The 56,007-nt window shown below is 56.4% G+C and carries 59 protein-coding genes (2 of these 59 cut by a window edge); 29 read left to right on the top strand and 30 right to left on the bottom strand.

Translation table 11 applies throughout. The features are described from left to right. The 5 genes from NXF97_RS10525 to NXF97_RS10505 all read right to left on the bottom strand — a co-directional run. Positions 1 to 93 carry the start of a hypothetical protein gene (locus tag NXF97_RS10525; RefSeq protein WP_274955943.1) on the bottom strand. Its footprint begins 210 nt before the window's first position, so 93 of the gene's 303 nt are visible here — the first part of the coding sequence; its start codon is at positions 91 to 93; its stop codon lies beyond the left edge, outside the window. A 55-nt stretch (positions 94 to 148) separates the two neighbouring features. After that, on the bottom strand, positions 149 to 655 hold the full coding sequence (locus NXF97_RS10520; RefSeq protein WP_274955942.1) for a super-infection exclusion protein B: 507 nt from the start codon (positions 653 to 655) through the stop codon (positions 149 to 151). Positions 656 to 841: 186 nt separating this feature from the next. After that, positions 842 to 1,231 carry a hypothetical protein gene (locus tag NXF97_RS10515; RefSeq protein WP_074008662.1) on the bottom strand — a complete coding sequence of 130 codons (390 nt, stop codon included), beginning with the start codon at positions 1,229 to 1,231 and terminating at the stop codon, positions 842 to 844. Next, complete coding sequence (locus NXF97_RS10510) at positions 1,222 to 1,809, bottom strand: hypothetical protein (protein WP_274955941.1); 588 nt, start codon at positions 1,807 to 1,809, stop codon at positions 1,222 to 1,224. The genes NXF97_RS10515 and NXF97_RS10510 overlap by 10 nt, the downstream gene beginning before the upstream one ends. A gap of 316 nt (positions 1,810 to 2,125) precedes the next feature. Further along, a complete protein-coding gene (locus NXF97_RS10505) occupies positions 2,126 to 3,070 on the bottom strand; it encodes a hypothetical protein (protein ID WP_274955940.1) in 945 nt (314 codons plus the stop codon). Positions 3,071 to 3,398: 328 nt separating this feature from the next. Between NXF97_RS10505 and NXF97_RS10500 the strand changes: the two genes are divergently transcribed. The 14 genes from NXF97_RS10500 (at position 3,399) to NXF97_RS10435 (ending at position 9,689) form a co-directional block, all read left to right on the top strand. Next, positions 3,399 to 4,007, top strand: coding sequence for a S24 family peptidase (locus tag NXF97_RS10500; RefSeq protein WP_338031949.1), 609 nt, complete (start codon positions 3,399 to 3,401; stop codon positions 4,005 to 4,007). Positions 4,008 to 4,129: 122 nt separating this feature from the next. Then, complete coding sequence (locus NXF97_RS10495) at positions 4,130 to 4,267, top strand: hypothetical protein (RefSeq protein ID WP_154666296.1); 138 nt, start codon at positions 4,130 to 4,132, stop codon at positions 4,265 to 4,267. 7 nt (positions 4,268 to 4,274) lie between these two features. Continuing rightward, entirely contained in the window at positions 4,275 to 4,520 is a 246-nt protein-coding gene (locus NXF97_RS10490; RefSeq protein WP_074008668.1) for a hypothetical protein, read from the top strand. Positions 4,521 to 4,857: 337 nt separating this feature from the next. Continuing rightward, a complete protein-coding gene (locus NXF97_RS10485; RefSeq protein WP_274955939.1) occupies positions 4,858 to 5,742 on the top strand; it encodes a hypothetical protein in 885 nt (294 codons plus the stop codon). Beyond that, positions 5,735 to 5,881 carry a hypothetical protein gene (locus NXF97_RS10480; RefSeq protein WP_274955938.1) on the top strand — a complete coding sequence of 49 codons (147 nt, stop codon included), beginning with the start codon at positions 5,735 to 5,737 and terminating at the stop codon, positions 5,879 to 5,881. Before NXF97_RS10485 ends, NXF97_RS10480 begins: the two co-directional genes overlap by 8 nt. A gap of 306 nt (positions 5,882 to 6,187) precedes the next feature. Beyond that, positions 6,188 to 6,430 carry a hypothetical protein gene (locus tag NXF97_RS10475; protein ID WP_274955937.1) on the top strand — a complete coding sequence of 81 codons (243 nt, stop codon included), beginning with the start codon at positions 6,188 to 6,190 and terminating at the stop codon, positions 6,428 to 6,430. Next, positions 6,405 to 6,788, top strand: a complete 384-nt coding sequence (locus NXF97_RS10470; RefSeq protein WP_274955936.1) for a hypothetical protein — start codon at positions 6,405 to 6,407, stop codon at positions 6,786 to 6,788. The genes NXF97_RS10475 and NXF97_RS10470 overlap by 26 nt, the downstream gene beginning before the upstream one ends. Continuing rightward, positions 6,770 to 7,132, top strand: coding sequence for a single-stranded DNA-binding protein (locus tag NXF97_RS10465; protein ID WP_274955935.1), 363 nt, complete (start codon positions 6,770 to 6,772; stop codon positions 7,130 to 7,132). The genes NXF97_RS10470 and NXF97_RS10465 overlap by 19 nt, the downstream gene beginning before the upstream one ends. Continuing rightward, positions 7,107 to 7,364, top strand: a complete 258-nt coding sequence (locus tag NXF97_RS10460) for a hypothetical protein (RefSeq protein ID WP_274955934.1) — start codon at positions 7,107 to 7,109, stop codon at positions 7,362 to 7,364. Before NXF97_RS10465 ends, NXF97_RS10460 begins: the two co-directional genes overlap by 26 nt. A gap of 115 nt (positions 7,365 to 7,479) precedes the next feature. Next, on the top strand, positions 7,480 to 7,830 hold the full coding sequence (locus NXF97_RS10455; RefSeq protein ID WP_274955933.1) for a hypothetical protein: 351 nt from the start codon (positions 7,480 to 7,482) through the stop codon (positions 7,828 to 7,830). A 21-nt stretch (positions 7,831 to 7,851) separates the two neighbouring features. Further along, positions 7,852 to 8,655, top strand: a complete 804-nt coding sequence (locus NXF97_RS10450) for a DUF2303 family protein (RefSeq protein WP_274955932.1) — start codon at positions 7,852 to 7,854, stop codon at positions 8,653 to 8,655. Between the two features lie 10 nt (positions 8,656 to 8,665). Next, on the top strand, positions 8,666 to 8,881 hold the full coding sequence (locus NXF97_RS10445; RefSeq protein WP_074008676.1) for a helix-turn-helix transcriptional regulator: 216 nt from the start codon (positions 8,666 to 8,668) through the stop codon (positions 8,879 to 8,881). 173 nt (positions 8,882 to 9,054) lie between these two features. Then, entirely contained in the window at positions 9,055 to 9,384 is a 330-nt protein-coding gene (locus tag NXF97_RS10440) for a hypothetical protein (protein ID WP_274955931.1), read from the top strand. 65 nt (positions 9,385 to 9,449) lie between these two features. Further along, positions 9,450 to 9,689 carry a hypothetical protein gene (locus NXF97_RS10435; protein WP_274955930.1) on the top strand — a complete coding sequence of 80 codons (240 nt, stop codon included), beginning with the start codon at positions 9,450 to 9,452 and terminating at the stop codon, positions 9,687 to 9,689. A 45-nt stretch (positions 9,690 to 9,734) separates the two neighbouring features. On the opposite strand, the gene NXF97_RS10430 is transcribed toward NXF97_RS10435, so the two are convergent. The 7 genes from NXF97_RS10430 to NXF97_RS10400 all read right to left on the bottom strand — a co-directional run bounded on the left by NXF97_RS10430 (position 9,735) and on the right by NXF97_RS10400 (position 14,727). After that, positions 9,735 to 10,472 (bottom strand): amino acid ABC transporter ATP-binding protein, encoded by a 738-nt coding sequence (locus NXF97_RS10430; protein WP_274955929.1) that lies wholly within the window; start codon positions 10,470 to 10,472, stop codon positions 9,735 to 9,737. Then, positions 10,462 to 11,241 (bottom strand): amino acid ABC transporter permease, encoded by a 780-nt coding sequence (locus NXF97_RS10425; RefSeq protein WP_274955928.1) that lies wholly within the window; start codon positions 11,239 to 11,241, stop codon positions 10,462 to 10,464. The genes NXF97_RS10430 and NXF97_RS10425 overlap by 11 nt, the downstream gene beginning before the upstream one ends. Next, entirely contained in the window at positions 11,241 to 12,092 is an 852-nt protein-coding gene (locus NXF97_RS10420; protein WP_274955927.1) for a transporter substrate-binding domain-containing protein, read from the bottom strand. Before NXF97_RS10420 ends, NXF97_RS10425 begins: the two co-directional genes overlap by 1 nt. 17 nt (positions 12,093 to 12,109) lie before the next feature. Continuing rightward, positions 12,110 to 12,946 (bottom strand): PHP domain-containing protein, encoded by an 837-nt coding sequence (locus NXF97_RS10415; RefSeq protein WP_022373345.1) that lies wholly within the window; start codon positions 12,944 to 12,946, stop codon positions 12,110 to 12,112. Positions 12,947 to 13,123: 177 nt separating this feature from the next. After that, positions 13,124 to 13,588, bottom strand: coding sequence for a hypothetical protein (locus tag NXF97_RS10410; protein WP_274955926.1), 465 nt, complete (start codon positions 13,586 to 13,588; stop codon positions 13,124 to 13,126). Further along, complete coding sequence (locus tag NXF97_RS10405) at positions 13,518 to 14,462, bottom strand: hypothetical protein (protein WP_274955925.1); 945 nt, start codon at positions 14,460 to 14,462, stop codon at positions 13,518 to 13,520. Before NXF97_RS10405 ends, NXF97_RS10410 begins: the two co-directional genes overlap by 71 nt. Before the next feature lie 100 nt (positions 14,463 to 14,562). After that, on the bottom strand, positions 14,563 to 14,727 hold the full coding sequence (locus NXF97_RS10400; RefSeq protein WP_274955924.1) for a hypothetical protein: 165 nt from the start codon (positions 14,725 to 14,727) through the stop codon (positions 14,563 to 14,565). 266 nt (positions 14,728 to 14,993) lie between these two features. On the opposite strand from NXF97_RS10400, the gene NXF97_RS10395 reads away from it, so the two are divergent. Beyond that, positions 14,994 to 15,920: an Hsp33 family molecular chaperone HslO gene (locus tag NXF97_RS10395; protein WP_274955923.1), complete on the top strand. Its 927-nt coding sequence runs from the start codon at positions 14,994 to 14,996 to the stop codon at positions 15,918 to 15,920. A 102-nt stretch (positions 15,921 to 16,022) separates the two neighbouring features. Here the strand turns inward: NXF97_RS10395 and NXF97_RS10390 are convergent, their stop codons facing one another. The 8 genes from NXF97_RS10390 to rpsP form a co-directional block, all read right to left on the bottom strand. After that, complete coding sequence (locus NXF97_RS10390; protein ID WP_274955922.1) at positions 16,023 to 17,165, bottom strand: pyridoxal phosphate-dependent aminotransferase; 1,143 nt, start codon at positions 17,163 to 17,165, stop codon at positions 16,023 to 16,025. Positions 17,166 to 17,403: 238 nt separating this feature from the next. Next, positions 17,404 to 17,925 (bottom strand): hypothetical protein, encoded by a 522-nt coding sequence (locus NXF97_RS10385; protein WP_274955921.1) that lies wholly within the window; start codon positions 17,923 to 17,925, stop codon positions 17,404 to 17,406. Between the two features lie 15 nt (positions 17,926 to 17,940). Further along, positions 17,941 to 18,105, bottom strand: a complete 165-nt coding sequence (locus NXF97_RS10380; protein ID WP_154666305.1) for a hypothetical protein — start codon at positions 18,103 to 18,105, stop codon at positions 17,941 to 17,943. 96 nt (positions 18,106 to 18,201) lie between these two features. Next, positions 18,202 to 18,561: a Type 1 glutamine amidotransferase-like domain-containing protein gene (locus NXF97_RS10375; protein ID WP_274955920.1), complete on the bottom strand. Its 360-nt coding sequence runs from the start codon at positions 18,559 to 18,561 to the stop codon at positions 18,202 to 18,204. 226 nt (positions 18,562 to 18,787) lie between these two features. Continuing rightward, positions 18,788 to 19,171, bottom strand: coding sequence for a 50S ribosomal protein L19 (gene rplS / locus NXF97_RS10370; RefSeq protein ID WP_074009220.1), 384 nt, complete (start codon positions 19,169 to 19,171; stop codon positions 18,788 to 18,790). A gap of 129 nt (positions 19,172 to 19,300) precedes the next feature. Beyond that, positions 19,301 to 20,035 (bottom strand): tRNA (guanosine(37)-N1)-methyltransferase TrmD, encoded by a 735-nt coding sequence (trmD, locus tag NXF97_RS10365; protein WP_074008946.1) that lies wholly within the window; start codon positions 20,033 to 20,035, stop codon positions 19,301 to 19,303. A 5-nt stretch (positions 20,036 to 20,040) separates the two neighbouring features. After that, positions 20,041 to 20,586 carry a ribosome maturation factor RimM gene (gene rimM, locus NXF97_RS10360; RefSeq protein WP_022372863.1) on the bottom strand — a complete coding sequence of 182 codons (546 nt, stop codon included), beginning with the start codon at positions 20,584 to 20,586 and terminating at the stop codon, positions 20,041 to 20,043. A 268-nt stretch (positions 20,587 to 20,854) separates the two neighbouring features. Then, complete coding sequence (rpsP, locus tag NXF97_RS10355; RefSeq protein ID WP_074008947.1) at positions 20,855 to 21,127, bottom strand: 30S ribosomal protein S16; 273 nt, start codon at positions 21,125 to 21,127, stop codon at positions 20,855 to 20,857. 306 nt (positions 21,128 to 21,433) lie between these two features. On the opposite strand from rpsP, the gene NXF97_RS10350 reads away from it, so the two are divergent. The 3 genes from NXF97_RS10350 (at position 21,434) to NXF97_RS10340 (ending at position 23,425) form a co-directional block, all read left to right on the top strand. After that, a complete protein-coding gene (locus NXF97_RS10350) occupies positions 21,434 to 21,745 on the top strand; it encodes a helix-turn-helix domain-containing protein (RefSeq protein WP_074008948.1) in 312 nt (103 codons plus the stop codon). Positions 21,746 to 22,427: 682 nt separating this feature from the next. Continuing rightward, positions 22,428 to 22,748: a hypothetical protein gene (locus tag NXF97_RS10345; protein WP_274955919.1), complete on the top strand. Its 321-nt coding sequence runs from the start codon at positions 22,428 to 22,430 to the stop codon at positions 22,746 to 22,748. A gap of 59 nt (positions 22,749 to 22,807) precedes the next feature. Then, complete coding sequence (locus NXF97_RS10340; protein ID WP_143183021.1) at positions 22,808 to 23,425, top strand: hypothetical protein; 618 nt, start codon at positions 22,808 to 22,810, stop codon at positions 23,423 to 23,425. Between the two features lie 10 nt (positions 23,426 to 23,435). On the opposite strand, the gene NXF97_RS10335 is transcribed toward NXF97_RS10340, so the two are convergent. From NXF97_RS10335 to NXF97_RS10315, 5 genes are all read right to left on the bottom strand, one after another. After that, complete coding sequence (locus tag NXF97_RS10335; protein ID WP_022372858.1) at positions 23,436 to 24,281, bottom strand: hypothetical protein; 846 nt, start codon at positions 24,279 to 24,281, stop codon at positions 23,436 to 23,438. Positions 24,282 to 24,290: 9 nt separating this feature from the next. Continuing rightward, positions 24,291 to 26,408: an NAD-dependent DNA ligase LigA gene (ligA, locus tag NXF97_RS10330; protein WP_274955918.1), complete on the bottom strand. Its 2,118-nt coding sequence runs from the start codon at positions 26,406 to 26,408 to the stop codon at positions 24,291 to 24,293. A gap of 69 nt (positions 26,409 to 26,477) precedes the next feature. Next, complete coding sequence (locus tag NXF97_RS10325; RefSeq protein WP_022372856.1) at positions 26,478 to 27,683, bottom strand: hypothetical protein; 1,206 nt, start codon at positions 27,681 to 27,683, stop codon at positions 26,478 to 26,480. Positions 27,684 to 27,870: 187 nt separating this feature from the next. After that, positions 27,871 to 31,401 carry a chromosome segregation protein SMC gene (gene smc, locus NXF97_RS10320; protein WP_274955917.1) on the bottom strand — a complete coding sequence of 1,177 codons (3,531 nt, stop codon included), beginning with the start codon at positions 31,399 to 31,401 and terminating at the stop codon, positions 27,871 to 27,873. Between the two features lie 215 nt (positions 31,402 to 31,616). After that, complete coding sequence (locus tag NXF97_RS10315) at positions 31,617 to 32,039, bottom strand: autotransporter domain-containing protein (RefSeq protein WP_074008953.1); 423 nt, start codon at positions 32,037 to 32,039, stop codon at positions 31,617 to 31,619. 127 nt (positions 32,040 to 32,166) lie between these two features. On the opposite strand from NXF97_RS10315, the gene NXF97_RS10310 reads away from it, so the two are divergent. From NXF97_RS10310 to NXF97_RS10270, 9 genes are all read left to right on the top strand, one after another. Next, the gene (locus NXF97_RS10310) at positions 32,167 to 32,331 is read left to right on the top strand and encodes a hypothetical protein (RefSeq protein WP_154666311.1); all 165 of its coding nucleotides are present in this window, start codon (positions 32,167 to 32,169) and stop codon (positions 32,329 to 32,331) included. 15 nt (positions 32,332 to 32,346) lie between these two features. Then, entirely contained in the window at positions 32,347 to 33,768 is a 1,422-nt protein-coding gene (locus tag NXF97_RS10305; protein WP_274955916.1) for a zinc ribbon domain-containing protein, read from the top strand. A 374-nt stretch (positions 33,769 to 34,142) separates the two neighbouring features. Next, entirely contained in the window at positions 34,143 to 34,568 is a 426-nt protein-coding gene (gene queF / locus NXF97_RS10300; protein ID WP_022372853.1) for a preQ(1) synthase, read from the top strand. Between the two features lie 14 nt (positions 34,569 to 34,582). Further along, the gene (gene dapC / locus NXF97_RS10295) at positions 34,583 to 35,773 is read left to right on the top strand and encodes a succinyldiaminopimelate transaminase (protein ID WP_274955915.1); all 1,191 of its coding nucleotides are present in this window, start codon (positions 34,583 to 34,585) and stop codon (positions 35,771 to 35,773) included. A gap of 32 nt (positions 35,774 to 35,805) precedes the next feature. Further along, positions 35,806 to 36,624 (top strand): 2,3,4,5-tetrahydropyridine-2,6-dicarboxylate N-succinyltransferase, encoded by an 819-nt coding sequence (gene dapD / locus NXF97_RS10290; RefSeq protein WP_074008956.1) that lies wholly within the window; start codon positions 35,806 to 35,808, stop codon positions 36,622 to 36,624. Positions 36,625 to 36,680: 56 nt separating this feature from the next. Continuing rightward, entirely contained in the window at positions 36,681 to 37,811 is a 1,131-nt protein-coding gene (dapE, locus tag NXF97_RS10285; RefSeq protein WP_274956744.1) for a succinyl-diaminopimelate desuccinylase, read from the top strand. Between the two features lie 11 nt (positions 37,812 to 37,822). After that, a complete protein-coding gene (gene prmB, locus NXF97_RS10280) occupies positions 37,823 to 38,737 on the top strand; it encodes a 50S ribosomal protein L3 N(5)-glutamine methyltransferase (protein ID WP_274955914.1) in 915 nt (304 codons plus the stop codon). 8 nt (positions 38,738 to 38,745) lie between these two features. Further along, entirely contained in the window at positions 38,746 to 40,659 is a 1,914-nt protein-coding gene (locus NXF97_RS10275) for an ABC-F family ATP-binding cassette domain-containing protein (RefSeq protein ID WP_074008959.1), read from the top strand. 217 nt (positions 40,660 to 40,876) lie between these two features. Then, on the top strand, positions 40,877 to 42,370 hold the full coding sequence (locus NXF97_RS10270; RefSeq protein ID WP_274955913.1) for an APC family permease: 1,494 nt from the start codon (positions 40,877 to 40,879) through the stop codon (positions 42,368 to 42,370). 61 nt (positions 42,371 to 42,431) lie between these two features. On the opposite strand, the gene yddG is transcribed toward NXF97_RS10270, so the two are convergent. Continuing rightward, positions 42,432 to 43,331, bottom strand: a complete 900-nt coding sequence (gene yddG / locus NXF97_RS10265; protein ID WP_274955912.1) for an aromatic amino acid DMT transporter YddG — start codon at positions 43,329 to 43,331, stop codon at positions 42,432 to 42,434. A gap of 41 nt (positions 43,332 to 43,372) precedes the next feature. After that, positions 43,373 to 44,068, bottom strand: a complete 696-nt coding sequence (locus tag NXF97_RS10260) for a fumarylacetoacetate hydrolase family protein (protein ID WP_274955911.1) — start codon at positions 44,066 to 44,068, stop codon at positions 43,373 to 43,375. A gap of 101 nt (positions 44,069 to 44,169) precedes the next feature. Between NXF97_RS10260 and NXF97_RS10255 the strand changes: the two genes are divergently transcribed. After that, positions 44,170 to 44,751 carry a hypothetical protein gene (locus NXF97_RS10255; RefSeq protein WP_143183023.1) on the top strand — a complete coding sequence of 194 codons (582 nt, stop codon included), beginning with the start codon at positions 44,170 to 44,172 and terminating at the stop codon, positions 44,749 to 44,751. 173 nt (positions 44,752 to 44,924) lie between these two features. Then, entirely contained in the window at positions 44,925 to 49,817 is a 4,893-nt protein-coding gene (locus tag NXF97_RS10250; protein WP_274955910.1) for a RecQ family ATP-dependent DNA helicase, read from the top strand. A 247-nt stretch (positions 49,818 to 50,064) separates the two neighbouring features. Here NXF97_RS10250 and NXF97_RS10245 read toward each other — a convergent pair whose 3' ends face one another. From NXF97_RS10245 to NXF97_RS10235, 3 genes are all read right to left on the bottom strand, one after another. Then, positions 50,065 to 50,412 (bottom strand): helix-turn-helix domain-containing protein, encoded by a 348-nt coding sequence (locus NXF97_RS10245; RefSeq protein WP_074008964.1) that lies wholly within the window; start codon positions 50,410 to 50,412, stop codon positions 50,065 to 50,067. Between the two features lie 311 nt (positions 50,413 to 50,723). Continuing rightward, on the bottom strand, positions 50,724 to 54,989 hold the full coding sequence (locus tag NXF97_RS10240; protein WP_274955909.1) for an autotransporter domain-containing protein: 4,266 nt from the start codon (positions 54,987 to 54,989) through the stop codon (positions 50,724 to 50,726). Between the two features lie 335 nt (positions 54,990 to 55,324). Further along, on the bottom strand, positions 55,325 to 56,007 hold the 3' portion of the coding sequence (locus tag NXF97_RS10235) for a LysR substrate-binding domain-containing protein (RefSeq protein ID WP_274955908.1). The gene runs 82 nt beyond the window's last position; the window shows 683 of its 765 coding nt (coding positions 83–765); its start codon lies beyond the right edge, outside the window; it ends in the stop codon at positions 55,325 to 55,327.

The raw sequence follows: 56,007 nt of genomic DNA, 5'->3' as shown, positions 1-56,007 counted from the left end.
TTCTTCGAGCTTTTCCAAAAGTAGCCTCGCCGTGTCAATGGAGGAAAACACCTTCGACAGGCCTTTAACAATTGCCCTTTCATCCACTTTCATAGGTCACAATGGGACAAAAAAGCCCGCCGAAGCGAGCTCCATACGATTCAAAAATTCACGAATATCTTCTTGATAAGACTTTAGTAATTCTTCCTGAGTACATTGAAAATAAATTCAATGTCTTTGGCGTCAGCGTGAACATCCCTGGGGCTGGAATATGTTTGAAGTCATATCCGACAAACAAGGTATACCCATAGGCCGCAAGCTTTGCCGCTTTCGGGTCCCCTTCTGCAAGGCAAAAAGTCGTTTCACCAATACAGTATTTTGAAAACAAAAACTCCTGTTCTGCCTGCGTCAGATAGGTGAAGAATTTATCCAGCTCCCGGCGGGAAGCGCCCCGGTGATCTAACTGTCCCTTCACCCAGCCAACGAATTGCACAATGATCACAGAGAGCGAGAACAAACCGGCTAGAAATGCCCAAGCAGCGTATTGCTCTCGCATAGCAACTACTCCGTATGGCAGATACTTATCTGGAAGGAAAAGAAACAAAGCGGAGGCGATAAAGATCGCATGGGCCCATCTAGCAACCGCATCAATGCATTCTTTGATTACTTCAAACATATTCAGCGAACAAAAAGTATTAGTCAGATTATCGCTGAATACTCCGCTCCATGGGAGGCAATCTTTTGTCCTTTCCGGAAACGAAAAAACCCGCGCTTTCGCAACGGGTTTTTGACTCTCTCGACTGGCACTACTTACACGTAGCACCAAATTCTAGCGAAAATATACCATTTACCGGACAAACCGTCAAGCGGCCGCCTTGGCGGCATCGTTAGCCGCATCCCGGCGCATGCGAGCAGTATCAAGGGCTTCAGCCACTTTGTACTCCGCTCTCGTGACTCTTTTGCGCAACACCTCAACATCCAGGTCACACCAATCCGCAATATCGGTCAGAAGCACCTTGTTCGACCGGGGCCCAGTGACGTACACAAGCACGATTGTCACCCGGTCATCCGGCGAGAGCTTCCGCAGCGCCGCATGCACCTCCCGCGCAAGCCGGTAGTCCTTCGGAATCCACGCCTCGGCATTGGCGGCCGCCACCGGCATCCCGTCCAATGCCGGCGACTTGATCTGCCCCTCAGAGTCAATCCAGGCCGCCCACTCGCGCAAACGCCGCATCACCCATCTCAGGCGCATTTTTTCTCCTCCTCTGCCGGCTCATAGATGACCTTACCGGCGAGGATGTCGAGCACCCGCTGCGCATTCGCCACACCGACGTCCCGAGGCGTCTCCCGCGTGATCTCCGTCAGAATCCCATTCTTTACCGCGAGCTTCTGCGCCTTGATGTTCACAAACTTGGCCATGAGCTTTTGCATCCGGTTCGCATACGCCTGGAGAGGTTCCGCCGGGCCGCGCCGCAGCTCCTCGGCAGAGAACTCCTCCAGAAAAAGTGCCCGCTCAGCAAAACCCGGCAACAGCAAGGCCGTTTTCTCTGCTTCCTCACCCAGAGGCCACGCCAGAATCGTCTTAATCGCGTCATTCAACGCCAGGATCGGTTGCCAGCGGCTGATTTTGCTCACGAGCGGGATGCACTTCGGCTCATGGCACTCGGCATGAAAGATGCACTTGTAGCGCGGCAGGCCGTCTGCATAGCCGGCGAAGTCAAGCCCAATGTTCGGACACCCGCTGTAGCAACACATGTACCGTCCGCGGCTCTCCTGAGCCTTGCCGGCATCGGCAGCCTCTTTCTTTGTCTTTTCAAACACGTCGCTCATGCCTTAATTCCCTTACTTACATCGCCCATGTTTGGCTTTTTGAGCTGATCGGCCGAATTCATGAACTCTGGTAGTCGCCTGCACAGAATTCGAGAATCAAACTTTTGTTGGCAGCCCCCCGCCCCAAGGAGAGCGCTGACAACGCCCAGAGACAGGACTCCGACAATCTCAAACACGGCTTCCATGTTTCCTCCAGTACGTCGGCACCGAGGGAAAGAGCTCAGGCTCTTTTTCCTTATCCCCCTTCACCGGCCGGGACGTCATCCAAAGCCCGATCACCGCGCGGGCCGCGGCCCCGATCAGGAAGCAAACAAGCTCAGTCATATCCACCCTCCACAAACTTGACGAATGTCTTTGATGTCATCAGCCACGAGAAGTCGACCTGCCACGGCAGATCGCTTTTCACTGCCTGCTCGAAAATCCTTGAACGCCTTACTTTCTCGAAATAACGCCGGAACTGGAGAAGTCCTTCAGCCACTGTTCTGCACTCCTGCCGCTTGACAACCTCACGCCAAAGCTCCTGAACGTCACGCTTGCGTCTCTCGGTGTCAATGCGTACCGGCTCAAGTTCCGGAAGCGCCTCGTGGTAAAGGTCCTTCAAAGCCTCATAAGGGCACTTCTTCTGAAGATGGCGTGTAGGGCTTGACGCTTCCTCTGCTTGCATCAGGGCGTCTGCTTCCTGTAGGTCCTCCCAGGTCGCAGCGGACTGCATCTCTGAGTCGGGAAGCGTTTCGGGATCAGGAAGTTCGGGCTCTTCCTCCCAGGGCGCGATGTCCGCCTCACGCGCGTGCGCGCTCGTGCGTGCGTGGGAGGGGTTTTCTTTGTTAAAACTTTGTTTATCTATATTGAAGGAGAGGGGTGTCTCTTCTGTGACACCTCTGAGGTGTCTGTGTGACACCAATCCATCCTTTTGGGGTGTCTGTGTGACACCTCTGATGTGTCTTTCTGACACTCCTTCTTCAACATCGCAGTCCTCTATTTCGGCTTCGTCGCATACAAAAATGAACTGACTTTTGCGACCGGTTCGCTCGACTTTCAAAACACTTTTTTCAACCAATCCGGATACACAGCGCTGGACGGAGCTCTTGCTCAGCCGAGTGCCTGCCATCAGGTCAGCATTCTTGAGCTTGCAGTCCCCGGTCTTCGATATGCGGTTCGCTAGAATCACCAGCGCAACCAGTAGCTCATTGCTCGACAAGCGCTGATCGGCAATGAGGATTCTCTGAGTCCGAAAAGGGTCGAAATAAGTGCGTTCTGGCATGGTTACGCAGCCTTACGGTGCCGATCCCATTCGACCTGCGGAAGCACATCTTCACGACGCACGAGCCCCCGGGAAAACTCCTCGACCTTAAGGGCTATGAACTTGGATGGCTTTTTGCATCCGTATGCCACATTTACCAAGTGCTTTTTGCTTACATCGCACTCAAATGCAAGCGCATTCTTTGACTCCGCCGGCAGTGATAAGAAATAGTCTCGAAATTTCATGGATACCACCTTTTGATGTTTTTGATAATACCATGTTTTAATTTTGAGATCACCACCTTTTGGGGAATAAACTCAAGAAGTAGAACAACAATTAGAGGCGATCCATGGACATGCAAGAACTACGGAAGTTGCGCACAAGTAACTTCGCACTGATTGTCAAGACCAAAGGCTTATCTCAAATTGTTGAGATCACAGGACGTCAAAAAAGCCAAATTTCAGACTGCGCAGCCGGCAGAAGAACCATTGGGGAAAGACTAGCCAGAAAGCTTGAAGCAGAGCTATGTCTAGAACCCGGTTCTTTGGACCTTCCTATAAAAGGAGAAGGACTATCAATTAGCCAGGTTGGTCAGTACCGGGTTCCCTTGAGAACATGGTCGGACATAGCCTCCGGCCTTGACTCGGAACCAATTGATGTCCTGCTAACCAGTATGAAACCTATCGGCAACTTGCTTGCGCTCGAAATCAAAGACCCTTCCATGTCCCCCGTTTTTAACATCGGGGAGCGGATCATCATTGATACCGGGCTCACCCCTGCGCCCGGCGACTATGTCGTTGCGGTCAGCGACGGAGAAGCCGTTTTCCGTAAGTTCCGCCTGGAAACCAAGGACAAGTTCCAGCTCGTCCCTCTGAATAACGACTTTCCCGTTATCGAAAACAGCTCCACCACGATCATCGGCGTCATGGTCGAGCACCGGATTTACCGCCGACGCTAATTAAACCTATTTGACAATCATCAAAAGGTGGACGAATTGTCTTGATTCGAACACCTTTATTTTTGCCATTTAGTTCACCTTATTGTGTATATTTCCACTAAATGATGGTTTTAGGTGGAATTATGACCTCTCTCGACATCCTTCACGAAAACATCCGCCGCGCCGGCCGCGAAGACACTTCGGCCGCGTTCTGGCTTCCCGTCATGCGCGTGATGGCCGGCATCTACGCCGCCCTTCTCGTTGGTCAACTCTTTGCATGAGGCAGCCATGAAGGAAATCGTTGAAGAAAAGCTCAACTGGATCATCTTCCAGTCAGACGATCCAGACACGCGGCCGGCAGAGGATGACCGCAAGAATCAGCTCTACCTCGTGCGACCATGCCTCACCACAGACGATGTCATTGTGGCCCGGTATGACCGCAAGGCACGCAAGTTCCGTGACGGCAACATGCTCTTTCACGGCGCTCTTTGGACAAAGTGGCAGCCGCTCTCGGAGCTTCTCAAGGTTAACTGAAGCCTTTTTAACCGGCCCCTGTCAACCACTCAGCAAGTCTGAGACCTGAATTTTCAATGTTTGTTTAATGCGGGGGCCGGTTAAAGAGCAGCTTTTGCTCCTGACCGATTCGATATGCAGCGGGCACTGCATGTACGCGAGTTGAGCTCACGCAGCCTGGTGAGCAGCGAAGACCCAGCCTTCGGGGCCGCGGGGCGACAACACGCCTGAGTCTTCGAGAAGGCCAATTTCAGCGCTTGGCAACGAGCGCTGATGTGGGCTTTTTTATGAGGGGTTTATGCTCGGCCAATTTTTAGACATAATTTTGCGCAACTTCCCTGCCACTGGAGTGCGCGTCATGAAGCCTGACGAATCGGACAGCTACGGACTTTCGATCCATTATCAAGGAACCGCCTACAAAGACCATCTGATAGATGCTGAAGATCTTGCAATTTCACTGTTGGGCTTGAATCAAGCGCTCGACAAGGTCTCAAAGATAGTCTACGGAGACGATGCCGGCAGTAGTCTTAAAGTTCGCGCCGATCTTCGAAAGGGGAGTGCTGTTGCTGATCTTGTTTTTTCCATAGCGCCAACGGCTGCCGTGGTGTTACCAGAGGCGCTTTCATGTGCAGAGAAAGTGATCAACGTACTCACCGGTTTCTGGGAGCTGATGAAGTTCTTGAAAGGGCGCAGTTTGACTGAGGCTCAAACCATTCCAAACCCCAACGGCACGACAACCATCAATCTCAACAGCAAAAGCATTACCGTGCACAACATGGTTATCAATACCTATAACGGATGCAGCTCGCTGCCTGATGCCACTGCCAAAACATTGCGCCCGCTTACCAGCGGGAATGCTGAATCGATTAAGGTAACCGGCACAGACAATCAGGTAATTGCAAACTTCAGCCGCCAAGACGCTGCCGAGATCATTGAACAAAAACAGCCGGAAGTCTCCGAGAAACTGTCAACAGTGAAAACGGACGTGACGATTGAGAGTCTGTCTTTTACTCCGGGGCAGAAATGGCGGGTGTTTGCGGGTGGAGATTTGCTGCATGTAAGTATTCAGGACGATGAGTTCATGAAGAAGGTGTCGAATCGTGAAATCAGCTTTCGTTCAGGGGATCAACTCTCCGTGTCTCTGACGATGATGCAAAACTCAGGGAAAAAGCGCAATCTTTTCACTTTCATTGTCAACAGGGTCTACGGTTGGAGCCATGGGGAAGAGAATCTAAATGACTGACGAAGGCAACACTGGAATCAACGGTTACAAAGACGGCTTTGGCGATGCCTTTAAAGCCATCTCTTGGATTAAGGGGATTCCCTGCACTGGTTTGGGCTGCGGCGTCGGTCTCATCGCCGACCATCTCATTCAGCCATGAAGACAAACACGATGAACTTCACCAGAACAGCAGTAAGCAGCTTCATGAAGGGCTTCCTGGCGCCTTTGGCAGTCATCAGGTCCATGCTCGGCATTGCCAGGCATGCAGAAGAAGACGCGCCCTAAACGTGACCGTTCGGCCGCCTGAGTCTGACGTTGAGAACATCCAGAAAGACTTCAGCGCGGCAATTGGGAAAGTTAAGCAAGAAGCTTTCTCACCATCTGAGCGCAAGTAACGAACCAACAACTATTAACAATCAAGGCCTCCGAGCAATCGGGGGCCTTTTTTTATCCATCAGGAATTGGAATGTTATGGACATCCGAACAAAACGAACAGCTGAGCCGTTACTGCGTCGGCATCCAGGCGATCTCGGCCAAAGTCCGACTCGGCCACGCCGATTACTCCGACGCGGCCGCGCTGGAGTTTGTCATGCCGCAACTCGCCCAAGCAGTCGAAGACTTGAAAAATCTGATCATCAAAAAGTGCCGGCAACGCGACAGTCAAATGCAGGAGGAAGCCGCCAATGACACGCTTGATAGCAACGCCTGAGCACATCAAGGCGATCATCCGGGACTATGCCCCGTGGCAGGCTGAGAAGCCACAGTTCAGGCCGGATCTTGCCTGTCAGGCTTTCGACAGCGAGGCCGACGGCACAACGATCAAGCTACATGCTGCCGACAGCGAAGCACCGGCAGACGACCACTGGTTTGTGATCGTCTGCCCCGGTTACGGTGCCGACCGATACCTTGTGAACCTCACGAAGGAGCAATACGACGAAATCCGGAACCTGATGCTTCAGAACATTACCGGCGGCGGCAAGCTCACCCCGGTCGTAAGTAGCGACTGGAAGAAACAATTCAGCTGGCGCAAGACCATGGGGAAGCACGCATGTCCTACCAAAAAGTAATTCTTGTGGGGCAGGTGGTTCACACGCCGCAGTATCGAAAAGGCGGCGATGGTGTCATCCAAGCGACGCGCCTGCAACTGCTGACCGAATACCCCATGCGCAACGGCGAGGTCGAAAGGAACTACCACACGGTACTCGCGTACGGAAATCTCGCCGACATCGCGCAGCAGGGAATACACAAAGGGAACCAGGTGCATGCCGAGGGACGCCTGCGCACCCGGCGCTACAAGGGAAGAGACGGTGTCGAGCGATGGGCCACCGAGGTCATCGCCGACATGTTGGATTTCAGAGGAGAAATTGATGTTACTGAGGGACGTAGTGAAGGAAGCCAGGAAGCTTCTTAAAAAGCCCTATCAAAAGCAGTACTACGTGCAGTGGCTTCGCATCGCACACATGATCAGCCTTGTCGACGTGGCTGTTGCCAAGGAGTACCTGATGCCGCAACTGCTGACCTACATGATCGCACTGGACGAATGCCAGCGCAGCGTGATTTCCCGGGAGGTGCTTAACGAGTACGCGGAAGGATTGCGGGCGGATCTGAAGGTTTGGCTCAAAGCCATTGAGAGGTATCTGTGATTCGAGACGATGACGAAAACTTCGGGCTGACAGAGCTCTGCCTGACGATCTGTATCGCGGCCGTGCTCATCTTCGGCCCGGGACTTTTTCTTGGATGGCTATTTTGGGGATAGAAATGGACCAGCAATTTTCTTTGGAACTGATTCGCAACGGCTTGCTCTGCTGCGACATTGAGGACGCAATCCGTGATGCCACACAGGCTGTCACCGAGCGCGGCAAGGCCGCAACGGTGACCATCAAGCTCACGGTGAAGCCGGCAACGAAGTCATCCAGTGACAACGTGATCATCACGGACGATGTGTCCGTCAAGCTGCCGAAGCTCTCCTCCGGCGAAACGATTCTTTTCGCTTGTGAGGATGGCCGCCTGAGCGCTGACAACCCGCGCCAGGGCAAGCTCAGTTTTGCAAAAGTTGAAGTGAAAGAACCGGCCAACGACGGTGCCGGCAAGTTTGAAAAATTGAAGTAGGAGAAGAAAATGGGAAATCAAATGCTTGATACCGCAACCGAGCGCCGCCCCTTCGTGCTGGTTGTCGAAGGTGTCCCGTACATTGTCGGCCACAAGGACTATGAAGCTTCGTCCTGCGAGAAGTTACTGCCGCGGCCGGTGCGCGATGAACGCTTTGTGACACTGGCCGATGCAGCAAGCTTTGCTGAATACATCAAGCTTCACGGCCAAAAGAACTCTGCCGTCTACGTATCCGCGACGTGGCCGGCTTCCAATAAGCCGCTCGCCGAGGTCGTTATCGACGACGGTGCTGCCGGTGAAAGTTCGTGGCGTGATCACCGGGCTACGCTCTCCCCGGTACTTACAAAGACATTCAGCGACTGGAGGATGATCGATCAGGAAAAGATCAGCCAGCTCAACCTCTGTGTGTTTCTTGACAGGCATCTGCAGGACATCGTCCGGCCGGAAGGAACGTCCGCACCATCGGCTGCCGAGGTGATGACCTTCGCGTCAACGCTCTCCGACATCCGGAAGGTGGAGTTCAAAAAAAGCGTGAATCTGGACAACGGCCGCGTCCAGCTCACCTACAACGAGGAAGATGCCGGCACGCAGAACATCACGATCCCGCGCGAGTTCTACATCCAGGTGAAGCCTTTAGAAGGCCACGACTGGACGTATCAGCTCAAGGTCGCGATGCGCTACCGGATCGAAGACTCCGTGAAGCTCATCTTCACGCTGGAGCTCCGCGACATTGACCAGCTCATTGAAGCGCTCCGGAAAGAGATCACGGAGACGCTTAGGAAGGATCTGTCTGCAACCGGCATACCGGTCTACCTGAAAGCATAAGGAGTAAGAGATGTGCAAACGTAAGCAGCTTCCACCGCCGCCAGATGCACTGGGCGTTTTGATGCTTGATGCCCGTCAGGTCGCCGCAGCATTAAACATCGGAGTGTCATCACTTTGGAAAGCCGTGAAAAACATCCCCGGCTTCCCCAAACCCATTGCGATCACGCCGCGGACAGTCCGCTGGCGTGCCAGCGAAGTCGCAAAATGGGCGGCCGGTACTAATTAGTACCCGATCTACAACGCTCAGGAGGTGACTCCTGGGCGTTTTTTGTTATCATAATTCCAGCAAATAGAACATTGCTCCCAATATTGCTCCCAATAGAGACGGGATACGCAAATAACATCAATAAATATTAAGGAGTTCGGATCTAACTGGGACCAAAAAACAAAAATCGGGGCTTGTCCGCCCTTCTCTTCTTTGCCCTGATGCGCTTTCTCTTCTCCTGCCGAATCGGATTTCCGGGCTGGAAAATTGCAGCACGTCTTGGGCTTCCGCTCTTCGTCAAAGCCCAAGCCCTGCGTGATGAGAAAGCCAAGGTTTTTGTCCCTGTCAGCGAAGACTTTCTGCCGGCATTTGCCTGTGTGGCTGAGGCGGAAACCTTGTGCAGCCTGTACGATGCGCTTCAGTCTGTTTTTGCCGATGGGTTTGAAACCATCTTCGGCAAAGAGGCCAAGTTTCCCGCTGTCACCGCCTCTTTGGTCTTATCGTCAAGAGACGGAAACAGGTAATAACCGAACAATCGCCGCTAGCGCAGCGGTTGCCACGGCTGATCGGAAAGTTGAGGGAAAAAACTGTGACAGAAGCACTGACAATCGAACGGTCCAATCCAGTGGATGAGATGCTCTCCGATGAAGAAGTCATTGAATACTTCTTGGACTGCTGTAGGGAAGATCGTGAAGGCCTGACGCTCGCACGCGCCATGGCATTTGCGGTTCAATCCCTTGGCGAGGCCCGTACGGCCAAACTAATGATTCCCGCCGGTCTAAACAACCCGCGCGTGAAAGCGCGGGGTTTCCTGCGGGAAATTCTGTGAAATTGGAACGGGAAACGCAAGAGGCACAACAGGCATGCCTTCTTACTACGCATTCCACTCCAGAATCCGCCCCAAAAACTTCTTGAGTTCCGCGGTCTTCGGCCGCTCAAAAAGCTCAGCGCTTAACCCGGCTTCCAAAATCTTTCCCTGATACAAAAAGGCCGTCGTTTCGCAGGCACGCCTGGCAAACCCCATCTCGTGCGTGACGATAATGAATTCCACGCCTTCGGCCCTCAGTTCATCCACAACGTCCAGCACTTCCGAGGTGTACTCGGGATCGAGAGCACTTGTCGGTTCGTCTAACAGAAGCAGCCCCGGATTGGGCGCGAGGGCGCGCGCAATGGCGGCTCTTTGCTGCTGGCCGCCGGAGAGTTCCGCGGGACGCTTTAAGGCGTGATCAGCCAACCCAAAGCGCGTGAGAAGCTCCATGGCGCGGTGTTCGGCCTCCTCTTTTTGCACGCCGTGCACTTCACGCAGCGGAAGCGCCACGTTTTCCAGAGCCGTCATGTGTTTAAAGAGGCTTCCCTGCTGAAAAACAAAACCGATGCTGCGACGCCAGCCGGCAAGCGCCTTTTCATCGTGACCCAACGTGCGGCCGTTTACGGTCACGGTGCCGGTTTCAGCACTGATGAGCCCCCCGATAATGCGCAGCAGTGTTGACTTCCCTCCACCCGAGGACCCGATTAACGCAAGCGAGGAAGTTTCGGCTGAAAAACTGATGTCGGAAAGAACCGGCGCGTCTGCGGCAAAAGACTTCGTCAGGTGCGAGATCTCAAGCTTCATACCGGAACCTCTTTTCAAGCAGGTTGCTCACAAGCACGACAGGCAACGTCAGAATCAGGTAGAGAACCCCCAAAAGGAGATAGCACTCCACAAGGTTTAAGTTCACGGCACTGATTTCGCGCATGGTCTGCGTGAGTTCAGTGACAGAAATCATCGAAAGAAGCGATGAGTCCTTGATGACGGAGGCAAACTGCCCGGCCAAAGCCGGCAGCGTTCTTGCCGTCATCTGCGGAATGATCACAAACCTGAGTGTCTGCACGGGCGAAAATCCCACGGCCCTTGCGCTTTCCAATTGCGACGCCTCAATCGAATTAAAGCTTCCGCGGAGGATTTCCGAGATATACGCCCCCTGAAAGACCGACAGAATGATTACACCCGCCAAAAACCGGTTTTCCACACCCCAGGCCGTCCCCACCAGATAAAAGAAGAGGTAGATCTGCATGATGAGGGGCGTGCCGCGGATAAAGACCACGTAGGCGCGGCTCAGGTATCTGAGCGGCAGCCACCGGCTCATCTCGCCGCCCGCTGCAAGCGAGCCAAGCAGGAGCGAGACCACCATGCTCGCCAGGCTCACGGCCACCGTAAGCCAAAACCCATCCCAGATGCGGATTTTAAATTCCGGCAGAAACGAGAAGTCCGGCCGGTAGTCGATCCGCGAGAGCGACAACCAGAAAAATCCGACGATAAGGGCCGCGGCAATCACGAGACTGACCGCGGCTTTGGCGGGCGGCGTTTTTTCGTCCGGACGGGTTCTGAAAAAGGCAAGCATTACTTAGCGGGTGTCATGTCAAAAAACCACTTAAAGCCGTAGGCATCAAAGGCTTTCTTTTCGGCTGCAAGGTGCTTTTCGGTGAGCTTTTCAAAGCCGCCTTCCTTACGGTAGTTTTCAATGAAGGTGTTTAAGGCCTTCACAAGCTTTTCATCGCCCTTACGCACCGCCACACCCCAGGGTTCCACTTTCTGGAAGGGAATAAAGACCGCGGCCGTTGTATCCGGATTTTTCATATGGTTGCGGTAAATGGTGAGCTGATCGTACAAAAAGCCGTCAGCACGGCCCGAAGCCACTTCCATCACACAGGCGCTTTCATCCGCGAGCGCCGTCACCGTAGCCTTGGTGAGGTGCTTTTGGGCGTAGAGGTAACCGGTGGAACCGATCTTGGCGGCAATCTTGCGGCCCGGCTGGTTGAGATCGTCAATTGAGCGGATATTGGCCGCTTTATTCGTGAGAATCGCAAGCATCGCGTTAGCGTAGGGCGCTGAAAAATCCACCGTCTTTTTGCGGGCGTCCGTAATCGTCATGGAGCTCATCACCATGTCGACCTTGCCGGTCACAAGGGCCGGAATCAGACCGTCAAAGGCAATGTTTTCAATCTTGATTTCTTTACCGACGGCTTTACCGAAATCCTTCATAAAGTCCGGGCTCACGCCGGCGGGGTTACCCGCGGCGTCTTTTCCCTCAAACGGGGGATATGCGAGTTCCATCCCGACGGTAAGAACCGCCTTCTCCATCGTGTCGGCCTTGGCCTGAGACTGCGCGTCGGACGTTTTATCCGAGCACCCCGTTACGGTAAGCACGAGCCCCACGGCGGCGGCACACAGTACGCTCTTTAAATGCGTCATTTTCCTACTCCCTGTTTTTAATTCGTTAATTTTGAAAGCACCGAAGTGTAACCCGCAGGCAGTTGCCCCTGCGTGCCGGGCATCGGGCGCGTTCCGGTTTTACTGTGAAAGTCCGAGCCCGTGGAAACGAGGAGCTTGTACTCCCTCGCCCACGCGAGGCACCGCGGCGTAAAGTCAGGCTGCTGACTGCCGCTGATCACTTCCACGGCTTCGCCCCCGGCTGCGGCAAAGTCCTTCATGAGTTCGTCCACCGTCCAGTCATTTTTAAAGTGATAGCGGCCCGGGTGCGCCATCACGGCAATGCCGCCAGCGGTGTGAATAAGGTCAACCGCTTCAGCTACCGTCGGCCACGGGGCCATGATGTAAGCGGGTTTTCCGTCCCCCAGATACCGGTCAAAGGCTTCCTGCTGGTTTTTCACGGCACCGGCTTCTAAGAGTGCCAGCGCAAAATGCACGCGCGAGACGTTCAGTTTGTTTTCCGCAAAGGCCGTTGCCTTTTCAAGCATTCCGGGGATTCCGAGGGCCGCAAGTTTTTCTGCAATCTGCGCAGCGCGCCGCGTGCGGCTCACTTCAAATTCTCTGACCTTACGCGTAAGAACCGGGTTCGTGTCATCAATGCCGAGCCCCACCACGTGAATCGAACGCCCGCCCCAAAGAGACGACACTTCAATGCCTGCAATAAAGCGGATACCGAGACGGTGAGCCTCGGAGCGCGCCTCAGACACTCCCGCCGCCGTATCGTGATCAGTGAGCGCCACGGTATTGCAGCCGCACTCCGCGGCAAAGCGCATCAGTTCCGTCGGGCTTAACGTCCCGTCACTTGCGGTGGAATGCATGTGCAGATCAATGGTCACTTGGTTTCTCCTTCGCTGCAGGCACGGCAAAGGACTCCATCTGCAGCGGCATCTTCATTGCACGAAATTATGGCAATCCGCAGGCTTTCTGCCGCTTCGGATTTGCAGTCCGAAACAATCCCGAAAAAGAGTCAACAGATCTGATACTGGACCTTTATCAGTCACTGCATCGTTCAGCTAAACAACCCGCGCTTGAAAGCGCGGGGTTCCCTGACACGGTGCAGGCTTTCCCGCAACAGGCAAAGGTTTTAAGGCCTCCTCTGCCCGGGCGTCCCCTGCACCACAGGAACATTTAAAACGCAACCGCTCTACGGGGACGGGCTTCATCAGCTCGATCCGTCGGTTCCGGCGAAGGACTGCTTCGTCTTGCCGATTCGCTGGTTTGTACTGCACTATCGATCCGGCGTTCCCTGAGACTTGTTTGTGCCTCGCAAGTGCTGATTGCTCAGCCTTCAGATCGTAGCTGTCAGTGGCGGGATCCGCACAATACAGGTTCATGGCGGCCGCAAGGTCGCGGTCCATGTACCAGCCCGTATCTCCCAACTGATGACTTCTCTCCCAAAGAGCCTTCTTACGGTACGTTCCCGTTTCGGGATCGTGCTGACTCGGGCGCAGTTTTGCGGGGACTGACTTCCACCACACAACAGCCGGCGCTTTCAGCCTTACTTGCCATCCGGGTTATCAATCCTGCAATACCGCTTTTGCCGAAACTCTTGCCGTATCCGGCTCTCTGAAATGCTTTGTATGAGTTCTTCTCCACAATGACGGTGCCGGCCCGGCCGAACACCTGGTTAATCACTTCGCCGTGCAGGCAGCGGCGGGTTTGCGCCTGGCGGCGGTACAGATCCGCAAGTTTTGCCTTTGTTGCCTTATAGGTCTTGGATTCCTTCCAGACAATCTTTTTTCCGGCGGCTTTAACGGTGCCGTCCGCGTTGTAGCACTCCCGATTTGTGTCTCTGCGGGAGCGGTCCATGGCACGTAAAAGACGCGCAATCTCCTTTTCCTGAGAGACAGTGCCCGCGCTCACCAAAATCTTCTGCTGCCACTCGGGGCTGTAAAAAGTCATGATCCTCGGGCCCGGGTCAACAGCCACCTTGAGATCCTTGGGAGCATAAACGTGCTTGACGGGCGGTACGCCTTCGACAATGAGCTGAACAAAGTAGCGCATACGGCCGCGGATCATCCGCCAGAGAAGACGGCAGGATTTGACACGCTTAAAGCCGGACGGATCTGTTGCTGAAAGAAGAGCTTCTTTCTGCCAGGCATCCGGTGCTTCAGCCTTTATCACCAGATCCAGAACCTCGAGCGTCCACGTCTTGGCCTTCCAACGCAACCCTGTTTTGTTTGATTTTCCCTCAACGCTGTGCAAGCCCCGTTTAGCACTCTTAAACCGCGGCTGACCTCCCTGATGAAGCAGCCAGCGCTCAATGCCCTGCCAGACACGTGTGGCAATTTTCTGCGCTTCGTTGATGCCGATGCGCTTTGTAAAGCCGCCCTTGGCACGGTGCTCTTTCACGACATCATGCAGGGCATGCTCGGAAAGGCGGGCGGACTTTCTGAATTTCCTTAAACCGCTTGTTACGGTCTTTGCCTTTGGGCATCGCGGCCATGAGCTTTCATGCTTCAGTGCTTTTCATGGCGCGCACGCGTTTCTTTGCTGTTCCAAGAACAGCATTGAAGAGCTGGCGTGCATCGGAGAAGTAGGTCTCCAGCGCACTTTCCTGATCCTCTCCGGTTTTCAGGTCCAGCTCGATGACAAAGGACGGGGTGCGCGATTTCATAGCGGCTGAATATACCTTAAGCGAAAACTATGTGCATGGTTTGGCTGCGTTTGGGCCAAGATTAAAAAAATTTCGAAAGCCCGCATTCCTCCCGGGACTCAAGCCCCGGACTTCCTGCGGGAAATTCTGTGACCGGAGTAGCAACCGCCATTGTCCTCCCGTTTTGCATTCCTCTTGAGAACAGCCTCAAGTGCCCCTATATATTTTAAGATGCGCCGCACAACCGCTCCGGGGCACAATCCGGGCGACAACAAGGAAAACAACGAATGGCCGACGACAAACTCGTAAAACTTCTTTTTCTCGACAAGAACTGCCACGCCGAGGTTCTGCATTTGGGTGAATGCTGGCAGAACATCATCCGCAATCAGCACCTGCCGGTGCCGGTTGCGCATATGCTCGGGGAACTCACCTGTGCAGCCCTTATGCTTGCCGTCAACCTTAAGTTCAAGGGGTCCGTCATACTGCAGATCCAGGGGGACGGCCCGGTGCGGCTTGCGCTCGTTGAAGTCCGTGATGGGCTCACGGTGCGCGCGACCGCCCAGATGAACGTGAAGGCCGAGGAAGTGCCTGAAAACGCGACCTTTAAGGACCTTGTGAACGCTCACGGTAACGGCCGCTGCGCGATGATTCTCGATGCCGCTGACCGTGCGGCGGGCGAGCAGCCCTACCAGAGCGTGGTGCCGCTTACGGGTGAAACCGTTGCGAAGACGCTGGAGAGCTTTCTCACGCAGTCCGATCAGTTAAGCACGCGCCTGTGGCTTGCCGCGGGCGAAACCAGTGCCGGCGGCATTCTCCTGCAGCATGTTGCCAACACCGGCGGCAAGGGCGGCGACAGCGAAAAAACGCCCGAAGAGACACTTGCTGAAATCACGGTTTACGCCGATACCGTAACGCGCGAAGAGCTTCTTTACGACGATGCGATGACGCTCGCGCGCCACCTCTTCTGGGAATTAAATCCCACGGTCTCCAAGGAACTTAACCCGAAGTTTCAGTGCCGCTGCTCGATGGCCGGCATCCGCAGCATCGTCAAAAGCCTCGGTAAAGACGAAGCCGAAAGCATCATCAAAGAGCGCGGCACGATTGAAGTCACGTGCTCCTTCTGCGGCGCAAAGTACGTGATGGACGCGATCGACGTTGAAGCGCTCTTTCATCCGCAGACCGTGACCCCGCCCACCACGAGTCAGCCTCAGTAATTTCAAGCGCAATTTAAAAGCGCCGGAAAGCCAACAAATCTTCCGGCGCTTTTCTTTTGGAGTAACAGCCGGGGTGATTCAGAGAACCCCGGCATTACGCTGTTACACCCACCCCTTCTGACGGAATTCGCGCAGCTTCTTCACAAAGTACGCGGTCTCAGCGGGGGTGCCCAGCGAGACGCGGCACCACTCCACGGCCGGCGGGAAAGGACGGCCCACCAAAATGTGCTCAGCCTTCATGCGTTCGGCAAAGGGCTTTAAGGGGGCCTTCAAGTTCATAAAGACAAAGTTTGTCTGGCTCTTAAGGTATTCAATCCCGAGCTCGTCCAGCGCTTTGCACAGAAGCTTGCGGGCCTTTGCGTTTTCGCTGCGGCTGAAGTCAATGAACGCTTTGTCGGTGATTTCAGCAAGACCTGCCTCAATCGAGCAGATATTCATCATGACGTCGTAGGCGACATGACGGCGGATCTGGTTGATGGTCTTGGGGTGCGCAAAGGCAAACCCGAGGCGCATGCCGGCCATGGCAAAGATCTTGGAGAAGGTCTTTAAGACCACGAGGTTTTCATACCCTTCCTTTACGAGCGTCGTCGCGGACACGAATTTCGGGTCGTCCACAAACTCCGTGTAGGCCTCGTCGATCACAAAGAAGGTCTTCGCGGGCTTACTGCGGATCCAGTCAAGAAGCGCCTTGCTGTCGGCAAGCGTCGACGTGGGATTATTGGGGTTCACAAAGTAGACGATCGAGTGGCCCTTATGTGCCGCTACCGCGCTTTTCATCGCGGGAATATCGATCGACCAGTTCTTGCCCATCGCAACGGTCGTCACCTTCATATTGTTCTTGCGGGCCGTGTCGGCGCCGTCACTGTAAGTGAGTTCCGGCACCACGACCTGCACATCAGGCGTGTTGTAGGCTTCAATGGAAGCGCGGATTGCTTCAGCAGAGCCGTGCGAAGGCATGATGTTGGCGGGCTTTGCGCCCATGTAGTCGGCAATCGCCTTTCTCAACACTTCCGTTCTTAAAAACGGATAGCGCGAGCCCTGCACCGTGGCGTGCACGGCGGCCTTACGGGCAGCGGCACTCATCCCCAGGGGATTTTCGTTAAAGCACAGCAAAAGGGGGTTTTTCGCGGTCGGCGCCTTAAAGGCAGGTACGGCGGGTGCGGCTTCGGCGGCCGACACGGTTGTTCCCAAAAGTGCAGCTCCGGCGGAAGCTGCGGTCAAAAGCGAGCGGCGGTTAAGAGCCATCTTGTATCTCCCGTTAGTCTCATGAGCCGTCAGTGCGTAACCGACAGCATTATTGCCCGCTCATTTTGCCTTGCAGGACGACTCTTCAGAGCAAAGATCCCCTTCTCTTTCCGCTTAATTTCAACTTTCTTGAGCCGATACGGCACCATTTAGGCACAAACACCAAAAGCGAAAAACCCGCCGATACGGATATCGGCGGGCCTGATACTGAAAAAGTAGTTTTCAGCTTATTGAGCCGTTAGGCGAGTTTCTTGCCCGGGCCCGGATCAACAGCCACCTTGAAATCCTTGGGAGCATAAACGTGCTTGACGGGCGGTACGCCTTCGACAATGAGCTGAACAAAGTAGCGCATACGGCCGCGGATCATCCGCCGGACAAGACGGCAGTATTTGACACGCTTAAAGCCGGACGGATCTGTTGCTGAAAGAAGCGCTTCAGCCTTTATCACCAGATCCAGTACCTCGAGCGTCCACGTCTTAGCCTTCCAAAGCAACCCTGTTTTGTTTGATTTTCCCTCAACGCTGTGCAAGCCCCGTTTAGCACTCTTAAACCGCGGCTGACCGCCCTGATGAAGCAGCCGGCGCTCAATGCCCTGCCAGACACGTGTGGCAATTATCTGCGCTTCGTTGATGCCGATGCGCTTTGTAAAGCCGCCCTTGGCACGGTGCTCTTTCACGACATCATGCAGGGCATACTCGGAAAGGCAGGCGGATTTCTGAATTTCCTTAAACCGCTTGTTGCGGTCTTTGCCCTTGGGCATCGCGGCCGTGAGCTTTCATGCTTCAGTGCTTTTCATGGCGCGCACGCGTTTCTTTGCCGTTCCGAGAACAGCATTGAAGAGCTGGCGTGCATCGGAGAAGTAGGTCTCCAGTGCACTTTCCTGATCCTCTCCGATGTTCAGGCCCAGCTCGATAACAAAGGACGGTGTGCGCGATTTCATAGCGGCTGAATATGCCTTAAGCGAAAACTATGTGCATGGTTTGGCTGCGTTTGGGCCAAGATTAAAAAAATCGAAAGCCCGCATTCCTCCCGGGGCTCAAACCCCGGGCTTCCTGCGGAAAATTCTGTGAATGGACACAACCTTGTGGCCGAAGGGCTTAAAGGCCTTCTGCACGCGGGCTTCGTAGTCGCCGTAGGTACCCGCGACCATCGCGTACGGGATGAAAAGCAGATCGGGTTTCTTACTCTGGAAAAGAAGTTCGTACTGGTCACCCGCAAAATCGAGGTAGCCCGACTTGTGGTAGCGCGAGCTTGACTGGATGAGCACGCGGCGCTTGCTGCTCACAGGCATCGGTTGTAAAGGCGTCTTTTGTTTGGCGGCGGCTTCTAAAGCCGGCACCGTCAGCGCAGCGGCGCCCAGTGCGGCAGCGATCATCGAACGACGGGAAAGTTCCATGGTTAACCTCGGTTTGCCGCATTGTCCGCGGTGGGAATACCGCGGATGGCTTCGGTTAAGAGCCTTCCTTTTGTGTCGGCCCACACAAAAGATGCCGCTGAGCTTACCAAAGAAGTAAGCGATTTATCCTAGGCTTAAATAATTAGTTTCAGTCTTTACAGACGAAAAAAATCCCCGGCAGAAATCTCTTTCCACCGGAGACTCGATTGCCCGAATCCGAAACGGATTATTCGGCAGCCTTCGCGTCCTTGCGGACGAGACGTTCGCGGATGCGAGCGGCCTTGCCGGAACGGTCGCGCAGGTAGTAGAGCTTGGCGCGGCGCACGGCACCGTGGCGCTTCACTTCGATCGAGGCGATCGTGGGCGAATAAAGCTGGAACGTACGTTCAACGCCTTCGCCGGAAGAGATCTTGCGAACGATGAAGGACGAATTGAGACCGCGGTTGCGGCGGGCGATCACAACACCTTCAAACGCCTGAGTGCGCTTGTGGTTGCCTTCGATCACGTTGACGAGAACGCTGACAGTGTCGCCGGCCTGGAAGTCCGGGTAGGTCTTACCCTTGCTGACGCGTTCGATTTCTTCTTGTTCCAGTTTGTCGATGAGATTCATCTTTAACTCCGTTACCATCATTCGGCGGCTCATGAAATTGTCGTTTCTGACAGACCGTCCAGAGGATGGGGTTTCATGTTCCGGGAAGGGTTTGACGCCCGCCCCGGGCTTTAAGAATTTTTCCGCGGATTAATTTTTCCGCAGAAACGCTTCATCTTCAGACGACAAGCGTCCGAGTGAACGCGCGATTTTAATCAAATCCGGACGCTTTTGTCCAGTGATTTTCAAAGATTTTTCACGCGTCCAGCGCGCGATGTTGGCGTGATGGCCGGTGAGGAGCACCTCGGGCACCCCCTTGCCCCGCCAAACCTCGGGCCGCGTGTAGTGCGGTGCGTCAAGTAGCCCCGTCGAAAACGATTCGTCAGAAGCCGAAAGCTCCTTAATGGCCCCCGGCAACTGCCTTACCACCGCGTCAATCAGCGCACAGGCTGCAAGTTCTGCGCCTGACAGCACAAAGTCTCCGAGGCTGACGGTGTGGTCAACATAGGTCTCAAGAAAGCGCTCGTCAATGCCCTCATAGCGCCCGCACACCAGCACCATCTGCCCCGCGGGCTGCGAGGAGAAACTGCGGACATAAGCGTCGGTAAGACGCTCGCCTGTGGGCGAAAACGCAATCACGGGGCCGCTGTTGCCGGACGCGCGGACATATTCCAGTGTTTTTGCAAGAGGCTCAGCCATCATCACCATGCCGGGGCCGCCCCCGAAGGGCCGGTCATCGACCGTCCTGTGAACGTCCTCGGTGACGTCTCTGGGGTTCCAGAAGTGAATGTTCCAAAGGCCCCGCTTCATCGCGCGGGCACTGATCCCGTAGTCGGTGATCGAGGCAAAGATCTCGGGAAAAAGCGTAATAACGTCAATACGCATGGCGGTTAATCCCAGTCGGCGTGCCAGTCAACGTGCACCACGCCCGCTTCCGTATCGATTTTTTCCACGTAGGCGGGCACAAGGGGTATGAGGCGCATGCGCTTTTTGCCCTCTGCAGTAAATTCGATCTTCAACACCTGCTGACCGCCGTTATCCACCACGCTTTCCACGGTTCCGAGGTTCTCCCCTTCCCGGTTAACGACACTCGAACCTTCAATATCGGTCACCCAGTGTTCACCCTCTTCGAGTTCCGGAAAGTGCTCGCGCGGCACGGCAATGCGGCCCTTCATGCGGTCGGCGTCCTCTTTGCTCGTGCTCTCTTCAAAGCGCACGAGCAAAACGTCACCGTGCGCCTTCATCTCAACCGGTGTGAGGGGCTTCACATTGCCCCGGAGATCCTGCAGCCACCAGTCGTCCGTTTCCATGAGCGCCTCCCCCGTTCCCAGGGGCACCACGCGCACCCAGCCTCTGACGCCGTAAGCGCCTGCGGTACGGGCTACCGGCACCAGGTCTTCAGGCGGCGTCAGTGTTTCGTGAGTTGATGCGGTCATGGCACGTGTTCCTAAAAAATGACGGGCAAAAGAAAAGCGGCCTTGGCGTCCTTACTGGAAGGCGCAAAGACCGCTATCCGGTTTATCGGTTCATTGAGGGTTTTGTTTAACTATCCGCACCGAAGGTAGATACCGGACTCATCTCAAAAGAGGAAAGTCGGCTGTCGCATTCGAGTGTGCTTTGACACGGGAGGCACGGCGAGGCAGTCGGCATGGTCCGCGGTCGGAGCGGCGTTAATTAAAACGCAAACCCTTCTTGCCGAAAAACTTATTCAGCAGCAGCCGGAGCAGCGGCGGCAGCCTTCTTGGCCGTCTTGATGATACGGGCCACGGTATCGCTCATAGTGGCGCCCTTTTCAACCCAGTAGTTCAGGCGGTCTTCCTGATAGGTCAGACGCTGCGGACCTTCGGCGATCATCGGGTTGTAAAAGCCGATGCGTTCGTTGAAACGGCCGTCGCGGCGGTGACGGGATTCGGTCACAACGATGTTGAAGAACGGACGCTTCTTGGCGCCGGAGCGGGAGAGACGAATAACAACCATTTTTTCCTCTTTTGCTTGAAATGACGCCCGTACCAGGCGTCGGGAATATGTTTTTTCTGAAGCGGGAACACACGCCCGAGATCAGAAAACATGTGATTTTACACGCCGAAAGCACTAAAAATCAAGCCTCTGCAAAGCGGCGAAATCCTGAGCCCCCCGCACCGGCGTTTCGGCGGCGGTACCGCGGCCGATCTGAGGCTTCAAGGCAACGATTCCGTGTTCCTCTTTCCTTTTCCGCGGCTTCCGCAATACAAATAAATAATAAAATATTATCAAATAAATGGATTTTCTAGCTCTAACAATAATATGTTGTCAATTAAAGCCAAAACGCCGCCCGACGTTGCGAGCGAACTTGCCGGGCGCGTTAAGGCCAGACGCCTGGAACTTAACCTCACACAGGCAGCCTTTGCCGCGAAGGCGGGACTGAAGCTCCCCACGTACCGGCTGTTTGAACGGACAGGTCAGATTTCGCTGCGCGGGCTTTTGCAGTGCGGCTTTGCGCTGGACATGCTTGCGGACTTCGATGCCGTCTTTGCCCAAAGAAAATTCCGTACGATGGAAGAATATCTGGCAGCAGAAAAACCGCCGCGCAAAAGAGCGTCCTCCCGCAGCAAATGACTGCTGTAGTGTCTTCGAAGAACATCTCATCACAGCCTGCCGGAACAATTCGCTGTCCTGACGAACAAAAACAAAGTTCCGGAAGCGATAAGCCCGGTGCGCTAACACCGGGCCCGTCCTTCACGAGGCGCTTAAGATGCCGCACCATCTGTCCTCGGCGCCGACAGCAACGGGACAGCTCTTCCTCTCGCCCCTTCTTTTGGCATTTATCTGACAAAAGTCAAACAGCCGCTTCGCGTTTTTCGGGGAATTGATCCTCTGCAACAAACGCGAAAAAACAAGTGCTTCCTGCAAAAGCAAGAAGATTGCCACCGACAAAAGCTCAGTTATTTCAGTGAGCTTGCCCGCAATGAGTAGTGGATCAATTATTGAGATTTATACTCAAAACTGACTCTGAAAAACTTGGAAATCCCGATAAAATTCAGCCCACCACGAAAAGCAGTCAAAAGTTTTGCGTTTCCCAAAGTATCGGCTCGGTGCCGAGACTCTCTGAGTTTTGGCGAATGTCGGAGTCATCCGGCATGAGCCTCTTTGGGCCCTTCGGGGATATAGAAACGACAAAACCCAGTGCGACAACACTGGGCTCGTCATTTTGTGAGGAGCTTAAGATGTCGAACCATCTGCTCTCTTCGTGGGAAATTGTAGCGGAGTTTGCTTTCAACCTCAATATCCGGGTCGATTTATGGATCCTGGTGGTTGTGCTGCTCTTGTCGAAAATCCGCAAGAAGCCTTAAACAGCGAGGGGCGACTCCGCAAGGAGCGCCCCGTTTGTGTTTTCGGCCCGTCACCGTCTGAAAGAGCTCAGACACCCGCTCTTCTTACAGTTTGTCTGACAAAAGTCAAACAGCCGCTTCGCGTTTTTGCTGGAATTGATCCTCAGGGCAAATCCAACAACAAAGCCCGCCCGCAAAGCATCAGCAATCCGTCAGCACCAAAATATCGCGGTTTTAAGCGGTCTCCGCCACAAGAAGCAGAAGATCAATCATTGAGTTTTTCCGTTTGAGCAGTCGCTTCTCTCACACCACAATGCGGTTCATAACGATCCGTTTTGCGAAAAGCGTCATGAGTACCGTTTTACAAAACCGCCATCCGTGCGAAAAAGCCCGTCAGATTCCTGTCATTGAGCTTGATGCGCCCCTGCACCTGGCGCCCGCGCTCTTTGACTACTTTGCAGGTAAGACGCGCGCGGCTTTTGTGACGACCGGGTCCGGCGCGGCACTCCCCAAAGCCCGAGGGCATTTCGTGAGTCCGTGCGCCACCGTCAAAAGCGCTCTGTGGTGTCTGGAAACCGTGCTTTCCGGCGAAGCCGATGTCCGGTGCCTCTTTGTTGCCGTCACGGACGAAACGGACGCTGACCTCTACCGGCTTTTTGCGGTACTCGGCAACCTTGCTCAACGCCGCTTAATTCCGGTCGTTCTTTTAAGAGCGCCGTCAGCGGCGGCACTTCCCTCGCCCGCCTCCCGACGCTTTGCCGTAACAAGCCGGCCGGGACTTTTCTCAGAAACCGTCTTCATCGCGGAAACAGTGCTCGGGCAGCCGCAATACGCTGATCTCCCGTTACTTGCGGCGCCCGGGCGACTGGCCGCTTATGCAGAATCGGCCGGCCGTTATCTGCACGCGATCACAGAGCGCATGAAGCGGGCAAAAACAGCTCAGAGCCGCCGCACGGTCCCCGCCTGAGACACTGCCCTTAGGCGCTGGCGGTAAGCCAGAAGCGTCCCGCGATATAGTCGCCCACGGCGGGACGCTCACCCAAGAGCTTTCTGGAAATCAAAAGATGCACTTCAAAGGGTGCAGCCCCTTCGGCGCGGATACATTCCGCCTGCACGGCAAAGCAGCGCTGCCCGCAGTAGTCACTGTTAAAGACCTTCTTGACAAGCACCCGTCCGTCGTAATAGGCCGGATAGTCCGTAGGAACGAGAAACACGGCGTCCCCCATTGCTAGACCCGTCGCCTTATTCTCTCCGTCCGTAAACTTCGTGCCGGCAGGGATGATTTCTGCCGTAAGTGCCACCGCGGAAAAAACGACCGGCACGTCTTTGCCGAGCTGATCCTCGGGAAGCCGTGCTTCCATCACGGGAGCCATGGCGGTGACGGCCCTCTCAGGCGCCACCATAAAGGCCACATCCCCGCACGGGCGCTTTTCCCAGGGACGTGCCGCAACGTAGCGGACCGTGCGCTCGATCCCGGGCATCAGGGGCACAGGCTCATGCACGCCGAACTGATTGCCTTCTTCGAGCTGAAAGCGCATCATCAGCACGGGGTTCTTCGGGGGCATCTGCGTACAGCACACCGGGTGCGGCACACCGGCCTTGGTGCGCTCGGCAAGCATGCGCCCCACCTCAAGCATTTCCTTTTCATTGGCCTTTGCCAGGCCCCCCATAAAGCGGCCGAGCTCTTCTTTACTCTGAAAGCCGATTGCTTCCCAGACTTCCCAGAGATTCTCATCGCTTTTTTCCGGGAAAAGATCCGTTTCCCCGAAGGGTTCGGGGCGGTTTGATAAAAACTGAAACTCTTCGTTTGCTGCGTCTGCCATTTTTTCTTCCTAAAAAAGCGATCCTGTTGTGCCCACCGGCGGGGTCTTTGTGCCTTCAGTCTGTCCCAAAAGGCGCCTTAAGTCATCTTCATCAATCACAAGAACGCCTAGCGCGCGGGCCTTTTCAAGTTTGCTTCCGGCCTCAGCACCGGCCACCACGTAGTTGGTCTTTTTGGAAACAGACCCCGAAACCTTGGCGCCCGCGGCAATCAGCATATCCTTGGCTTCATCGCGCGAAAGCGTGGGGAGCGTCCCCGTGAGAACAAAGGTTTTACCGGCCACTTCCGACGTTTTGGCTTCGGAAGCCGCAATCACGGGCCAGGTGATGCCTTCATTGACGAGTTCCTTAATGACCTTACGGTTGTGTTCCTCGGCAAAAAACGCCGTCACCGACTCGGCAATCACTTCGCCCACGTCGCTTACTTCCATGAGGGCCTCACAATCGGCCTTCATTAAAGCGTCAAGCGTTTTAAAGTGCGCCGCAAGGTCCAGGGCGGTGGATTCCCCGACGTGGCGGATGCCGAGCGCAAAGATAAAGCGCCCGAAGGTAGTGCTGCGGCTCTTTGCAATCGACGTTACAAGGTTTGAGGCACTTTTTGTGCCCATGCGGTCCAGAGCCGCAAGGTCTTCGATCTTGAGGCGGTAAAGATCCGTGGGCGTTTTTACCAACCCCTTGTCAACAAGGACGTCCACCATCTTTTCCCCGAGCCCGTCGATGCCCATCGCGCGGCGCGAGGCGTAGTGCACAAGGGACAACTTCATCTGCGCGGGGCACACGAGTCCCCCGGTGCAGCGGCTGTCTTTTTCTTCTTCGTCACGCACGACAGCGCTGCCGCAGACCGGGCACACCGCGGGCATCACAAAAGGCCGTGCGTCCTCAGGGCGCTTTTCGGGGAGCACCCGAACGATTTCAGGAATCACATCTCCGGCACGGCGCACAACGACGGTGTCTCCGATCATGAGGCCGAGCTCGGCAATATGGTCGGCGTTGTGAAGCGTTGCATTAGTGACGGTTGCGCCCCCCACAAAGACGGGCGTGAGACGCGCGACCGGCGTCATGCGGCCCGTGCGGCCCACCTGCACGTCAATGGCCTTGACGACACTCAAAGCTTCCTGCGGCGGATACTTGTGCGCGCAGGCCCAGCGCGGTTCCCGCGCCACAAACCCCAGGCGCTTTTGCTCGTCAAAGGAATTCACCTTGTAGACAACGCCGTCAATTTCAAAGGGAAGTGTCTCCCGGATCTGGGCCACGTGATCATGAAATTCGGCGAGCGGCGCAGGGCCCTCAACGACACGGCGTTCAGAGGCCACCGGAAAACCCGCGGCCTTCAGCTTGTCAAGGAGCTCAGACTGCGACTTGGCCCAGGAGGCGTCTGAAATCTCGCCCACGCTGTAGGCGTAAAAGTGCAGCGGCCTTTCCGCCGTAATGCGGCTGTCAAGCTGCCTTAAAGCACCTGCCGCGGCATTGCGGGGATTCACAAAGAGCTTCTGGCCCGCGGCCTTTTGCCGGTCATTCAACTTTTCAAAGTCCGCCTTGTGCATGATCACTTCGCCGCGCACTTCGATCACTTCAGGGACGGCCTTGGCGTCCACCACCAGAGGAATCGAGCGGATCGTGCGGACGTTCGCGGTAACGTCTTCGCCGACGGTACCGTCACCGCGCGTGGCGGCAGAGGTGAGACGGCCGTTCACGTAATGCAGATTGACCGCAAGGCCGTCAAACTTGAGTTCACAGTCGTACTGAACGGGACGGTCGGCGTCGGTGAGGTCAAGCTCCTTTCTCACGCGCCCGTCAAAGGCAAAGGCCCCCTGGGCGGAGAAGTCCGTTTCCGTGTGAATGGAGAGCATCGGCACACGGTGCGTGATTTTGGCGAGGTCACTGCGCACTTCGCCCCCCACACGCTGTGTGGGCGAATGCGGCGTCTTTAAGGACGGATACTCGCTTTCGAGCTTTTCAAGCTCCTGAAAGGCGGCATCGTACACGGAGTCCGGTACCGACGGATTGTCGTTGACGTAGTACTCAATGTTCCAGCGGTTGAGCTTTTCGGCAAGTTCCGCCGCACGGCGCGCAGCGTCTTCGGGCACCGTCACGACTTTGGCAGAATCAAACAAATCATCTTGCTGCATGGTTTATCTCAGAAAAAAGCGCGCGGGTTTACACGGCCGCGCGCTTTTTAATGTTCTTAACGGACGGACTCAGACAACCGAGAAAATGCGGCGCGCACGGGCGCTGCCGGCAGCGGCACCCGCAGCCTGCATTTCGCGGTAGCGCTCAGCAAGCTGACGCGCGACACCCGCGGCAGCACGGCTTCCCATGGGAGCGCCGAGCTGGTCGGTCAATTCGAGATCCAGGCGCGCCGCAAGGTCGTTGGCGACACTGAAAATCTGCGCCAAGGGGTCGGAGGCCGGCACCGAGAGCGCAATGTTTAACGCAAGTCCCAGTTCGTTTTTAAATTCGGGCATGCGTCCGAGCACGATCAGGGGTTCGGTCTGCGTGCCCTCACGCTTTTCATAGTGCCCCTCGGTGTAGGAAAAACCGCAGGCCACGGCCGCCTGATTCAGTGCCGAATCATCGATGTCACGGCACCCCACAAGCTTAAAGGTGAGGTACTGCGAGAAGCGCTCCACGATGCGGCGCACTTTTTCGCTTTTTGCAAGAATCGTCTCGCCGTCGGGAACTTCGGCTTCGGCCGGAAGGTCAATCGCCAGGCGCTCAGCCAGCGAAATAAAGCGGGAGGCCGACATGCTGTCAAGGCTTTTCACGCTGTCCGCGGTCTGCACCGAGAGGTAAATCTGAGAGCACGTGCGGCAGCCGGCAGGCAAAGACGCCGACCAGAGCCCCGTATCGGCATTAAAGAAGCTGAGGTTTAAGGGGAAGGGCATCTCGGTGTCCCTCACCGCGGCCTCACACATCGCAATCGCTTCGGGCGTAAAGTATTCGCCCGCTTCCGGCGTAAAGTGCGCGACCGCCTCAACCCCTTCGTCGATCTCGGCGAGGCGGTGTCCGGCCGGACGCACGTAACGCGGCACTTCAACCGAAGTCTGCGAGAAATTCAGTTCCTTTTGTTCGGGCTCACGGGGCGCTGGCTTTTCTTCCGGGGCTTGCGCAGATTCAGACTCCGCAGCGGCCGAAGCCTTCACTTCCGGCATGATCTGGTCTGCGGCCGAGAGCATCGGCGCCTCTTCCTCGTCGGCGGCGAGTTTGTCCTTGAGTTTTTCCTGATCGGGATCGACCTCGCCCTTTAAGGGGTCGTTTTTCCCCTTCTGATTGCGTAGTTCGTCAAGGATTTTGCGGTCTTCCTTATCGGTTTTGACGTTTTTCTGACGGTAAAACCAATAAGCCCCGCCGCCGATCACGGCAACAGCAAGCGCAATGTGCCACGGCTCGATTTGAAACGACATGAACGTATACCCTGTGTTCTTTCTGTGCTCTTTATTTCAGCAGAGGGCTCACTTACACGCGCACTGCGCGCGCAAAAAGATTCCCTTTGCCAAGCAAATCAGACGAATCATAAGAGAAAGGAGCGCGGCGGGAAAGCGGCGGGACGGAAAAACCGAAAAATTTTCTGTGAGGCGAAGAAAACCCACCTTAATGCTGCGCCATGCGGTCGGCTTCGGCAATGTCCACGCTCACCACGCGGGAAACGCCGGGCTCACGCATCGTCACACCCACAAGCTGCCCCATGTATTCCATCGTCACGCGGTGGTGCGTAATCATCATGAACTGGGTGGAGCTGCTCATCGCCACGATCTGACGCGCAAGGCGGTCCTGGTTGGCTTCGTCAAGCGGGGCGTCAACTTCGTCCAAAAGACAGAAGGGAGCCGGATTAAGCCGGAAAATCGCAAACACCAGTGCCGTTGCGGTCATGGCCTGCTCACCGCCCGACAAAAGCATAATCGTCTTATTTTTCTTGCCCGGGGGCTGCGCCATGACTTCCACACCGCACTCAAGGATTTCGTCTCCGGTCATCTCAAGGCGCGCAGTGCCGCCGGAGAAAAGCGCCGTAAACATTTCGGCAAAGTTGGCGTTTACGGCTTCAAAGGTGGATTTGAGAAGCCCGCGGGTTTCGGTGTCGATTTCGCGGATCGTGGCTTCAAGGTTTCTGATCGCTTTTTCAAGGTCCTCCACCTGCCGCGCGGTCTCTTCCATCGCTTTTTTGCTCTGCTCGAGATTTTCGAGCGCCGCGTGGTTTACGGGCCCCAAAGCCGCCATACTTTCCGCGAGCTTCGTGACGCGGGCCTTCATCTGAGAGGCCTTATAGTGCTCGGTCTCGGCTTCGACCGTGAGTTTTTCACGGTCGGAACCGAGTTCGTTAAGGCGCGCGGTGAAAATTTCGGTCTGCGTCAAACCCGCCTGGCGCTTCGTTTTAAGGTCACCGATCACTTCAAGTAGCGGCCCCTGCTCTGCGGTTAACGCGCGGCTGCGTTCGCTTGCTTCAGCGAGCTTTGCTTCGGCAGCGTCTGACGCCGCAAGCGCCTCAGCTTCCGCGGCCTTAAAGCGCTCAAGCTCCTCAATGACGGCCGCAAGCCCCTCACGCTCTGCGGTTTCATCCAGGCCCTCAAACTGCGCGCGCAATTCCTCGATTTCCGCGGCGGTCATTTCGATTTCGCCGTCGGCATCCTGAAGCTGCCGTTCGGCGTCGGTCTGACGGTCTTTGGTGGCCTGCGCCTCAATCTGTGCGCTCTTGGCTTTCGCCTGCACCGCGCGCTGCCGCTCTTGGGTCATCGCCTGCGCTTCTTCGGCTTCCTCAAGGTGCGTCTGCGCGTCCCCGGCCTTTTGCTGCAGTTCCGAAAGTTTGGCGTCCAGGGTCTCAAACCGTCCTTCGGCTTCTTCCTGACGGCGCGCCAGTTCCTCGGCGCGGGCCGTGAGTTCCTTTAAGGTCTCTTCAATCTGTCCCCGGCGGTTTTTCCAGGCCGCCAATTTTTCGCTTTCGCGCGAATAGTCAAGTTCGAGCGCATGCACTTCACTTTCCAGGCGCTCGGCACTTTGCTGCCGCTCGTCCAAATCGCGCCGGTCGGCGTCAAGCGCGGCTTTGGCGCGCGTCATCGCGGCATCCGCGGCCTCAAACTGTGCCTTAAGTTGCGCGAGGGCTTCCGTTAAGTGCTTGATTTCCGCGATGCGGCTCATCAGGCCCGCGGCCGCATTTTCTTCGGCCCAGAAGCTCACGCTGTCGCGCTCAACGATGTGGCCTTCCGGAGTCACAAAGCGGGCACCGGGAGGCAAATCCGTCCTCACTTTAAGGGCCGCCGCAAGATCGGGAGCTGTGAGGCTCGTCCCAAGCCATAGTGTCAAAAGTGCCGCCACCGCCGGATCATCGCTTGTGACGAAGTCCGTCAGGGGCTTGGAATCGATCCCTGCCGGGGGCGTCACGGCCTCTGCCTTTTCCGTAAAAAGCGTGTTGTAAAACACGAGCCGCGCGGGCGGCGCGTCAAGCGCAAACCCCGCCACACGCGCGAGGTCGGAAACCCCGATCGCAAGCGACCGCACGCTTAAAACCGCCTCAACGGCCTTAGCCCACTGCGCGTTAACCATCGTGCGCTCAAAAAAGCGCTTCACGGAACTTAACCCCATTTTTTCGAGCCACTCGGGGAGTTTGCCTTCCGCCTGCGCCTTCGCCTGGACGGCTTCCATGGTCTGAAGCCTTGCTTCACTGCGGCTGACCTCACCCTGCATCCGCGTTTTTTCTTCGCGGGTTTCTTCTAAAACGGCTTCGCTTTCTTCAAGGGACGCCCTCACGTCCTCCATAACCGCCTTTTGTTCGTCAAGCGCCGCACGCTTTTCACTGAGCTTTTCGCCGAGCTCGGCGACCGCGGCTTCGTCGGGAGCGTCCGAGGTTTGCCTTTCCCCCTCCAATTTTTCTTTCTGGCGGTCAAGTTCAATCGCTTCGCGCTGCATCGATTCGATTTCAACGCTCACAACACTGATGCTTTTTTCCGCTTCCTGCGCATCCGCCCGGGTGTCTTCATAGCGTGAGCGCGCTTCCTCGCACTGCGCGGCGCGCTCTTCGACTTCGTCCGTAAGAGCCTCAGCTTCCGCAGCGGCTTCTTCCGCTTGCGCATTTAATTCCTCGATTTTGGCAGAGAGCATCGCAATACGTTCAGCCGCCTCTTTTTTTGCGTCTTTACGGCGCTCAAGTGCGGCCTGCGTCTGAGAGATACGCTCTTCAAGCGTTCGGCGCTGCTCGATGATGTGGCGGACGTTGCCTTCGGCCTCCGTCACGCGGGCATTGGCTTGCCAGGCGGCTTCGCGGGCTTTGTCGGCGGCGTCGCGCTTTTTGCGGGCGTCTTCTCTTAAGCCCGCTTCTTCTGCGACGAGCTTTGCGGCTTCGCCTTTAGCCGAAATCAGGGCATTTTCTTTTTCGGCAATCTGCGCTGAGAGTTTGTCGGTTGAATTCTTGGCGTCACGCTCCTGAAGGAAGTACCACATCTCTTCCGAGCGCGCTCTTTCGTCGTCCAGTTTTTTCCAGGACTGCGCGGTTTCGGCTTCGGCGGTGAGGCGCTCCACCTCCTCGGCTTTATTGGCCTGCAGCATCGCGACCTTTTCAAGGTTGGCGCGTGTGGAATTAAGACTTGTTTCGGTTTCCCTGCGGCGCTCTTTGTATTTACTCACGCCCGCGGCTTCTTCAAGGTAAACGCGCAGTTCCTCGGGTTTTGCCTTGATGAAGTTACTGATCATCCCCTGGCTGATGATAGCGTAGGACCGCGGCCCCAGGCCCGTGCCCATAAAGATATCCTGAACGTCGCGGCGCCTCACCTGCTGGCCATTAATAAAGTAGGCGTTTGTGCCGTCACGGGTCACCACGCGCCGCACGGCGATTTCTCCGTAGCGCCCCCAGGCGCCCTTCACCGACCCGTCGTTATTGTCGAGAACCATCTCAACGCTTGCGCGAGAGCTCGCCGGTCTCCCCTGAGATCCGGCAAAGATGAGTTCGCTCATCGAACCTTTACCCCGGAGTTCGCTTACGCGCCCCTCGCCCAGGACCCAGCGGATCGCGTCAATGACGTTGGATTTTCCGCAGCCGTTGGGGCCCACGATGCCGCTTACCGCCCCCGGGAATTCAATCACCGTGGTATCGGCAAAACTTTTAAACCCGCTGATTTTGAGCTGACGCAGACGCACGGCAATGGAACCTGACGGTTAAGGAAAAGACGGAAATGAGCGGGACAAACCCCGATCTCGGGCGGTACGTTAACAGATTTCCGGGAGGCTGCCGCGGTTAACGGGCCCTGAACCGGCTTTCGTCTTTACGCAGCAAACGAAAAACCGCCCGGCAGCCGGTCCACAAACAAAGACCGGCCGCACGGGCGGCGTCTGACTTTAAACGCCTGTCAAACTCAGAACTTCCAGGACGTATTGAGCATAAACGCGTGGTTTTCGCTCTTATCCGACCCGTTGAAGCTGTAACTTAACGTGGAAGAGAACATCTCGCCGGTGATAAACCTCAGGCCCGCGGACACGCCGTAGGAGAGATCCCCGATGGTTTCAGGCCGCACATGGTCAGTACTCGTCAACCCCTGCCCCGTCACAACGTTATCGGCTTCCGTGTCCCGGAAGTTGGGCTGCACGTAAACGTCCATCCGCGGGCGGAGGATGCGGCCTTCCTCAAACTTAAAGTCAGCCTTCATCTTTAAGCCCGCGGAGACGCTCCCGATATGCCGGTTGCTTGCTTCCGTATGGAAGGCGTTAAGGCCGTTGAGTTTCGAGGTGTAGCTTCCGGTTCTAAGCCACGTGTACTGCAGTGACGCGTGCGGCGTCACAGAATTTCCCGCAGGAAGCCCGGGGCTTGAGCCCCGGGAGGAATGCGGGCTTTCGAAATTTTTTAATCTTGGCCCAAACGCAGCCAAACCATGCACATAGTTTTCGCTTAAGGTATATTCAGCCGCGATGAAATCGCGCACCCCGTCCTTTGTCATCGAGCTGGGCCTGAAAACCGGAGAGGATCAGGAAAGTGCACTGGAGACCTACTTCTCCGATGCACGCCAGCTCTTCAATGCTGTTCTTGGAACAGCAAAGAAACGCGTGCGCGCCATGAAAAGCACTGAAGCATGAAAGCTCACGGCCGCGATGCCCAAGGGCAAAGACCGTAACAAGCGGTTTAAGGAAATTCAGAAGTCCGCTCGCCTTTCCGAGTATGCCCTGCATGATGTCGTGAAAGAGCACCGTGCCAAGGGCGGCTTTACAAAGCGCATCGGCATCAACGAAGCGCAGAAAATTGCCACACGTGTCTGGCAGGGCATTGAGCGCTGGCTGCTTCATCAGGGCGGTCAGCCGCGGTTTAAGAGTGCTAAACGGGGCTTGCACAGCGTTGAGGGAAAATCAAACAAAACAGGGTTGCGTTGGAAGGCTAAGACGTGGACGCTCGAGGTTCTGGATCTGGTGATAAAGGCTGAAGCCCCGGATGCCTGGCAGAAAGAAGCTCTTCTTTCAGCAACAGATCCGTCCGGCTTTAAGCGTGTCAAATACTGCCGTCTTGTCCGGCGGATGATCCGCGGCCGTATGCGCTACTTTGTTCAGCTCATTGTCGAAGGCGTACCGCCCGTCAAGCACGTTTATGCTCCCAAGGATCTCAAGGTGGCTGTTGACCCGGGCCCGCGGACCATGACTTTTTACAGCCCCGAGTGGCAGCAAAAGATTTTGGTGAGCGCGGGCACTGTCTCTCAGGAAAAGGAGATTGCGCGTCTTTTACGTGCCATGGACCGCTCCCGCAGAGACACGAATCGGGAGTGCTACAACGCGGACGGCACCGTTAAAGCCGCCGGAAAAAAGATTGTCTGGAAGGAATCCAAGACCTATAAGGCAACAAAGGCAAAACTTGCGGATCTGTACCGCCGCCAGGCGCAAACCCGCCGTTGCCTACACGGCGAAGTGATTAACCAGGTGTTCGGCAGGGCCGGCACCGTCATTGTGGAGAAGAACTCATACATAGCATTTCAGAGAGCCGGATACGGCAAGAGTTTGGGCAAAAGCGGTATTGCAGGATTGATAACCCGGATGACAAGTAAGGCTGAAAGCGCCGGCTGTTGTGTGGTGGAGGTCAGTCCCCGGAAACTGCGCCCGAGTCAGCACGATCCCGAAACGGGAACGTACCGTAAGAAGGCTCTTTGGGAGAGAAGTCATCAGTTGGGAGATACGGGCTGGTACATGGACCGCGACCTTGCGGCCGCCATGAACCTGTATTTCGCGGATCCCGCCACTGACAGCTACGATCTGAAGACTGAGCAATCAGCGCTTGCGAGGCACAAACAAGTCTCAGGGAACGCCGGATCGATAGTGCAGTACAAACCAGCGAATCGGCAAGACGAAGCAGTCCTTCGCCGGAACCGACGGATCGAGCTGATGAAGCCCGTACCCGTAGAGCGGTTGCGTTTTAAATGTTCCTGTGGTGCAGGGGACGCCCGGGCAGACAAGGCCTCAAAAACCTTGGCTGTTACGGGAAAGCCTGCACCGTGTCAGGAAACCCCGCGCTTTCAAGCACGGGTTGTTTAGGGACACGTTTGTGAGGTTGATAAGCATTACTCGATACGTTTTATTCATTTTTGCAGGTCGAGACTCAATGGCCCGCTCAATGGTTACTGAAAGTTATAATTTTATAAATTTCCACCTTCGTACGCCTCTATCAACCCCATATTTTCCGCGGCTTTCAGGGCTTTGCACACACGCCTTAGGCAACTTTTTTCCAACGAACGCCGGCTCATTCGGACTTCTCCTTGACTTCGACAACCGCACTCAGCTCAGAGAGCACTCCCTCCCACCCCTAAGCCAAACCGCCCAAATGCCCTCAGGCATCCGCCCATATAATGCGGGATTACCAACGGGAAACCGTTTCCCAATTCCACTTTTTGTGTGACGGAGTTTTATCCATGTCAACCACCGCAAGCCGCGCGCTTGAAACGTTCGACAATCCCAATCCCGCACGCGACTATCTCGTGCATATTGAAATCCCGGAGTTCACGTGCCTGTGCCCTCTCACGGGCCAGCCTGACTTCGCAACGCTCGTTCTTGACTACATTCCGGATCAGAAGAACCTGGAATTGAAGGCGCTCAAACTTTACATGTGGAGCTTCCGCAACGAAGGGCACTTCCACGAGGATGTTACGAACAGAATTTTGAACGACTTCGTCGAAAAGACCGATCCGCGCTTTATGCGCCTTGAAGCCCGCTGGTGGGTCCGCGGCGGCATCTACACGACCGTGCGCGCCGAACACCGCAAACCCGGCTGGGAGCCGCAGCCCACGGTGGACCTTCCGCACTTTGCCGACAACAACCCAATGCGCACCATCGGTTAAGAGGATTAACGCCCGTGACAACCCCCCGCCTGCGCGAAACCCGTCCCTACCCGTTTGCCCGGTTACGAAAACTCTTTGAGGGTGTGACACCCAACCCGGCATTCACCCCGGTGTCGCTCGGAATCGGAGAACCCAGGCATCCGACGCCCGAGTGCATTACGAAGGCCCTGGCAGCAAACTTCGCGGGCCTTGCAAAGTACCCCGGCACAGCGGGTAGCCCCGAATTTAAGGCGGCCGTCATCTCGTGGTGCGAAAAGCGCTACGGCGTGACGCTCGCGGCAAACCAGGTGCTGCCGTGCCTCGGAAGCCGCGAGGCGCTCTTTAGTTTCGTGCAGTCGGCGGTGGACAGTACGCACGAGGCGTATGTCGTCATGCCCACGCCCTTTTATCAGATCTATGAGGGCGCGGCGATTTTGGCGGGTGCGAAGCCCTACTTTGTGCCCCTGACACCGGCAAATCACTTCCGGATGAATATTGAGGCGGTACCCGCCGAGGTGCTCGCCAAAACCCAGGTCGTTTTTGTCTGCTCGCCCTCCAACCCCACGGGAAGCGTGATGCGCTTAGCTGACTGGAAGCGCATTTTTGAGCTTTCCGACACCTACGGGTTTGTTGTCGCAAGCGACGAGTGCTACAGCGAAATTTATTTTGAAGAAGGCAAAGCTCCCTTGGGCGCCTTAACGGCCGCCAAAGAACTCGGCCGCACCGACTTCAGAAACCTCATCGTCTTTCAGAGTCTCTCCAAACGCAGCAACGCCCCGGGCTTACGAAGCGGCTTTACCGCAGGCGACGCCCGCCTCATGGAAGACTTTCTCCTGTACCGCACCTATCACGGCTCTGCGATGAGCCTTACGGTGCAGGCGGCTAGCATCGCGGCCTGGAGCGATGAAGCGCACGTCATCGAAAACCGCCGTTTGTACCGCGAAAAATTTGCAGCGGCGCAGCCGGTGCTCGCCTCGGTCCTTGCAGCCCCGATGCCGGAAGCGGCGTTTTACCTCTGGGTCAAAACGCCCGGAGATGATCAGATTTTTGCGCGCGAGCTCTACCGCGAAAAAGCGGTGACGGTGCTCCCCGGGAGTTTCCTTTCCCGGCCCGTCAACGGCATTGATCCGGCGGCCGGCTTCGTACGCCTGGCGCTTGTCTCGGAACCAGAGCTCGGGCTCGAAGCCGCGCAGCGCATCCGCGATTTTGTGAAAGAACACTACTGATTAACAAACAACAAAACAGGGAGTCAACGAAAATGACCGACCAGAACCTCATCCGCGTGATCGACACCGCGTGGGACAGCAGAAGCGAATGGAAAGACGCGACAGTCGAACTTAAGGACGCCGTCGAAACCGTGATCGCAGGGCTTGATAACGGCACGCTCAGAGTCGCCGAAAAAATCGACGGCAATTGGGTCACGAACCAGTGGATCAAAAAGGCGGTGCTCCTTTCTTTCCGCCTCACACCCAACACCCTGATGACGGCAGGCCCTGCCGCTTATTACGACAAGGTCCCTCTGAAGTTTTCCGGGGCCTCCGCAGAAGACTTCGCGGCAGCGGGCGTGCGCTTTGTGCCGGGCGCCGTGGCCCGCCGCGGGTGCTTCCTTGAAAAAGGCGTCATTCTGATGCCGAGTTTTGTCAACATCGGTGCGCGCGTGGGCGAAGGCACGATGGTTGATACGTGGGCAACGGTGGGGTCCTGCGCTCAGGTGGGCGCTCACTGCCATTTATCCGGCGGCGCCGGTATCGGCGGTGTTCTTGAACCCGTTCAGGCCGGTCCCACCATCATTGAAGACAACTGCTTTATCGGTGCGCGCAGTGAAATCGTCGAAGGCGTCATCGTGGAAGAAAATTCCGTGATTTCGATGGGCGTCTTTATCGGTCAGAGCACGAAGATTCTGGACCGTGCCACAGGCGAAATCTACCGCGGCCGCGTGCCCGCGGGCTCCGTCGTGGTCCCGGGTTCGATGCCTTCCAAAGACGGCACCCACAGCCTCTACTGCGCTGTGATCGTAAAGCGCGTGGACGCGAAGACCCGTGCCAAAACGTCAGTGAACGAACTGCTGCGCGACTAATCTTTCCAGAGATCAGGCCGGGCTGCATGCCCGGCCGCTTTTTTCTATTCCCCGCCATGACCAAAGCCCTCTCGCTTGCCCAAAGTCTCATCAACTGCCCGTCGGTGACGCCCGATGAAGCCGGCACGATCCGGCTTCTTTCCGACGTTCTCTCGCCCGCGGGCTTTACCGCGGACGTTGAAACAACGCCAAACGGCACCACAAACGCGGTCTTTGCGCACGGCTCCGGCCGCCCCGTCTACGCCTTTGCCGGGCACGTGGACGTGGTGCCCGCAGGGGACCCCGCGCGCTGGGCAACGCCCCCGTTTACCGCGACCGTTAAGGACGGCGAATTACGCGGCCGGGGCGCGGCGGACATGAAAAGTTCCGACGCTGCCGCAGCTGTTGCCTTTGCGCGGTTTGCTGAGGAACACCCCGATCACCCGGGCACATTGATGCTCATCATCACAAGTGACGAAGAAGGTGACGGCGATGAAGGCACGCGCCTTGTGGTGGAAAAAATGAAGGCACAAGGCGTCACGATTGACGCCTGCATCGTGGGAGAGCCCACCAGCAGCAAAGTGTTCGGCGACACCGTCAAAAACGGCCGCCGAGGGTCGTTAAACGGCGTACTCACCGTCAAAGGTAAGCAGGGCCATGTGGCCTATCCGCATCTTGCGGACAACCCCGTGCACCGGGCGGCACCGGTTTTAGCCGAACTCACCTCCCGCGTCTGGGACAACGGCAACACCTTTTTCGGGCCCACCACCTTTCAGATTTCCAACATTCATGCGGGTGTGGGCGCCACAAACGTCGTTCCGGGTGAATGCGTCATCACCTTTAACTTCCGCTTTAACACCGAGTGGACGGCAGAAAAATTAAAGGCTACCGTGACGGATGTCTGTGACAAGGCGGGCATCCGTTATGAAATCAAGTGGCAGTTGTCTGCCGAGCCCTTCCAGTCAACGCCCGCCAAACTCACCGCGGCGCTTACCGCAGCGATCACCAAAGAAACCGGTGTAACGCCGGCTCTGAACACCGCGGGCGGGACGTCCGACGCCCGCTACATCAGCCGGATCTGTCCCGAGACCGTAGAATTCGGGCCGGTGAACGCCACGATTCACGCGGTTGACGAAAGGATTGTCGCGCGTGACGTAGAGCGTCTTGCCGCCATTTACCACGACACACTCAAAACGCTTTTTGCCTGAGGAACACTACCATGCCCCATCAACCCGTTGCCAATTTACTCACCATTCGCGACGTGACCCGCTGGGCCATGACGGAAATGGAAAAAAACTCCATTTCGCTCGGGCACGGCACCGAGGACTTCTGGGAAGAAGCAACCTTTCTTGTGATGCGCACGTTAAAGCTCCCCTTTGACCGCCTGCAGGCCTTCTGGGAAGCGCATTTAACGCCCGAAGAACTTGAAGAGGTGCTCTGCAACATCGATCTTCGCGTGCACATGAAAAAGCCTGTGCCCTACCTCATTAAGGAAGCGTGGCTCTCAGAGCACTGCTTCTACGTGGACGAACGGGTGCTGATTCCTCGAAGCTTCATTGCGGAGCTCCTTGAAGAAAGCCTCTCCCCGTGGATCGAGGATCCGGAGTCCGTCACAAGTGTGCTCGATATGTGCACGGGCAGCGGCTGTCTTGCGATTCTTGCCGCTGAAACCTTCCCCAACGCCAAAGTGACGGGCGCTGACGTGAGCCCCGATGCCTTGGACGTTGCGGTCATCAACCGCAAGCGCTTCGGGATGGAAGACACGCTGGAACTCGTTGAGACCGACCTCTTTGAAAATCTGCAGGGCCGAAAATACGATCTCATCATCAGCAACCCCCCGTACGTGACGCAGGCCGCGATGGCCGCGCTGCCGAAGGAATACCAGCATGAGCCGGCGCTTGCTTTGGGCGCCGGTGTTGACGGCATGGACATCATGCGCCGCATGATGCCGGTGCTTGCCGACCACCTCACTGAAAACGGGATCGCCGTCATCGAAATCGGCGACGGGCGTGAAGCCTTTGAAGCGATCTGGCCGGAACTTCCCGTCACGTGGCTTACCACATCAGGGGGCGATGACATGGTCTTTATGGTAAAGGCCGAAGATCTCAGAAACCACCTCAAAGCAGCTGAATAACGCAGTTTATGTTGAGACTCAACGACGTCACCATCGCGCGCGGCACGCGCATTCTCTACGAACACGCCACGGCGGTCGCCGATGCCGCCGACCGCGTGGGGCTTGTGGGCGAAAACGGCTGCGGCAAAAGCTCTCTTTTTGCCGCCATTCTCGGGGAACTCGCGCCGGAAGCAGGCACGATTGACGCGCCGCCCTTAGAGCGCATTTCCCACGTTGCCCAGTCCGTCGTTGAAACTGACGAAGAGGCACTTGCCTACGTTTTAAGCGGCCACGCGCCGCTCATGGCAGCCAAAAAGGAAGCCGAAGAAGCCGCAGAGTCCGGTGACGCGATGCGGGAAGCCGCAGCGCTTGCACAACTCGCGGAAGTCAACGAAGGTGCCGTGCGCGCTCAGGCCTTGACCATTATGGGGGGGTTGGGGTTTCTGCCCGCGGACGCAACGGCCTTGGTTAAAAGCTTTTCGGGCGGCTGGCGAAACCGTCTGGCTTTGGCGCGCGCTCTGATGCGCCCCGCAGACCTCTTGCTTTTGGACGAACCCACCAACCACCTTGACATGGATAGCCTCATCTGGCTTGAGGCGTGGCTTAAACGCGTGCACTGCACCGTTATCATCATCAGCCACGACCGTGAGTTTCTGGATCGGGCCACCAACACCACCTGGGCGATTGAAAACGGAAAGCTTGAGCGCTACGGCGGCAACTACTCCTTTTACGAAACGCAGCGCATTGAAAAAATGCGCCTGCAGGATGCGGCTGCCAAAGCCTATGAACGGCAGGCCTCGCACCTTGCGGCCTTCATTGAGCGCTTCCGCTACAAAGCAACGAAGGCCCGTCAGGCGCAGTCGCGCATCAAGATGCTCGATAAGCTGCAGGCCGTCGAACCCGTGCGTGCGCGGCGCGAATGGCGTTTTGAATTTCCGGTGCCGGAAAGAACGCCTGAGCATCTGATCGACATCGAGCATCTCACCCTCGGATACGGCGAACACGTCGTTTTAAAAGACGTGACGCTCACGATCCGAAGCGGCGACCGTGTGGGTGTTTTAGGTGTGAACGGCGCGGGCAAATCCACGCTCATCAAAGCGATTGCCGGGACTTTAGAGCCCATGTCAGGCACATTGCGGCGCGGCCAGGGTCTTGTGATCGGGTACTTTGCCCAACATCAGCTCGAGCAACTCGATCTTGAGAGCACCCCTCTTGAAGTCTTTAAGCACAAGGCCCCCACGGTGCGCGAACAGGAACTTCGTGACTGGCTCGGGCGCTTTCGCTTTTCCGGGGACTTTGCCGACACCAAAATCCGGACGTTTTCAGGGGGCGAAAAAGCGCGTCTGGCGCTCGCGCTCATTGCCTGGGATAAGCCGAACCTACTCGTTCTTGACGAACCCACAAACCACCTGGATATGGCAACGCGCGAGGCGCTTACGATGGCGCTTTCGCAGTTTGAGGGGGCATTGCTTCTCGTCTCGCACGACCGGCACCTCCTTCGCAGCACCTGCGACAGTCTGATCCTTGTGCATGACGGGAGCTGCGGCGCCTACGACGGAGACCTCGACGACTACGCGGCGCTTGTGCTCGAACACCGAAAGTCCGTTTTGGAAGCCGACCGTCAGAGCCGTGCCGTGCCTCAGGCCGAACCTCAGGTAAACCGTAGGGAAGAGCGCCGCCAGGCCGCGCAGGAGCGTGCGCAAAAAGCGGCCCTTAAAAAACCGCTTTTGAAAAAGCTCGCGGACCTTGAAAAGCGCATGAATGAGGGGAACGCGAAACTTGCGGAACTTGATGCCAAGATCGCCGACAGCGGCTGGTACGCCTCCGCCGCCCCCGAAGAAGTGCAGACGGTGATGAAGGAGCGCGGGCTGCTTGCCGATGAAGTCGCCAAGATTGAAGAAGAGTGGCTCACGGTTTCAGAAGAAATTGAGGCGATCGGCTAAGCAGCCTGTAAAGGAACCTGCCAAACGGGTTCCTTTTTTTCATAGCGGCGGACTTTCCTGCACGTGCCCGCATAGGGCAAACTTCCCAGCCCGCTTGACTTTCGAAGAAGCCCACCCACGGCAAAACCCTGAGCCCAGCCTCTGCCTGATAATCTCCGATACGAAAAAAAACAAAGGCCGCGGATTTACCCCCGGCCGCCAGGGAGTATCAACACAAATGCAGGACACAAACAATCCGGCCCTCAGGCGATGCTTCGGCATGCGCGAGGCCGTCACGATTACCGCGGGATCCGTGATCGGCGTGGGCCTTTTTACCGTGGGCTCCAACATCGTGGGCTCGATGGGCTCAAGCGTCATTTTCGCATCGCTGGCGGCGCTCTTGATCAGCATCTATCCGGCGCTTTTGTACGCCGAGATGGGCGCGGCGCTTCCCTACGCAGGTGGCACGTACCAGTTTGCTTCGCTCGGCCTTGGGCGCGCAGCGGGCGTTCTGGCGGGCTGGAACTTCATCATTTCGCTTGTGGCTGTGACGGGCGGCGAAGCGCTTGCCTTCAGCTATTACTTCAAAACTCTCTTTTCCGCGTTCGGTTACACGCTTCCGGTCTCGGACGTTGCGCTCGCGCTCGTTGTGACGCTCGGCTTTATTGTCGCGAACGTCTGCGGCGTCAAAATCGCGGGCAGGCTGCAAAACGGCTTCATGTTCTTTTTCTGGGGCGTGGCGGTCATCTGGTTTCTCACGATGATCCCGAACATTTCGCTTCCCGCCTTTGTGCAGACGCCCTCTTTCCTGCCGCAATCCGCGGACATGAGTTTCGGCGCAGCGGTGTGCATGATCTGGTGGTGCTTTGCCGGGTTTGAAGCGTGTGTGGCGATGGGCGAAGAAATCAAGTACCCGCGCATCAACATTCCGCGGGCCCTCTTTTTGGCGCCCTTCGTTGTGTTCGCCGTCAACGCCCTTTTCCAGTGGTTCTTGATCGGCATTACGCCTGTTGACAAGCTCGCGGGCTTGGCAACCGCGCAGGCTCCCTACGCCGACGCCATGGCTGCAGCAGGTATTCTCGGCTTTCCGCTCGCACTTTTAGCCGCGGGCATTGCCTTCGGCGGGGACTTCTCGACGCTTAACGCCTCCACCGCCACCACGAGCCGCTACCTCTTTACGATGGCCCGCGACGGCGTGATGCCGGCCGTTTTTGCCAAAACAAGCAAACGCTTTCAAACGCCCTACGTTGCGGTCATTGCGCTCGGCATTCTGACGCTTGCGCTGATTGCAACGGACTCGCTCATTTACATTGCGTCGCTTTCGCTTTTTGCCGATTTGTTCTATTACGTGATCGGCATTGTCGCAGCCTGGGCCCTGCGCCGGAAGTGCCCCGGTCTTGAACGCCCCTACCGGGCACCGTGGCTGATGATCGGCGCGCCGGTCTCCGCGGTCATTTACCTCTACATGATGACGCAGCTTGACACAAACGCCTTTGTGACCGGCATCATCTGGAGCGTTCTGGGGCTAGTGATTTACTTCGTCTGCCGCAAAACACGCGGCACGGCACCGGTGATGACGCCCTCCCCAGAAGAAACGGGTGCGGCTGAGCTTCCCGCAACCGAAAGCGAAAAACGGGCCATGGACCGGGAGTACCGCCTCTGGCAGGTGATTGTGGGAGCGGCGGTGATGATTTCTCTGGCGCTTTACGCCCTGCCCTGGCTCATGCGTTAACAGCACCGCCTTCAGACGTGGCGCCAAAGCCGGAAGTCTTAAAAAAGGCCTCCGGCTTTTTTCAGGCCTTTGGTTTAGCAAAGACCGTGGAGGCCCAGCAGATTAATGATCCCGCCACCACAAAGCCGACGCCTTTCCAGAAGTTGGCGGAAAGCTCCGCCCCAAGAAACATCCAGCAGAAAATGCAGGAGAGCACCGGCGTAAAGTAACTCACAACCGCAAGAACCGTCATGTTGCCGTTCATCATGCCGATGGTCCAGAGCGCGTACGCCAGGCCCATCACCACGGCAGCAACCGCAACCACCACACCGCCCTCAAGGTCAATATGCATGGGTTCACCGACACCTGCGGCCGCCATCGCGATAAAAACGCAGGTGTTGATGAAAAAGATAAGGACGACGGGGTTTGCGCCGTGCGAGAGCGCCCGCGTAATGGAACTATATGCCGCCCAGGAGAGGGCCGACCCGAGCGCAAAAAGGTAGCAGGCAGGGTTGCTTTCCATGTTGCGGGCCATTGCCATAAAGTCAAAGCCCCCGGGGCCGGATAAAACCGTGCAGACGCCGTAAATGCAGGAAATAAACCCGAAGACAATCCACCACTTTGCCTTCTGGCCGTTAAAGATCACGGCAAAGACCATCGTGAGGCACGGCCAGAGGTAATTGACCATTCCGGCTTCGGCGGTCTGGGTGCCGCCCCCTGAAAGTGCCAGAGCCCACGTAAAGCAGATCTCACAGGCGACCGCCGTCGTAAGCCCGAAGAAAAGATATTTGCCGGAAAAGTGCGAGAGCCTGGGGCAGCCGAAGATACACGCAAGAATCACGCAGGCAAGCCCGCACAGAAGAATCATGCCGCCCGGCTGTCCGATATGCTCGGACACCAGGCGCACGAAGGGAACGCTCATTCCCCAGCAGATCGGTGCAATGCACCCGATTAACGTAGCATGCGAGCGGGAAAGCTGCATACTCCACCTGCAACAAAAAAGAGTTACGAAAGCGTGCGGACCTACACAAGCTTAAAGCGCACGGCTCCGGCTCCGGAAACGCCGGCGTTGACCGTTTCACCGCGGTTGACGGCGCCAACGCCCCCGGGAGTGCCCGTAAGAATCAGGTCGCCCGGGGCAAGTTCCCAGTACTTCGAGATTTCGGCAATGACTTCAGCCACCGACCAGATCATGTCGGCCGTCGTGCCGTTCTGGCGCTTTTCGGCATTGATGTAAAGCCAGACGTCTGCCTTATCCATCGCGGGGCACTTTGCTGCCGGACGGACATAGGAAATCGGCGCGGAATGGTCAAAGGCTTTTGCGGCTTCCCAGGGACGGCCCTTGGCTTTGGCTTCAGCCTGCAGATCGCGGCGCGTGAGGTCAACGGCCACGGCCCAGCCCCAGACATGTTTCGCCGCTTCTTCGACCGGAATATTGCGGCCGCCTTTGCCGATTGCGGCCACGAGTTCCACCTCGTGGTGCAGATCATTTGTCATCGGGGGATACGGGATCTCGGCGATGTCGTTGTCGGCAACCGGAAAAACGGCGTCCGCGGGCTTCATGAAAAAGCACGGCAGCGACCGACCCGTGCCGCCCATTTCGAGGTCATGCGCACGGTAGTTGCGGCCCACGCAGTAGATGCGGTGCACCGGAAAGTAATCGTCTTTGCGGCCCCAGACGGGAACAACGGCCTGCTGGCCGGGAGAAAACACGAACATGACTGAACCTGCCTTAATGGTGGTGTGTGTGTCGGGCAATTCTAGCGGGAGGCAAGGGCTCTCGGAGCCGGTTTAACGGCCGGCTTTTTGAGCAAAACGAAATGCCGGTTGCGGCGGTGCGGCAGGCGGGCCGAAAGCAACACGAGCCAGGCTCAATATTCCCGGGGAAAACGGCTGGCCCCCGGTTAAATCTGCTTAAGCAGCGCAAAACCATGCACCGTTTTTCTAGGACTGCCAAAATGCGGGCAATACCGGACGAATACAGGGAATGCAATGCCGTCAGTAACGTGCAGAATGCATTCTCCGTGTGGGGTGAAGAGTTCGTCAATTTCATTGCCGCAACGCTGACCTGCCGTATTCTGAGACGGGCCGAGAAAGCAAAACTTCTGGACAAAATGACTTTCGGCGAGATGCTCGAGGACCTGGAGCAGTCTTGGCGCCCTGTGAAGGATGCGGAGATAAACGCGATTCCTGACTCCACCGACGGAAAGTGGGTAAATACAACGATCGGGACGATGGAGATGCTTTCGGCTTTGGGTTTGGTTAAATTCCCCGATAAACCTGAGCATAAGAAGCCCGGCAGGCCGAGAAAGCAGAAGTTGGAGTTTGTGGGACCGAAACGCCCGCGCGGGCGTCCCCGTAAAGTTACACCGGCCGCCAGCTCTGCTGCGACGCCTGCCTAAGCGGCTATAGTTCCACAGGTTGAGAAACTTTTAATTCAGCGTATTTTTCATATGCGTATTTTTAATACGCAAAATTCAACAAGACAACACTGCCGCACAAAACTCACCGCCAATCTGCCGCTTTAACAGCAATTCCGCCTACAATCAGAGCATAACAACACGTTTATCCCGCCATGACCACGACCGCCAAAGATCCGATGGCTGCAGTACCCTCTCAGGCCTTTGCCCGCGTCGTTTTCGTTGACTGCGAAACAAACGGCACAGGGACGGAACTGCTTGACTTCGGTGCGGCGGACACCGCAGGGGACGTGCTCCACTCGACCAACCCCCAATCCGTACGAGGCTTTATCGGAGACGCGCGGTTTTTGTGCGGCCACAACGTCTTTGCGCTCGATAAGCGCTTTACGACGGCACTTACCGGGCTCGTGCCCGGAGGACACGCATGGATTGATACGCTCGCGCTTTCCGTACTTCTTTTCCCGCAAAAGCGCTTTCACGCGCTACTAAAAGACGAAAAACTTCTCACGGGCGAAATGAATAACCCGGCCACAGACGCCCTCAAAGCCCGCGATCTCTTTTTCGAGGAACTCACAGCCTGGCAGAAACTCGCGCCCGCGGTCCGCACAATCCTTGCCGCGCTTCTTTCCCGTGACATTCGCTACCGGGGGTTTTTCGCGTACGCCGGTGAAACACCGGCCGAGGACTCAGCAGAGAACCTTGCCCGTACGATCCGGGAGGCCTTCCCTGACGCCTTCTGCGCCAACGCGAACCTCCCGCTTCTCATTAAAACTAAGCCCGCCGATCTCGGTCTCGTGCTCGCGTTTTTGGCGGCGGGTGACTCTGCCGAATTGCTCCCTCTTTGGACCGTCAAAACGTTTCCGGCCGCGGAAGACGTCTTAACCGCGCTCTGCGGCACGCCCTGCCGCGCAGGTTGCCCCTGGTGCAGCCGCACGTTTAATGCCCGACACGGCCTTAAAACCATTTTCGGGTTTGAGGCTTTCCGCACCTACGGAGGTGAACCTCTGCAGGAAAGAGCCGCGCAGGCAGCCTTAGAGGGCGACTCACTGCTTGCGGTCTTTCCGACGGGCGGCGGAAAGTCAATTACCTTTCAGATTCCGGCTCTGATGCAGGCAAAGGCAACACGGTCTCTCACGGTCGTCATTTCACCGCTGCAGTCGCTGATGAAGGATCAGGTTGATAACCTCACCGCCAAAGGTATTGACGGCGCCTATACGGTAAACGGCCTTTTAAGCCCTGTGGAGCGTGCCCGCGCGTTTGATGCGGTGGTCACAGGCGAGGCGTCACTTCTTTACATCTCGCCGGAACAGCTGCGCTCGGTAAGTATCGAGCGAGTGCTCTCAACACGCCGCATCGCGCGCTTTGTGATTGATGAAGCGCACTGCTTTTCGGCCTGGGGACACGACTTTCGGACCGACTACCTTTACATCGGGGACTTCATCGCAAGGCTTGAAAAGCTTCAGGGCGCGCGGCACCGGATTGCCGTCTCCTGCTTTACCGCCACCGCCAAACAAAAAGTCATTCAGGATATCTGCGAGTATTTTCGGGAGAAGCTCGGACTTGAACTCAAGCTTTTTACCACCGAAGAAGCCCGCAAAAACCTCCGCTACAAGGTGCTGCACGCAGAAAACGACACGGAAAAGATGACGCTCGTCCGGGAGCTTCTTTCCCGTCATCCGTGCCCGACGATTATCTACATGTCAAGCACCAAGGGCACGGAAAAACTCGCGGAAAAGCTCACTGCTGAAGGCTTTAAGGCCCTTCCCTACCACGGCCAGATGGACGCGGCGCTTAAGATCGAGCATCAGGAAGCGTTTCTTTCGGGGGCAGCTCAAGTGATCACTGCCACAAACGCTTTTGGGATGGGCGTGGACAAAAAAGACGTGGGATTGGTCATTCACTATGACATTTCGGCGTCTCTTGAAAACTACGTGCAGGAAGCCGGCCGCGCCGGGCGTGATCCGAACCTTGAAGCCGACTGCTACGTGCTTTTTAATGAGGATGACCTCGACCGCCACTTTGCGATGCTCACGCAGTCCAAGCTCTCGCAGGCCGATATTCAGTTCGTGTGGCGCGCGATCAAACAGATGACGCGCACTCAGGAGAGCGTCCCGGTGTCGGCGCTCGAACTCGCGCGAACCGCCGGGTGGGACACGGAAACGATTCCGGATCTTGAAACACGGATTAAAACCGCGCTTTCTGCCTTGGAAACCGCAGGCTACATCCGCCGCGGCCGTAATGTGAGCCGCGTCTACGCCACAAGTATCGCTGCCAAGAGTTTTGAGGAAGCGCGGCAGCGTATGGAAGTCTCCCCCTACTTTCAGGATGATGAAAGCCGCGTGAGAGCCGGCCGCATTCTGCAGGCACTCATTTCCAAACGCAGCCGCAGTAAAGCCGATGCCGGAGAATCGCGCACCGACTACCTCTCAGACCGCCTCGGGATCCCCGTCGACAAAGTTGTGGAGTCCGTAAATGCCCTGAAACTTGCCGGAATCCTGCGTAACGAAAACGACATGGCGGGGGTTCTCATGAAAAACGCCCGCACGAAGACCGCGGACGCCGTGAGGCTCGAGCAGTTTCTTTTCACGGAGCTCTCCAAGGCCGAGCACGTCACGGAAGTAAACCTCAAGGCGCTTAATGCAGCTGCCGGGGCCGCGGGCCTTACACGCATCACGCCGCGCTTAATCGGCACCTTGCTGCGGCATATGAAGCGGACCGGCGTTTTGAGTAACCTCCACGCCATTCCCGCAACGTCCGTCGTGCGCATCAAAAAGGCGGAGACCTTTGCTGATGCGCTTGAGTCACTGCCCGTCAAAGCCGCGCTTTCTGAATTCATTCTCACGACCTTTGAAAAAGCCGCCAGAGCGGCCCCCCCGGAAGGCGCCGCCCGTGAAACCACCTTTTCCACGACGGGGCTTTTAACGGCCTGGGAAGAAGACGCCTTCCGGCAGCAGGCGTACGGTCAGAAGGTGACCGTCCGAGACATCGAAAACACGCTCCTTTTTATGGCAGACGCCGGGGCATTGCGGCTGCAAGGGGGCTTTATGGTGCTCTACCAAGGCATGCTCATCACACGCCTTGTGACCGATCCCAAACGGCGCTACCGGGCCGAAGACTATAAGCTTCTTGACGGCTACTACCGCCAAAAGCTGCAGCAGATTCACATCGTGGGCGAGTACGCAAACCTCATGATGAGAGACTACGAAGCGGCGCTCACCTACGTACACGACTACTTTGCGCTTGACTACAACGTTTTCCTGCGCAAATACTTTGCCGCCGACCACCGGGAAGAAATGCGGCGCGGAATGACCGCGGCGCGCTTTAAAAAGCTCTTTGCAGATCTCACCGAAACGCAGTTTTCGATCATCGATGAAAAAGCGCAGTTTGTGGTGGTTGCCGCGGGCCCGGGAAGCGGAAAAACGCGGGTACTGGTGCATAAGCTCGCCGCCCTTTTGCTCTTAGAAGACGTCAGGCCCGAGCAGCTTTTGATGCTCACGTTTTCGCGGGCCGCAGCCGGCGAATTTAAAAAGCGCCTGATTGAGCTTATCGGCAAAAAGGCCGCGTACGTAGACATCAAGACGTTTCATTCCTACGCCTTTGACCTCCTCGGACGCCCGGGGACGCTGGAGGAAACGAGGGACGTCGTAAGCCGCGCGGCCGCTCTCGTCAAGGCCGGGGGCGCCGATCCGGCCCGTACCGCCAAAACCACGCTTGTAATTGACGAAGCGCAGGACATGAGCCGTGAGGACTTTGAGCTTGTGAAGAGCCTTATTGACTCGAATAATGCGCTGAGAGTCATTGCCGTAGGTGACGACGATCAGAACATCTATGCCTTCCGGGGCTCGGACTCCCGCTACCTCAAAGAGCTTCTTTTGGACAAAGACGCCGCCCGCTATGAGATGACGGAAAACTGGCGCAGTACCCCGGCGATTGTCACGCTCGCGGACGCCTTTGCGGGAATGCTGCACGGGCGGCTTAAAACGACACCGAACCGGGCCGTGAAAACCGAAAACGGGATTGTGCGGATTGTGCGGCACACAAGGCCCGGCTTTGAAGCAGCTATCTCGGAAGAAATTGCCGCGGCCCTCAAAGCCGGAACGCTCAAAGGGTCAACGGCGCTTTTAACCGTCACCAATGAAGAAGCCCGGCTCTGCGCCGTGCTTTTAGCGGATGCGGGCGTCAGGGTGCGGCTTATTGAAGGCGAAAAGAAGCTTAACTTCTGTGACCTTCTGGAAACACGCACACTGCTGCATTTCCTTAAAAAACGCGCGGGAGCCGGTGGGCTCATCGAAAAAGGCGTCTGGAATGAAGCCCGGGACTTTGTGAAGGACCGCTACCAGGGGAGCCCCTGGGTAGAAAACGTGACGACCGTCATGAAGGCCTTTGAAGGGCTCACGCCCACAGAACACCTCTATCTCTCGGACTTCGAGGACACCGTAACGGAATTGAAACTTGAAGAAACCTACCCGGCCGCCCGAGGGCTCGTGACGGTTTCAACGATGCATAAAGCCAAGGGCCGCGAATTTGAGAATGTGTGGCTTTTAGCCTCCCGCACGACGTATCCCGACGATGAAGCGCGGCGGGTTCTCTACGTTGCGATGACGCGCACCAAAACAAATCTCTTTGTGCATGCGGCAAGCGGCGTGCTCTCGGACTTTACGGTGGAGGGGGTAGAACACAGCATTGACACGCGCACCTTCCCCGCGCCCCGCGAGATTGCCGTGGCGCTCGGGCACGACGATGTGTTTCTTGACTGGTTTATTGCCCGCAAGCAGCGGATCTTTACGATGACGGCCGGAATGCTTCTTACGCCCGCCGAGCATGGCCTCACGATTGCCGGGCCCGAAGGCCGTGACATGATCGTGCGGTTCAGTAAATCCTTTGAAGAGAAACTTGCGGGGCTCACCGCCAAAGGCTACCGCATCACGCGCGCCGCAATCCGTGCGATTGTGGCCTGGAAGAAAACAGAGGATGAAACCCTCTACCCCGTGGTGTTGCCGGAATTAAGGCTCACGAAAGCTACGGACAATGCCGTCATTTCGCCTTAAAAACAAAGGGGTATCCGTGAAGTGTCATACGCAGGTGTAAACATACAGGGCGGGATCTGTTACACCCGCACCGGGGAAGGCAAGCAATTTGTCTTGACAAATACCGCCGGCCGGAAGATCTGCCAAGGCAGCATAATAATGAAAAGAGACATACCCTGAATTACCCAAAGAACCCTCTGCCAATCTGAAGACACCGAGCACTGCATAGCCGACAATCCGAGCTCGATGGAAGAGATTCTCGAAACAGCTATTTTTCGCTCTGTCGTTTCATCACCCACTTCCTGCAGGTTGAGGCACTGATCCCGGTGCGCGCCTGGATTGCCCTCCAGGAGATTCCCTGCGCACGCATTTCAATCACTTTTTCATGGTCTTCTTCGCTGTGCCGCATCTGGTTGCGGGATAACGCAAGACCAAAACGACCGGTCCTGTAGGCCTTGGCCCAATCCCTGACGGTATAAACCGGTAAGCCCAGGATTTCGGCCGCTTTATGGTAGCCAAAGCCGTGAGCAAACAATTCCGCAGCGTGACGCCGTTTGTCATCTGAAGCGAAATTCGGGCGGACTCTGTTCGGCGCAGCGTCTTCAGACGTTGTCATTGTCTTTCTCACCACAACAATCGAAAAAAAGACCCCGCTTCCGAACCGGGAAACGGGGGTGTGAAATTTGCCTGACATGGAGTTTTGACGCCCGGACTCTAAGTCTCGGAGTTCGGGTCAACCGGCTCAAGCAAAACCGGGGATTTCCTCATCGGAAACCACTTCATACTGCTTGGCGCACCATCTGGGATACGGGATTAAGAATCTCACCTGGAGTGTTATTCCTTTCTCCCCTCTCCCTTCGGTGCTCTTCCGGCCGGCTCTGTTTCCCGCAGAACGCGGCCGGAAGTACTGCTGTTCAAACCTTTCGGTTAGAACGTGTAGCGGACGTTCGCATTGAGCGAGTTGTTCATGCGGTCATCGCCGCCGGCCGTCAGACCATAGTTGATGCCGAAGGTCCAGGCACCGGACTGAGCTGTGACGCCGAGCTTGGCCTGCACCGGGTTGGTGTCAACCACGCGGGTGGTGACATCCTGGCCGATGAAGGAAGCCACGGCATCCTTGTCGCCGAAGGTCGGGACAACAGAGACGTCAACCATCGGAGCGACCTTGAAACCGGCAGCTTCAAAGTTGCCGGAGAAGGTGACGCCCAACGGGAGCTGGTAGACCGTCATCTTGTCGTAGTCGGCACCGAACTTGCTCGCGTCCATGTCGATCGTAGTCAGACGGATGCCGGCGTGCGGCACAACGTTGACCATACCGGCCGAAGCGAGGAACTCAGTACCCACACCGAACGTGAAGACGTCAGCGTCGAGGCTTTCGGAGTAAGCACCGTAGGCACCGTTGGTCTTCAGGTCGTTGGAGGTCTGGGTGTAGCCCAAATCCGCCTGGACGTTGAAGTCACCGAACTGACGTGCGGCGTAGAGGCTCACACCGTAGAAGTCCGTGTCGTTGTCGACCTTGACGCCGTCGCCCACGGAGTTGCCGTCAGCGGTACCGACGTTGAGAGCCAGACCAATGACGCTGCCGCAGGAAGCGGTGTAGTCAAAGCCCAGCACTGCGCCGTAGATATCAGCTTCGTAGCCGGCGTTAGAACCGTAGAGGCGCTTCGCTTCATTCGTCGTACCGAAGACATCAACCCAGGGGGTGATGCCGACTTCAGCGCGCGAGACGTTGAGGTTAGCCAAAGAGGTACGGCGGTTCAGAGTTGCCGTCACCTGGTCGTTGATGTCCAGAGCCGTGGTGAAGGCGCCGCCCGCAACAGCCATGTTGGCAGCAGCGTTCAGAGAGGCGACTTCGTAGGCACCAGCTGCATTTTCAATCGCATCCATCTGAGCGTTGAGAGCTTCGAGCTGGGCCTTGAGCGTGGCGTCCCCCAACTGCGTCGTATCGAAACGGTTCTTCTGAGTGTTGAAGTAAGCGTTATCAATACCGGCTTCCGTTACCAAAGCCTTGCCGTTTTCAGCCAAAGCATCGATCTTGGCATCCTGCGCTGCCCTGAAAGCATCATGGGCAGCATTACCGTAGATCACGTCACGCACAAGCTGGTTGCCGGAATTGGTCATCGTACGGACATCCTGAGCAACGGCACCGGCGATGTAGACACCGGCATCCTTCAGGTTCTGGAGTTCCGTTTCGTCTGCAGCAACAACAAGGCTCTTAGAGGCTGCATCAAACCTTGCAATGTAGAAGCCCGCATCCGTTGCAACCTTATCGGCTCCAACCGTTACGTTGTCACCGAGGAGCATAGAGAACGAACCGTCCGCATTCTTCGTGAAGGCCTTGTTTGTGAGGTTCGTCAGCACCACATTACCGCTGAGCGTACCGTTATTGGCGGTCACACCGGTAAAGAGTCCTTCCGTCGGAGCGTAGTTGTGTGCGGCAATGGCCTGCGTGTCAATGACAACAGCCGTATTGATATCAGAAGTCAGCGTACCGTTAGAGGTCGGGGCCTGAGCACCGAGAGCAACAGCGCCGCTTGCCAGGCTGAGATGCTTGTCAACATAGAGGACAGCGGTGGAACCGGACACTTCAGCGCTTTCCAACGCCTTGAGAGCCTTGGCCTTTACAGCCGTATCCGTTGTACCAAAGACAACAAAGTTAGGGGTAGTACCCTGCGTACCAACCTTGGTTTCAACAGCGAAGGCTGTTTCATACTTCGGCGTTTCCTCTGCAGAAGGTGCAGCAGCACGCAGAGCGAAGGTCCTCGCCCTGGTTTCAGCCTTCGGCGCCGTGCCGGCGACATAGAGATCACCGCCCGTGAGCGTCACGGTGCCGCCCGCCAGAGAAGCGGCAGCAAGCGAACCCGTGACAGTGATGGCACCGCTGTTGGTGATGTCCTTCGCTGTGACAGACGTATCAATACCGAGCTTTGCTGCTTGGCCGACAACAAGCTTATTGGCAACATTGATGGCCTTAGCGTCCGTCACACCGTCAATGCCGGCGCCGAGCTTCACATTGCCGGAAACATTGACAGCCTTACCCGAGGCTACACCGGTGAAGACATTGCCGGAAGCGTCACCGGCGAGAACCACGGCCCCCGAGCCCGGACCGGTAATCGTGACATCGGTCGTCACCTTGGTGGAATCAAAGGCAAGGGCACCGAGCATCGAATCCTTCGAGAAGGTTACTGCAGCATTATCAGACGTTGCGACCGTATTGAGGCTCTTCGTGCCGTCAACAGCACTAAACGTCAGGTTCTTGCCGTCATTCGCAACGAGGGAAGAATTGGCAAAAAGCAGGGTCGTCTTAACCGAGTCAGTGATACCAAGAGCCTTCTTAATGGCATTGAGTTCGCCAATCTTCATCGCGGTGGTACGGGTTGTATCAACGATCGTGCCGCCGGCCGTACCCGCTGCCTTACCAAATTCAGTGGCAGTGGCATTGAAGCTGCTGTTGGCTCCTTCAACCTTGGAAATCAGGCTGGCAACACCGACGTTGATTGTGCCGGTGTTGGTAACTGTTGCTCCGGCCTGCGCCGTCGCCGTACCGGTAACAGTCAGCGTGCCGTCATTGACAAGAACACCCTTGGTGAGATCCAGAGCGTTCACCGTCAGCGTGGCATTCTTACCGATCGTAGCAGTCGACTTCACGGGGCTCCCGTTTTCAGTGATCGTGCCATGCCAAACAGAGAGCGTATCGAGTTTGTAGTCACCGTTGCCCAAGGTGAGCTGACCAACCGCATCTTTGCTGCCGAGCTTGAGATTACCCTGATACACCTTACCCTGGTAGGTCACCTGACCGCCGTTCAACGTCAGCTTGGCGGCACTGGTGGTGTTGCCATAAATCACAATGCCGTCAAACTTTTCAGAGTTCAGCGCCGTAACGGCGAGTTCACCGCCTTCGTTAACCGTGGTCTGAGCCACCTGATAGTTCTGAACCTTGGTTTCCTTGCCGTCGGCACCCTTCGTCGTTGTGGAAATAGCCGTCGTGAGCTTGCCGCCCTTATTGATCTCCACGGAGCCGGCAATCAGTTCACCGGCAGCGGTATTGGTAAATGCACCGTCACCGTCAACAACCACAGCCTTGGCGTTGAACTTACCGGAGTTTTCGACAACTGCCGCACCATTCAGAACATCGGTGTTGCCGATTGTGACCTTCTTCGTGTCTGCTGTGGTGCCAAACGTACCGGCATTAACAAGCTTGCCGCTCTTCATGGTGAGCGTATCAGGGTCAAGCGTAGCCTTGGCAGCATTAGTCAGCGTGGAGTTTTTAACCGTCAGATCGGCAAGACCCAGCGTACCGGCGTTTGTAACAGCAGTGTCTTCAAGCGTGGCATCATCCATGTAGAACATGCCGCTCGCGCCGACGTTAACCGTACTGTTTGTGAATGTAGCGGTCGAAGTCTTGTTTGCGTTGCCGGCAAAGAGGGTAGCAGTGTCCGCACCCTGAGCAATCGCACCGACGCTCAGAGAGCCGTTTACGTTGATCGCCGCATTGTCAACGACCAACTTGCGGGTATTGAGAACACCGAACTTATCCTTGGCCACAGAGAGCGTTGTGCCGTTTGTCAACGCCAATGTCACGGCATTGCCTTCTTCGTTGGAGGAGGATGCTGCAAAAATCACAGAAGCCTTCGCATTGGTAGAACCCGCGAGCGTCACTTGGGCTCCGTCGAAGACGAACTTCGCATCCTTATAACCTTCTTTGGCATGTGCGCCGACACCGAAGTTAGCAGAGTCCGTAATCGTAACTGTAGCCCCCTTCACGAGCGTGGTCTTCGAATCGGTCGGTTCATCACCAGAGGCACCTTTCACGGCGTTATAGCCGACTAAACCGGCCTTATCCCACGTACCCGTGTTCTTGGAACCGTCAATAACCACAGAGCCACCGAGAACCTGCACGTCGTAGGCATCGTTGTAGCCTTCAAGCTTCACCGTACCCGCCTTGATCGTCACGGATTCCTGCTTGGCACCTGTAACTGCGCTCCAGGTGCCGCCGGCAACCGTCGTGTCCGTATCGATCACGATCGTTTTTTCCGTCGACTGGGCGGCCATCGCACCGCCGGCAATCATCGCAGCAGCGGCTGCAGCGATCACCGTCTTTGTGCCCTTGGCCTGAATGGAAGAAGTCGCTTCATTAACGACCATCAGCGCAGAGCGCGCCTTGGAGAAGACGACCTTAAAAGACTTGTTCATTTAACAAAACTCCGAAAATTTTCGTTTTTCTGCACGGCGCTTTGTGTGCCCCGCGCACCCCCGCCTATCGAGGCGGTACACTCGCAGAATAGGAATTTCTTCGCTTGTCTACAGGGGGGGGGGTATTCCCTTATGTTTTTCGGCAGTTTTTAGCAAAATTTTTTATTTACTGTTGTTTTTCAGCAACAGATAGACCGTTTTTCACCTCAGATCTTCGGAATAAATGTTTCATGACGGGTGGCTAGAACACGGTTTATCAAATCCATCCGGATTCATGTACCGCACACCCGAAGCAATCCCTTAAATGCGCCGGTCACAACACCGGCTCGGCAACATCAGGCGCTCTCCTTTGCTGCTTCCACACCAAGGCTCTCAGCTTCCGTGCGGATCCAGCCTTTAAACAACGACCGCAACCACACATGACCCTGATCCCCGTGCTGACGCTCCGTCCACACCAAAACAGAGCGCACAGAGCGTCTGGCGGGTACGACTTGGGCAGGCAACGGCAGCCACGTCACATCAAAAAAGCGGGAGGCAAGGTTCACACCGGCTTTCGGTGCCACCATCACCGCGTCTGTTTCGGCCACCACAGAAACCATCGCGAGCGGCTCATCGGTTTCGGCAATCAGAGCGTCCTTTCCTTCTTCTCCGAAAACCTGACGGTCAAAGGTGGAGGATTCCGCGTTCGGGCTCACTTTGAGGCCGATACGGCGATACGCCAGAAGTTGAACCAATGCCGGCGCCTTTCCACGCGAGGCTGTAACAAGCGGATGGTGCTTTGAAATCATGACCCCGAGCTCAATCGGAAAAAGCGGCAGACAGTGAAGTGACGGAGGCACCGCAATGTCGGTGCTCACAACGGCATCAAGTTCGCCGGTCACGAGCGCATCGAAACTGTCTTCGGAGCGGTAAATGTGTTCGAGTTTCGCTTTGGATGCTTCCCTCATGAACCGTGAAACTGGATACGTGAGCAAGCTCGGTTCTACAAGCCCGCGGGAAGCGATGCGGAAAACGCGCT

It is taken from the genome of Duodenibacillus massiliensis (assembly GCF_928721995.1).
Taxonomy (GTDB): Bacteria; Pseudomonadota; Gammaproteobacteria; order Burkholderiales; family Burkholderiaceae_F; genus Duodenibacillus; species Duodenibacillus massiliensis.
This window is presented reverse-complemented; position numbering and strand designations above follow the sequence as displayed.

Bases quoted from the DNA above. Each gene is read 5' to 3' on its own strand.
- NXF97_RS10520 (WP_274955942.1), bottom strand. From the start codon at position 655: ATGTTTGAAGTAATCAAAGAATGCATTGATGCGGTTGCTAGATGGGCC.
- NXF97_RS10515 (WP_074008662.1), bottom strand. From the start codon at position 1,231: ATGCGCCTGAGATGGGTGATGCGGCGTTTGCGCGAGTGGGCGGCCTGG.
- NXF97_RS10510 (WP_274955941.1), bottom strand. From the start codon at position 1,809: ATGAGCGACGTGTTTGAAAAGACAAAGAAAGAGGCTGCCGATGCCGGC.
- NXF97_RS10505 (WP_274955940.1), bottom strand. From the start codon at position 3,070: ATGCCAGAACGCACTTATTTCGACCCTTTTCGGACTCAGAGAATCCTC.
- NXF97_RS10500 (WP_338031949.1), top strand. From the start codon at position 3,399: ATGGACATGCAAGAACTACGGAAGTTGCGCACAAGTAACTTCGCACTG.
- NXF97_RS10495 (WP_154666296.1), top strand. From the start codon at position 4,130: ATGACCTCTCTCGACATCCTTCACGAAAACATCCGCCGCGCCGGCCGC.
- NXF97_RS10490 (WP_074008668.1), top strand. From the start codon at position 4,275: ATGAAGGAAATCGTTGAAGAAAAGCTCAACTGGATCATCTTCCAGTCA.
- NXF97_RS10485 (WP_274955939.1), top strand. From the start codon at position 4,858: ATGAAGCCTGACGAATCGGACAGCTACGGACTTTCGATCCATTATCAA.
- NXF97_RS10480 (WP_274955938.1), top strand. From the start codon at position 5,735: ATGACTGACGAAGGCAACACTGGAATCAACGGTTACAAAGACGGCTTT.
- NXF97_RS10475 (WP_274955937.1), top strand. From the start codon at position 6,188: ATGTTATGGACATCCGAACAAAACGAACAGCTGAGCCGTTACTGCGTC.
- NXF97_RS10470 (WP_274955936.1), top strand. From the start codon at position 6,405: ATGACACGCTTGATAGCAACGCCTGAGCACATCAAGGCGATCATCCGG.
- NXF97_RS10465 (WP_274955935.1), top strand. From the start codon at position 6,770: ATGTCCTACCAAAAAGTAATTCTTGTGGGGCAGGTGGTTCACACGCCG.
- NXF97_RS10455 (WP_274955933.1), top strand. From the start codon at position 7,480: ATGGACCAGCAATTTTCTTTGGAACTGATTCGCAACGGCTTGCTCTGC.
- NXF97_RS10450 (WP_274955932.1), top strand. From the start codon at position 7,852: ATGCTTGATACCGCAACCGAGCGCCGCCCCTTCGTGCTGGTTGTCGAA.
- NXF97_RS10445 (WP_074008676.1), top strand. From the start codon at position 8,666: ATGTGCAAACGTAAGCAGCTTCCACCGCCGCCAGATGCACTGGGCGTT.
- NXF97_RS10430 (WP_274955929.1), bottom strand. From the start codon at position 10,472: ATGAAGCTTGAGATCTCGCACCTGACGAAGTCTTTTGCCGCAGACGCG.
- NXF97_RS10425 (WP_274955928.1), bottom strand. From the start codon at position 11,241: ATGCTTGCCTTTTTCAGAACCCGTCCGGACGAAAAAACGCCGCCCGCC.
- NXF97_RS10420 (WP_274955927.1), bottom strand. From the start codon at position 12,092: ATGACGCATTTAAAGAGCGTACTGTGTGCCGCCGCCGTGGGGCTCGTG.
- NXF97_RS10400 (WP_274955924.1), bottom strand. From the start codon at position 14,727: ATGAAATCGCGCACCCCGTCCTTTGTCATCGAGCTGGACCTGAAAACC.
- NXF97_RS10395 (WP_274955923.1), top strand. From the start codon at position 14,994: ATGGCCGACGACAAACTCGTAAAACTTCTTTTTCTCGACAAGAACTGC.
- NXF97_RS10390 (WP_274955922.1), bottom strand. From the start codon at position 17,165: ATGGCTCTTAACCGCCGCTCGCTTTTGACCGCAGCTTCCGCCGGAGCT.
- NXF97_RS10385 (WP_274955921.1), bottom strand. From the start codon at position 17,925: ATGCCCAAGGGCAAAGACCGCAACAAGCGGTTTAAGGAAATTCAGAAA.
- NXF97_RS10380 (WP_154666305.1), bottom strand. From the start codon at position 18,105: ATGAAATCGCGCACACCGTCCTTTGTTATCGAGCTGGGCCTGAACATC.
- NXF97_RS10375 (WP_274955920.1), bottom strand. From the start codon at position 18,561: ATGGAACTTTCCCGTCGTTCGATGATCGCTGCCGCACTGGGCGCCGCT.
- rplS (WP_074009220.1), bottom strand. From the start codon at position 19,171: ATGAATCTCATCGACAAACTGGAACAAGAAGAAATCGAACGCGTCAGC.
- trmD (WP_074008946.1), bottom strand. From the start codon at position 20,035: ATGCGTATTGACGTTATTACGCTTTTTCCCGAGATCTTTGCCTCGATC.
- rimM (WP_022372863.1), bottom strand. From the start codon at position 20,586: ATGACCGCATCAACTCACGAAACACTGACGCCGCCTGAAGACCTGGTG.
- rpsP (WP_074008947.1), bottom strand. From the start codon at position 21,127: ATGGTTGTTATTCGTCTCTCCCGCTCCGGCGCCAAGAAGCGTCCGTTC.
- NXF97_RS10350 (WP_074008948.1), top strand. From the start codon at position 21,434: ATGTTGTCAATTAAAGCCAAAACGCCGCCCGACGTTGCGAGCGAACTT.
- NXF97_RS10345 (WP_274955919.1), top strand. From the start codon at position 22,428: ATGGATCCTGGTGGTTGTGCTGCTCTTGTCGAAAATCCGCAAGAAGCC.
- NXF97_RS10340 (WP_143183021.1), top strand. From the start codon at position 22,808: ATGAGTACCGTTTTACAAAACCGCCATCCGTGCGAAAAAGCCCGTCAG.
- NXF97_RS10335 (WP_022372858.1), bottom strand. From the start codon at position 24,281: ATGGCAGACGCAGCAAACGAAGAGTTTCAGTTTTTATCAAACCGCCCC.
- ligA (WP_274955918.1), bottom strand. From the start codon at position 26,408: ATGCAGCAAGATGATTTGTTTGATTCTGCCAAAGTCGTGACGGTGCCC.
- NXF97_RS10325 (WP_022372856.1), bottom strand. From the start codon at position 27,683: ATGTCGTTTCAAATCGAGCCGTGGCACATTGCGCTTGCTGTTGCCGTG.
- NXF97_RS10310 (WP_154666311.1), top strand. From the start codon at position 32,167: ATGAAATCGCGCACCCCGTCCTTTGTCATCGAGCTGGGCCTGAAAACC.
- NXF97_RS10305 (WP_274955916.1), top strand. From the start codon at position 32,347: ATGCCCAAGGGCAAAGACCGTAACAAGCGGTTTAAGGAAATTCAGAAG.
- queF (WP_022372853.1), top strand. From the start codon at position 34,143: ATGTCAACCACCGCAAGCCGCGCGCTTGAAACGTTCGACAATCCCAAT.
- dapD (WP_074008956.1), top strand. From the start codon at position 35,806: ATGACCGACCAGAACCTCATCCGCGTGATCGACACCGCGTGGGACAGC.
- dapE (WP_274956744.1), top strand. From the start codon at position 36,681: ATGACCAAAGCCCTCTCGCTTGCCCAAAGTCTCATCAACTGCCCGTCG.
- prmB (WP_274955914.1), top strand. From the start codon at position 37,823: ATGCCCCATCAACCCGTTGCCAATTTACTCACCATTCGCGACGTGACC.
- NXF97_RS10275 (WP_074008959.1), top strand. From the start codon at position 38,746: ATGTTGAGACTCAACGACGTCACCATCGCGCGCGGCACGCGCATTCTC.
- NXF97_RS10270 (WP_274955913.1), top strand. From the start codon at position 40,877: ATGCAGGACACAAACAATCCGGCCCTCAGGCGATGCTTCGGCATGCGC.
- yddG (WP_274955912.1), bottom strand. From the start codon at position 43,331: ATGCAGCTTTCCCGCTCGCATGCTACGTTAATCGGGTGCATTGCACCG.
- NXF97_RS10260 (WP_274955911.1), bottom strand. From the start codon at position 44,068: ATGTTCGTGTTTTCTCCCGGCCAGCAGGCCGTTGTTCCCGTCTGGGGC.
- NXF97_RS10255 (WP_143183023.1), top strand. From the start codon at position 44,170: ATGCCGGTTGCGGCGGTGCGGCAGGCGGGCCGAAAGCAACACGAGCCA.
- NXF97_RS10250 (WP_274955910.1), top strand. From the start codon at position 44,925: ATGACCACGACCGCCAAAGATCCGATGGCTGCAGTACCCTCTCAGGCC.
- NXF97_RS10245 (WP_074008964.1), bottom strand. From the start codon at position 50,412: ATGACAACGTCTGAAGACGCTGCGCCGAACAGAGTCCGCCCGAATTTC.
- NXF97_RS10240 (WP_274955909.1), bottom strand. From the start codon at position 54,989: ATGAACAAGTCTTTTAAGGTCGTCTTCTCCAAGGCGCGCTCTGCGCTG.